Genomic DNA, 56,424 nt, shown 5'->3' on the forward strand with positions numbered 1-56,424 from the left:
GCATGGCCGGCCTTGGACTTTTCCTGACGGAACCCGTCCAGGTCCTCCTCGGAGAGGCGGCCTTCCATGAACGCCCGGGCGTACATGCCCGGGGACGCGTGTCCCTGGAAGAACACCTGGTCCCCGCCCGAGGGGTGGTCCTTGCCGCGGAAGAAATGGTTGAACCCGACCTCGTACAGGGTCGCCGCGCCGGCATAGGTGGAAATATGCCCGCCCACCCCGATATCGGAGCGCTGCGCGCGGTGGACCATGACCGCGGCGTTCCAGCGCATGTACGCACGGTACCGGCGCTCGAACTCCTCGTTCCCGGGAAATTCTGCTTCCTGGTCCACCGGGATCGTGTTCACATAATCAGTGGTCGTCACCATCGGCACACCCACCGACCGGGCACCGGCACGCTGCAACAACGAACGCATAATGTACTGGGCACGCTCCGTGCCCTGCTCCGCGATCAACGCATCAAGGGACTCAATCCACTCCGCGGTCTCTTCCGGATCACGATCAGGCAGCTGGGCAGTCAACCCGCTGAGGATGTGTGAGGTCTCTTCTCCTGCAGCCACGTCCAACCTTCCTTTAGGCGCATGCATCGGCGCCTCAGGTCTGGCAGGGTAACTGCCCGTCATGAACGCGTCGTGTGCGACATCTCGGTTTCAACAGCCCGGTCGGATGCGCCGGGCAGGTCTTGTGAGCGCATGGCTGCCCAGTAGAATTCCTCGGGGCGATCGCCCTGCAGCCAAAGCGCTCATGGCCACTCTAGCTTTGACAGCGCTGGGATGCGTAGCCGTGGGGCTTCAGGGGCGTTGTATGTCACATCTTGGTGCTCTCCGTGACGGATGCCACGTGATTGTCACAGCTTCGAAACACCCCAGGTAGTGCGGAATATGCGTCATCGCAGGGACAATGGCTTGAAGCACACGCCCAAAGGGTGTTGGCTGTTAGTAATGGAAGTCACTTCAAAAGGAGGAAACGTGAGCGAGGCCGACGCCGCCACATCGGTAAATGTGGCGGAAAGATTGGGTTTCAAAGACGGGGATCTGATTCAGGAACGCGGCTACGACGACGACGTCGATTTCGACTTGCGTGACGACATTGAAGATGTCACGGGCTCTGAGCTGTTGGATGAAGATGATCATGACGTCGTAGACGCTGTTATTTGCTGGTGGCGGGACGGCGATGGTGACCTGGTCGATGCTCTGATGGATTCGCTCACCACCTTGAAAGAGGGCGGCGTGGTGTGGGTTCTGACCCCCAAATCCGGCCGCGACAACTACGTCTCTCCGGCGGAAATCCAGGACGCGGCGCCCACGTCGGGGCTGCACCTGACCACTTCTGCCGGGGTATCCAAGGACTGGAGCGCCACCCGCCTGGTGCCGAAGAAGAACAAGTGACGGAAGTCCAGCAAGCGCCGGCCCCCGTGCTCGTTCCCGGGATCGGAGAGGCAGCGCCTGACTTTGAACTGCTGAATCAATATGGCGAGCCGGTCCGTTTGTCGGATTTCAGGGGTCGCAACGTGGTGGTGGTGTTCTATCCGTTCGCTTTCTCCGGCATCTGCACGGGAGAACTGTGTGAGATTCGCGACAATATCGGCGCCTTCGAAGACTCGAACGCCACGGTCCTTGCGATCTCCGTAGACAGCAAATTTGCTTTGCGCGCGTACGCGGAGCAGGAACGCTACGAGTTCGATCTTTTGGCTGATTTCTGGCCACATGGAGCTGTGGCACAGGCTTACGGTGTCTTTGATACCCGGAGCGGGATGGCTCTTAGGGGAACGTTCATCATTGATGCCGAAGGATTGATCCGGTACGTGGTGGTCAATCCGCGAGGACAGGCGAGGGACCTCGCTGGCTACCGCCATGCGCTCTCTGAATTGAGTGTGCAGCAGGGGTGAACCAAGTGCGGCCAGGTGTTGGTATGACCGGCTTCGCCAGCATGGAGCCGGCTATCGCGGCCACCTTGGAGGCCGGGGAAGAGGCGGCGTTGAAGGAGGCCGTGGACATCCTTGGCGGCAAGCGGCTGGCCCTGCTCACCGGGGCCGGACTGAGCACCGATTCGGGTATTCCGGACTACCGGGGACCTGGTTCAGCGCCACGGAGCCCCATGACCTATCAGGAATTCATCGGCAGCGCTGCCAATCGACGGCGGTATTGGGCCCGGAACCATATCGGTTGGTCCCACCTGCGGCACGCTGATCCAAATGCTGGCCACGCCGCCGTCGCCCTTATGGAACGGCGAGGTCTGCTGACCGGCCTTATCACCCAGAACGTCGACAGACTCCATGAGGAAGCCGGGAGCACCGCTGTAGTGGATCTGCATGGGCGCTTCGATCAGGTGATTTGCCTTGAGAACGGACACACTTTTTCCAGAAAGCTGCTCGCCGCCGTCCTTGAGGAGCTGAATCCGGGGTTCGTAGCAGCCGCGCTTGAGGCGGGTGTGGTGGAGATGGCACCCGACGCTGACGCCACCGTGGAAGATCCCGAACTTATCAAGTCATTCGTGGTGGCAGTCTGTCCTGTCTGCGGCGGCACGCTGAAGCCTGACTTCGTCTACTTTGGCGAAAATGTTCCTAAAACCCGCGTCGAACGGGCGTATGCCATGGTGGACGCAGGCGAAGCTCTCTTGGTTGCCGGCTCCTCGCTCACGGTGATGAGTGGGTTGAGGTTCGTGCGTTATGCGGCGAAGGCAAGCAAGCCGGTGGTCATCATCAACAGGGGAATCACGCGAGGTGACGAATTTGCCGTGTTGAAACTTGAAGTGGGAGTGAGCGGCGCCCTGGATTATCTCGCCCGGAATTTGCCTGACCTTCCTGTAGCGGAGGACTCGATTGGTGTTTCTCCCGAATGATCATGTAGAGTCATTGTTCGTTGGTTGAAGCGCTAAGGCACTGATACTGAACTTTGGGTCTTTAGCTCAGCTGGTAGAGCGCCACGTTTACACCGTGGATGTCATCGGTTCGATCCCGGTAGGACCCACCAAGAAACCCCGTCATCCCGGACCGCAAGGTTGGTAAATGGCGGGGTTTTCCTTTTCCCGAAAAAGCCCCTGACAAAAAAGTCGGTGCCCACGCCTAATGTCTGGCTTATGGAACAGGTATACATCCGCACTAAAGGGGGCGGCACGGCAACTACCGTGGTCCGGGGCGGCCGGGAATGGCAGATTGCCGAAGAGCCATTCCGATGGTTCGAGAGGGTGCCGTGGTGGGAGAGCTCCAAGCGAATGCCCCGGGGGCAGGGCCGCGTGGATGTTGAGGTCTTGCAAGTCCAGGTACGGCTGGGAAGCAACGCCGTGTCCAGCCTGGCAACCTGGGAACTCGTGCGGGACGGAAGCGGTGGGGGCTGGTACCTGCGTGGCGAAGAGCGGGCGGCTGCGTAGGATTCGCGCCGGGAAATGGATGAGCTCTCCACCACGACTATTGGGGGATGCCGCGGTGGAGAGCTCGAAAATGAATATACAGCGAACTTTTCGGTTTGGAAAGTAAAGCCCTCCTTAAGGCCTTGTGTGTCGATAAAGGCCCCACTCCTCCCGGCAGGACGGCAGGCAATGACACTATGATGGGTAGTGTTCAGCTGAATGAACAGCCGTTAGACGCGACGTCCGGTTTGATATGACGAAGGAGAATCATGGCCGATTCCCGCATTGCCCGCTCCGAAGGACTGGGCGCCTCATCGCCGGCGCCTGCGGTCACCCGCGCCGCGGCCGTTCTGGAAGCATTGGCAGAATCGCCGTCGGGCCGCCTCACCCTGAGTGATCTGTCCAGGGAGCTGGGAATCCCTAAATCGTCCACGTCCAATCTGCTGCTGGCACTGGAAGAAGCGCGGCTTATTACCAGGCAGGGCGCCGACTTTGGCTTGGGGCGAAAGCTCGTGGAGCTGGGCGCAGCCTACTTGAGCCGCTTGGACGAAGTGCAGGAGTTCTACAAGTACTGTGAACAGGCGCCCACCCTGTCCGGAGAAACTGTCCGCATTGCCATGTTGGACGGGGACCATGTCATTTACCTTGCCCGCTATGAGGGTCATCCTGCAGTTCGACTGACCTCCAACATAGGCGACAAGATGCCGGTGTCCCTCTGCAGTGTAGGAAAGGCGCTCCTGGCGCAATTGCATGATCACGACATCGATGCCATGTTCCCGGATGGCATGGAACTTCCGGTCATGACGCCGAACTCACTGCGCACCGCCGAGGAACTGAAGGCGCAGATCGCCACGATCCGCAAGCAGGGTTTTGCCTTTGAGGACGAAGAATCCACGGTAGGAGTGGTGTGCCTTGCCGTTCCCGTGCCCACCCATGGAGCACATGGTCCCAGCTTGGGGCTTTCTGTTACTGCATTGAAGGCTACTTATTCAGAGGAGCAGGGTGCGCTCATGGTCAAGGAACTCAAGGAGCTGGCCCGTTCCCTGGGGAATCCGATGGGTTGATGCCGTGCCGCACGTCACAATCGGCGGGTTTTGAATAAATCTGATTTCAATCTTGGCACTGCGTTCAACAAGCTGTACGCTGTTCACCATAGTGATCTTGGCGGTGATGCCATCACTATCTCGTCGGGCCAACGGGGGCCTGGGGTGATTTTGAGGGAGTGCTTGTGACAACTCGTACTGATGCAAAGCTCGCAGCTGAGGCTGACGATGCAGTGGTTGAGCCGGAACAGCTTCGCAGGGCGACGCTGGCCAGCTCCGTGGGTTCTGCCCTGGAGTACTACGATTTCTACATTTATGGCCTGGCCTCGGCCTTGATCTTTGGGCCTTTGTTCTTCAAACCTTTGGGTGAGAGTGGGGCTTTGATCGCATCCTTTGCTACCTATGGCGTGGGATTTGCGGCCAGGCCGTTCGGCGGTATTTTCTTCGGATTCATCGGAGACAGGTTTGGCCGCAAAATGGTCCTCTTGCTGACAATTGGCATGATGGGACTCGCAAGCTTTGCCATCGGCCTGCTTCCCACCTTCGAGCAGGCCGGAATGCTCGGCGCTGTACTCCTGGTGACGTTGCGCATCATCCAGGGCTTGGGTGCCGGAGCGGAACAGGCTGGAGCCACAACCCTGATATCAGAAGTGGCTCCGCCGAAGCGTCGCGGGTACTTCGCGTCGCTGCCATTCGTGGGCATTCAGCTCGGCACGCTCCTGGGCGCTGGGACTTTCGCTCTGTTGCAGTTGGCGGATAAGGATGCTTTCGAGGCGTGGCTCTGGAGGGTGCCATTCCTTGCCAGCTTTGTCCTGATCATTGTTGCCGTATTCATTCGCCTGAGGTTGAAGGAAACCCCGGTATTTCAGGAACTGGAGAAGCACAAGAATGTGGTCAAGAATCCTGTCGGTCAACTTTGGAAGCACTCCAGAAGGAACGTGCTGGTTGGTATAGGACTCCGCATGGGGGAGAACGGCAACTCTTCCATCTATTCGGCTCTGCTGATCTCCTTCATGTCGGTCAAGGAGGGTGTCTTTCCTGGAGACAAGTTCATTGGCCCTGTGGGACTTCTGATTGCCGCTGGATTCGCAGCCGTCATGGTGGTGACTTTCGGAGCACTGTCTGACCGCTTTGGCCGCGTGCGGGTTTACCGCTATGGTGCCTTGTTCCAGGCGGTCTTTGCCATCCCCGCTTTCTATTTGGTGACTCTCGGAAACGTGACCCTCGTATGGGCAGTCATGGTGGTTGGTATCGCGCTGGGCGTCCAGTCCATGCTGGGCCCGCAGTGCCCGTTGCTACCTGAACTGTTTGGTTCCCAGTACCGCTTCACCGGAGTTGCGCTGAGCCGGGAAATCTCTGCAGTGCTGGCAGGCGGCCTTGTGCCCCTGCTCGGCGCCATCCTCCTGGCGGCTACGCATAACTCCTGGGTTGTTCTCGCGGTCTACTCGCTCGTGCTGGCGCTGATTTCCTTCATCACGACATTCTTTACGCCTGAAACAGCTGGACGGGACCTTCTTTCCCTTGAGGACGCGAAGTAGCCCACCTGCAGCTGCCAAACATTGGCGCAAGAAAGGCTCCGACCCCCTTGGGGTCGGAGCCTTTTGCATCAGAGCTTACTGGGCCTAGTAGAAGTGGACCGGATCCACCAGATGGGGAAGGTCGCCACCGTCCAGGAATGTACGGAGGTTGCTGCAGAAGCGTTCCGCGATGAGGCGGTTTTCGGCGGAGCTCAGTGCAGACGTGTGGGGCGATACCAGCACCTTGGGATGGTTCCACAGGGGGCTGGCCTGCGGGAGCGGCTCGACGGCAAAGACGTCCAGGCAGGCATAGGCAACCTGGCCGCTGTTGAGGGCCTCAAGAAGGGCGTCCTCGTCCACCACGGTGCCACGGCCAACGTTGACGAACACGGTACCCGGCTTCATTGCGGAGAAGATGTCGGTGCTGAACAGCTTCTCTGTGTATGGCGTGCCGGGAAGGGTGTTCACTACAGCGTCAGCGTCGGCAACCAGGCTCGCAAGGCCGTCATTGTTGGTGACCTCGTCGATGCCTTCAATGGCCTCTACGTTGCGTTTGGTGCCGCTGACCTTCATGCCCAGAGCGCGGGCAATACGTGCGGTTTCCATGCCGATCTCGCCAAGCCCGGCAATGACTACCTTGGATCCATTGGCCAACTTGGTGGGTGTGCGCAACTCGGGCCAAACCTTGGCCGCTTGGTCCTGGGCCATTTCCGCGCTGCGCTTGAAGCCGTTAAGGATGCCAAAGGCAGAGAATTCAGCGAGCGGCAACGCGTGGACCCCGGCTGACGTAGTGACGCGGAATTTTCGGAGCGTCTCAGTATCCAGCCCCGAAGCCTTGACGGCTCCGCCAGCCCCAGCGGCCATGGCGTGAATCCATTGAAGGTGGGGATTGCTCCGGGCAATCCGGGCAAGGCCGGCGGGGCTTTCGTTAGGGAAGCCGTACAGAACCTGAGCCCGGTTGAGCATGGCCCAGTAGCGTTCTTCCTGCTCCGGCGTCCGCTTGAAATCCGGGTCCCCGCTGTGGTCGGCAGGGAAGCGCTCGGGCGGAAGGAGATCTGGTTCGTACAGGACAGTTACGGAAGGATCCACGGCGCGAATACGCTCCACATGCTCAACTTCGAGCGGTACAGCGATCGCGATGGTAAGTTCATCAGTCGTCATAGTGTTCATCATACTGAATGGAGGCTAGAATATTGAACAGTTGATTGTGATTGGCACAAACTTTTGATGGACACAAAGAAGTGAGGTTCTTCACGACATGACCAGCAAACGTATGGGTTTCGTAGGCTTGGGACTCATGGGAGCTCCCATGGCGGCCAACGTCGCTAAAGCAGGATGGGTTGTCAAGGCGTGGAACCGTTCCGAGGCTGTTTTTGAAGGCCTTGCCGGCATCAGCCGGGTGGGGACAGTTGCCCAACTCCGGGACGAACCGGCGATCGTTTTCATGCTTCCCGATTTGCCCTTCATTGACTCTGCAGCAGAAGGCTTGCTCGATGCGTGGCGGTCGGAGCCGCCCCAGCCGGGGACCGCCGTCGTGGTTATGAGCAGCGTTTCGCCAACGGATGTCCGGCAGTTCGGCGAAAGAGTCCATCAGGCCAGCGGCGGAAATGCCGTGGTGGTTGACGCGCCAGTAAGCGGCGGCACTACAGGTGCCGAAAACGGAACCTTGGCCATTATGGCAGGAGCGTCCGAAGCGGACTTTGAACGGCTTCAGCCACTCTTTGAAACCATGGGGACAACAGTCCGCCGGATGGGCCCATTGGGATCGGGCTCGCTCGCCAAGGCCTGCAATCAGCTGATCGTCGGGACTGCGACGGCGGCACTCGCCGAGGCTGCTGAACTTGCCGAGCGCTCAGGAATGGATGTTGCCGCCCTGTATGAGGTCCTCGCAGGAGGCCTGGCAGCAAGCCGGGTGCTGGAGATTGTCGGGCCACGCTTGGCGGCCAAGAACTACAGGCCCACCGGACCGGCCAAGTTCATGCACAAGGATTTGGCCTTCGTGGTCCAAAGCGCCGAAAGTGTGGGCTCCCCGGTACCGATGGCCTCTGCGGCCATCGAGCTCTACGGCGAACTCAAACGCCAAGGACTTGGCGATCAGGACCTCGCCGTCGTTCGCCAGGCGATAGCCAATCTTGCCATGTCTTCGGCCGCGAACTAAGTGGCGGCCTCGACTAAGAAACCTGTCCAGACAAGAAGGAATGCTAAGGAAACATGAGTGGATTGTTTGATCTGAGCGGACGCGTGGCGTTGGTGACGGGTTCGAGCCGGGGGATTGGTAATGCGCTGGCCCGAGGCCTGGCTGATGCTGGTGCGACCGTGGTGTTGAACGGGATCAACCCCGAACGTTTGGAAGCGGCATGCGAGGCCATGGTGGCTGGATACCCTGCCGGGAGGGTCCACAGCAGGGCGTTCGATGTGACGGATGCCGCTTCGGCTGCCGAAGGGGTGGCGTGGATCGAGGCCAACGTTGGCCCACTGGACATCCTGGTCAATAATGCCGGGATCCAGCACCGGGTTCCCATGCTTGACCTGGATGTCAGGGACTGGGACCGGGTGATCAGCACGGATTTGACCAGCGCGTTCCTGGTGGGCCGGGAAGCGGCCCGGCACATGATTCCCAGGGGCCGGGGGAAGATCATTAACATCTGCTCGGTCCAGACGGACCTTGCGCGCCCTACGATTGCCCCGTATGTGGCTGCGAAGGGCGGGCTGCGTAACCTGACCCGCGCGATGACTGCTGAATGGGCCGGCTCCGGGTTGCAGATCAACGGCATCGCCCCGGGGTACATCCATACGGAAATGACGCAGAACCTGGTCGATGACGAAGCGTTTAATTCCTGGATCCTCGGCCGGACGCCTGCCCACCGGTGGGGCACGGCCGCTGACCTGGCCGGGCCTGTTGTGTGGCTTGCGTCCCAGGGGTCCAATTTCGTCAATGGCCAGACGATCTTCGTCGATGGCGGAATGACGGTGGTGGTCTGATGGGCATCACCTTCCCAGCCTCCGGCCCCGCGGTCGTCGCCCATGCCAAAGGTGACCTGCGGATCGAAGACGTCCCGCTGAGGACCCCGGCGCCCGATGAGTCGATCGTGGAGATCGCTTACGGCGGGATCTGCGGTTCGGACCTGCACTATTGGTTGCATGGTGCCGCGGGGGAATCGATCCTCAAGGCCCCGCTGGTCCTGGGCCATGAAATTGTCGGGGTCATCATCGAGCAGGCAGCTGATGGCAGCGGCCCTGTGGCCGGCACCCCGGTGGCCGTGCACCCGGCGACGCCGGGCCCGGGCGGGGCACGCTACCCGGAAGAGCGGCCCAACCTTTCACCGGGCTGCACGTATTTGGGCAGCGCGGCACGCTTTCCACACACCGACGGCGCTTTCAGCCGCTACGCCACCCTTCCCTCGCGGATGCTCCGTGCCCTGCCGGAAACCCTGGATCTGCGGACCGCGGCGCTGGTTGAACCGGCCAGCGTGGCCTGGCATGCGGTTGCCCGGGCCGGTGACGTAGCGGGAAAGACTGCCCTGGTGATCGGCAGCGGCCCGATCGGTACCCTCGCGGTCGCTGTCCTCAAGCGCGCCGGCGCGGCCCGGATCGTCGCGGTCGATATGCATGAGAAGCCTTTGGAGATCGCCCGCGCCGTGGGTGCCGACGCTGTCCTGAGGGGCGATGACGCCGCCGCCATCGCGGCTGTGGAGGCCGACGTCGTCATCGAGTCCTCCGGCAGCCACCACGGCCTTGCCTCGGCGATCAAAGGAGCCACGCGCGGCGGGAAAGTGGTGATGGTGGGGCTGCTGCCCTCGGGCCCGCAGCCGGTCTTCATCTCCCTGGCCATCACCCGGGAGCTGGAACTGTTGGGATCCTTCCGGTTCAACAACGAAATCGATGACGTCATCGCAGCGTTGGCCGACGGGTCCCTGTTCGTGGAACCCGTGATAACGCACGAATTCGACCTCGCTCACGGCCTCGAGGCGTTCGAAGTAGCCAGGAACTCAGCCGAGTCCGGCAAAGTCCTGCTGAACTTCCAGGATTAGTTTTTCGCCACGGGTACGAAGACGCGGGGCTGGTCGTTCCAGCTGGGGGCCAGCTCCGCGATCGTTTGGCGCATGATTTTTCCGGCCGCATCCCTGGCCTGCTGACCGTCGCCGGCGTCGATGGCGTGGGCGACGTCGATATGCCACTGCAGCGCCTGCTTCTGCGGGTGCTCCGGCATGAGTCCGTGCACCGTACGTCCCGTCAGGGTCTCTGTCACCTGGCCAATCAGGTTGGCAAACATTTCGTTTCCGGAGCCGGAGAGCACCAGTGCATGGAACCGGATGTCGAGGTCAAGGAAGCGTGGCATGTCTCCGGCGTCGCCGGCTTCCTTCATGGCCAGCGAAATATCCACGAGTTCCCGGCGGAGGGTTTCCGGAGCGTTTCCAGCTGCGAGTTCCGCAGCAACAGGCTCGACGGCGGAACGCAGCTCAGCGAGCGACCTCAGTTGGGCGCCACGACCCTCGCCGGCCAAGCGCCAGCGAATGACCAATGGATCAAAGGGATTCCAACGATGGGCCGGGAGGACGCGGATTCCGACACGCTTAATGGTCTCCACCAAGCCCAGCGACTGCAGGACGCGGACGGCCTCCCGGACCACAGAGCGCGAAACGTTGAGCTCGTCTTCCAAATGTTCGGCCAGCATGACGTGGCCGGTGGGAAGGGCGCCGCCCACAATCCGGGTTCCCAGATGCTCTACGGCGCGGTGGTGGAGGCTGGTTGACATAGAGGTAAGCATAGTGGGGTGAAGACATTCCGCGTGTCGCATCCGATGCCATTCGGTACCCATCGGAGTCTGTGGAAGTCCCGCACATCATAGACTGTTTATGAAGCGGTGCCGTTCCAAAACGTGGGCGCCGCTTTCCTGCCCATGGCTTAAATACGTATGGTTTATTACAGCCCCTGGTTATGAAATCGCTTCCTGCGTGCCCCCAGGGGGGTAGGTGGGACTGTTTGTACACGATCGAATTGGAGTTTTGATGTCAGCACACATCGGTGTCACCGGCCTTGCGGTGATGGGCGCCAACCTGGCCCGCAACCTGGCCCGCAACGGCTTCACCGTGGCTCTCCACAACCGCTCCGTGGAAAAGACCGACGCCCTGCTTGAAAAGCACGGCACGGACGGCGACTTCATCCGCACGGAAACGCTGCAGGAACTCGTCGACTCCCTCGAAAAGCCCCGCCGTGTCCTCATCATGGTCAAGGCAGGCGCTCCGGTGGACAACGTCATCGAGCAGCTCGAACCGCTGCTCGAGGCCGGGGACATCATCATCGATGCCGGTAACTCGCACTACGAGGACACCCGCCGCCGCGAAGCCGCGCTGGCCAAGAAGGACCTGCACTTCGTTGGCGTCGGTGTTTCCGGTGGCGAAGAGGGCGCGCTGAACGGTCCCTCCATCATGCCCGGTGGCTCCAGGGAGTCCTATGACGCCCTCGGCCCGCTGCTGGAGAAGATTGCCGCGAAGGTCGACGGCGAACCGTGCTGCGCTTGGATCGGCACCGACGGTGCCGGCCACTTCGTCAAGATGGTCCACAACGGCATCGAATACGCCGACATGCAGGTCATCGGTGAAGCATTCGATCTCCTCCGCTCCGGCGCCGGCATTGAGCCCGCCGAGCAGTCCAGGATTTTCGCTGAGTGGAACAAGGGCGATCTGTCCTCCTTCTTGATCGAAATCTCCGCCGAGGTCCTGGGCCACGTTGACGCCAAGACCGGCAAGCCGTTCGTTGACGTCGTCGTGGATGCCGCAGGCCAGAAGGGAACCGGACGCTGGACGGTCATCTCCGCCCTGGAACTCGGCTCCCCGGTCTCCGGCATCGCCGAGTCCGTTTTCGCCCGCGCACTGTCCTCACAGGCCGAGCAGCGCAAGCTTGGCCAGGAACTGCTGGCCGGCGAAGAGGCTTCCGTGGAGATCCCCGAGACGTTCGTTGAGGACGTCCGCCAGGCGCTGTACGCCTCCAAGCTGGTTTCCTACGCCCAGGGCCTGGACATGCTGACCTCCGCTGCCAAGGAGTACGGCTGGGACCTCAAGTTGGACGAGATCGCCTCGCTGTGGCGCGCAGGTTGCATCATCCGCGCAGAACTCCTCAAGGACATCACCAAGGCCTACTCTGCCGAGGAGAAGCCTGCCAACCTCCTGTTCGCGCCGGCTTTCACCAAGGCCATCGCCGAGGCCCTCCCGGCCTGGCGCCGCGTTGTAGCCACCGCCGTCCAGCTGGGCATCCCGGTACCGGTCTTCTCCTCCTCGCTGGCGTACTACGACGGCCTGCGCCGCAAGCGCGTTGCCGCTGCACTGATCCAGGGCCAGCGCGACCTCTTCGGTGCGCACACCTACGGCCGCGTTGATGCCGAAGGTACGTTCCACACGCTGTGGGGCGAAGACAAGTCCGAAATCTCGGCCGTCGACACCCACTAAGTTCCACCGCAAGGCCGGTTCTTCCCGGATACGCTGGGAGGAGCCGGCCTTTGCCGTGCCGGAACGGGTACTGGGCCATCGCGCGGGTGCCACGAGCCAAGGAGCCAGTGCCATGACCGAACGCATCGCTTTCGTCACAGGGGCGTCTACCGGCATTGGTTTCGAGACGGCGCGTGCCCTGAGGTCCGAAGGGTTCATTGTCTACGCCGGCGCGCGTCGGGTGGAGAAGATGCACCCGCTTAAGGCACAGGGAATCACCGTCATGCACCTGGATGTCACCATCGAGGACTCCATGGCCTCAGCTGTGGCGCTTGTTGAAGCCGCACACGGGCATATAGATGTCCTGGTGAACAACGCAGGGTACGGCTCCTACGGCTCCCTGGAAGAGGTTCCCTTGGCCGAAGGCAGGCGCCAGTTCGAGGTGAACGTGATGGGTCTGGCAAGGATGACTCAACTCGTTATTCCCAGGATGCGGCAAGCCGGTTCTGGTCGGATCATCAACGTCTCGTCCATCGGCGGAAAAATTTATGAACCCCTGGGCGCTTGGTACCACGGGACAAAATTCGCCGTGGAGGGGATGAGCGATTCTTTGCGGCTTGAGTTGAGACCGCACGGCATCGACGTCGTCCTCATTGAGCCCGCCGGAACGGACACCGAATGGGGCACCATTGCCGGGGAAGGCCTGTTATCGGCGTCCGGCAAAGGTCCATACAAGGGGCAGGCCCACGTCATGGCAGCAGCCTTGGCGTCAACATCCGGACAGCTGATATCTACCCCTCCGAGGGTAGTGGCCAGGGCAATAGTTCGCGCGTCGACGGCAAAACGCCCCAAGACCCGCTACCCGGTGGGTAGGGGAGCCTGGAGCGTCCTGGCCTTACGGAGAGTTCTTCCTGACCGCGTCTTTGACGCCGTGCTCTGGAACTCCTACAAGAGGTTTACCGGCTGACTCAGCTAGATCCGGTATTCGATGTAGTACTCAGCCGGGTCAACCGCCGGTTTGGTTTCGGATTTCGCGTCGCGGTGCCGCCATGTGGCCGGAATGCCCGTGATGATCGACTCCGGGGGAGCGTTCTTCACCACTACGGCGTTCGCACCAATCGCGCTGTCTGCGCCGATCGTGATGGGACCCAGGACCTTGGCGCCTGCGCCGATGGTCACACGATCCCCGATGGTGGGATGGCGCTTGACCTTGGCAAGGGACCGGCCACCGAGCGTCACACCGTGGTAGATCATCACGTCCTCGCCGATTTCAGCAGTTTCACCGATAACGACGCCCATGCCATGGTCGATGAAGAAACGCCGGCCGATGGTTGCGCCGGGATGGATCTCGATGCCCGTCAGGAATCTCGCCAACTGGGAGATCAGGCGGGCGGGGAAGCGAAGGGCCGGGTTTTGCCAGAGCTTGTGCGTCACGCGGTGAGCCCAGATGGCGTGCAGGCCGGAGTAGGCGAAAAAGTTCTCAAAAGAACCTCGAGCCGCCGGGTCATGTGACCGGGCGGCGTCGAGGTCTTCCTTAAGCCTTGCGAAGAAGCTCACAAAGACCTTTCTACAGGAAATGAATGCTTGCGGGCGAAGTGTTAGCCGCGGATATCGTCAAAGAGCACAGTGGAGATGTAACGTTCTCCGAAGTCCGGCACGATCACGACGATCAGCTTGCCCTTGTTCTCGGGACGCTTGGCCACTTCCAGCGCGCCCCATACTGCGGCGCCGCCGGAGATGCCGGCGAGGACGCCTTCCTTGGAACCCAAGGCGCGGGCGGTGGCAACCGAGTCTTCAAGGGTAGCGTCGAGAACTTCGTCGTAGACGTTGGTGTCAAGGACTTCCGGGATGAAGTTGGCGCCCAGGCCCTGGATCTTGTGGGGACCGGGGCTGCCGCCATTAAGGATGGGGGAGTCCTTGGGCTCAACGGCAATGATCTGGACTTCGGGCTTGCGCTCCTTAAGGACCTGCCCGACGCCGGTCACGGTACCGCCGGTACCGATGCCGCCAACAAAGATGTCTACTTCGCCATCTGTGTCCGCCCAGATCTCCTCGGCAGTGGTGTTGCGGTGGATCTCCGGGTTGGCCGGGTTGGCGAACTGCTGCGCCCAGATGGAGTTCTCTGTGTTGCCAACGATTTCCTGGGCCTTTTCAACGGCGCCGCGCATGCCTTCGGAACCGGGAGTCAGTACGATTTCTGCACCATAAGCGCGAAGCATGACACGACGTTCGGTGGACATGGTCTCAGGCATGGTCAGGATGACCTTGTAGCCGCGTGCGGCACCAACAAGTGCCAGCGCGATTCCGGTGTTACCGGAAGTGCCTTCCACAATTGTTCCACCCGGTTTCAGGGCACCGGACTTTTCGGCGGCGTCAATGATGGCCACACCGATGCGGTCCTTCACGCTGTTGGCCGGGTTGTAGAACTCAAGCTTGACCGCAACGGTGGCCTCAAGGCCTTCGGTCAGCCGGTTCAAACGGACCAGCGGAGTGCGGCCGACCAGCTGGGTGACGTCGTCGTAGATCCTTGCCATGAAGATTATGCCTATCTCTGAAGAGGGAATGCTGAGGTCAGCCTAACCAGCCGCATCGAAACCCTGCTAAGCAGTTAGCCATGCAGAGTAATATTTCCGCGCTTTGGCCAGTTTTGGATTGATGATGACCTGGCAGTAACCCTGGTACGGGAATTTGGCGTAATAGTTCTGATGGACTTCCTCTGCCTCATGGAACTCGGGTAGCCGGCTCACTTCCGTCACAATCGGATCGGCCCAGAGTGCTTGCGCGCGCTCGATGGCTTCTTCGAAGAGGACCTTTTCCTCCGTCGTGGTGTAGAACATTGACGAACGGTATTGAGTGCCTGTGTCGTAGCCCTGCCTGTTCAACGTGGTGGGGTCGTGCAACGCGAAGAACATGTCAAGAATGACTTCCTCCGGCACCACGGTTTCGTCGAATGTCACCGCAACCACCTCCGCATGACCCGTCGTTCCTGAGCAGACGTCGTAATAGTCAGGGTTGCGGACATGGCCTCCCGTATAGCCGGAGACCACGGAACTGACACCGCGGGTTTTCTGGTACACGGCATCAAGGCACCAGAAGCATCCACCACCAAGTACAAAAGTTTTCATGATCTCTTCAATGGATTGGAGGGCCTGATGATTCCCCCAATACCTTACGGGAGAATAACGCCCTGGGCAGGTACGGCAGCCACCAAGACTGCCCCATCGGGTCCAGTAGGTAAGAATAAGAGTATGGAAGCAGTAGACACCGCCATTTCTGATGCGGATTCCAGCGACGACGCCGGGACAGTGGAAGCAAGCGGGGACCCGACCCTTGGCCAGGTGTTGCTTGCTGTTGAGGAACTCTGGCCGGAGTCCTTGGCTGAGGATTGGGATGAGGTAGGCCTCGTGGTGGGGCGCCCCACCACGCCCATCACCAGAATCCTGTTTGCTGTGGATCCCACCCTGGCCGTCATCGACGAGGCCATTGAGTGGGGTGCCGGGCTCCTGATTACGCATCATCCGTTATTGCTCAAAGGGGTGAACTCCGTCGCGGCCACCTCTGCGAAGGGCTTGGCCGTGCACCGGCTTATCGAAGCGGGCACCGGACTCCTGACCGTCCACACCAACGGTGACTCCGCCGTCGGGGGCGTATCGGACGTGTTGGCGGACGCCTTTGGCCTGGAAAATGTTGCTCCACTTACCCCTGCCGCCAATGGCTTGCCCGAGGAAGGCATCGGCCGGGTTGGTGATCTTCCTGAGCTCATGACCCTGGGTGATTTCGCTGCCCGCGTCTTCGGGATGCTCCCCGCGGTGGCCGGAGGGGTCCGCGTGGCCGGCGACAAGGACGGTCTGCTACGGCGCGTCGCCGTCTGTGGTGGCGCTGGGGACAGCTTGTTCGACGCCGTCAGGGCCAGCAACGCAGATGTGTATGTGACAGCAGACATGCGGCACCATCCGGCGTCGGAGGCGCGGGAAGGTGCCGTCAACGGCCGTCCGTACCTCATTGACGTCTCGCACTTTGCCAGTGAATGGCTGTGGCTGCCCGTAGCCGCGGAAGCGCTCGGCAATGTACTGGCTGATCAGGGCTACGACGTCGAGATCCGCGTGAGCAGCACCAACAGCGATCCCTGGGACTTCATACTCACTCCCGGCGGGGACTAGAGTCTAGAAGATACGGACGATCCCAATAAACACGGGCCGTCCATCCGGAACTGATCCCCAGGCCCGGAAGCGACACAAGCGGAGGTAAGCGTGGCGAAAGCAGCACCGGCAGAACAACTGAAATTGCTTGAACTGCAGGGACTGGATGCCAAGCTCAAATCGTTGGCCGGCCGCCGGAAGGTGCTGGAAACGGATCCGCGGATAGCTGACCTGCAGGATGCACTGAATGTAGCCAACGGTGAACTTGGCGCTGCCAAGATGGCGGTGCACGACGCCGAAGCTGAACTGCGTCGTTCCGAAGCGGACGTGGAGCAGGTCGCCTCCCGCATCGAACGTGATGAGGCCAGGCTCAACAGCGGAACCGGTCTCTCCAAGGACCTGGTGGCGCTTCAGAGTGACATTGCATCCCTTAACAAGCGGCGCTCCGACCTGGAGGACGTTGAGCTTGAAATCCTGGAGCGTTTGGACACCCTGCGGGAACGCCAGGCCGCACAACAGGCCATCGTGGATGACATCCAGGGTTCATTTGCCAGCATCCGCGCCGAATTGGATGAGGCAATTGCTGAGATCGCGGCCGAGGAAACCGTGGTCCGCGGACAACGTGCCGCTTTCGCGGAGGCCCTCGACGCCGGAATGCTTGCAGTCTATGAGAAGACGATTGCCAGGCGCGGTGTCGGCGCCGCCAGGCTCTTCCACGGTAAATCGGAAGGTTCGGGCATGATGCTCAGCCCCGGCGACCTCGCTGAAGTCAAGGCCGCCGCTGACGACGACATCGTTTTTTGCCCTGATTCAGGATGCATCCTGGTCCGTTCGGCCGAGTGGAACTGACCTAGCTGCCCAGAATGATGTTAAGGGCGTGTGGCTTGCGGGCCGTGCCGGGGACGAGTTCCGCCCGCCAGATCTCTTTGGCCGCTTTTAGCAGTTGATCAGGTGATGCGGGCGCCTTCCCGCGCCTGGTCAGCAGATGCCTGGCAAACTCACCCCGGGTGTGTTTGGCGAAGTGGCTGACCACCGTGCGCTTGCCGTTTGCCTCGTTGAAAACGTTCACTGTGACGGTCTGCGCTGCTGGTGGTGCCCACGCAGCTGCGTACGTGCTGGAACGGCAATCAACCAGCAATTCTCCTTCAGCCCGTTTCGCGAGGGCCGCATTCAGGTTCGGCTTCCAGAAGGAGGCGAGGCGTCCGACGTCGGGCAGTGCCGTTCCCATGGACAGCCGGTAAGCCGGCACATGGTCACCAAAACCTATGGCACCCCACAGTGCCGAAACCACCAAAATCGATTCGGTTGCCTTGCGTCGTTGGGCCGGCGTCATGGAATTGAAGCCGAGCGCGTCATACAGGACTCCGGAGTACACCTGGTGGGCCGGCGCCGCCGGTTCTGCGTGCAGCCGGGTATTACGTTCGACGTCGTCCTTCAGCGAGGGGCCTACGCCAAGCAATGCCAGTGCGTCCTCGTGCGCACTGACGGTGCCCAGCGATTCCAGGACCTTGGCGCGGTACGGGTTGAGCTCCGGAAAGCTGAGTGACTCCCATTCGACGGCGGGACCTTTGACGGCGGGGGTCTTGCCTTCGGAAGGCGGCAGCAGAATCAGCACCAGACGATATTACCGGGGACCGAGGCAACCCTCGACGCCGGTAGACTGGACGGCGGATGGGTTGACCAGGCGGTCGCGCGTCACGGAAGTGGCTCGAGGAACGTCCGGGCTCCGCAGAGCAGGGTGGTGGGTAACGCCCACTCGGGGTAACCCGCAGGCCAGTGCCACAGAAAACAGACCGCCTGCGCGTGGTGGTGCTTGCATCAGCACGCGGCAGGTAAGGGTGAAACGGTGGTGTAAGAGACCACCAGCTCCCTGGGTGACCGGGGAGGCTAGGTAAACCCCACCCGGAGCAAGGCCAGACAGGACACGTTTGAGGGCTGCTCGCCCGAGTGTCCGGGTAGGCTGCTGGAGGGCGTCGGCAACGGCGTTCGTAGATGGATGGCCGCCACTCCTTTGCCGGCAACGGCAAGGGATGACAGAACCCGGCGTATCGGTCAACCCATCCACATTTGCCACTGAGGTCCCGGGCATACGTCCATTGTGACTGCCATGTGAGTGATTTCACGCCCTCCGGCACCCAAGAGGGCGCCCTTCCGCCTTAGACTTGTTATGAACGTAGATGTTCTGCCGCCGGGACTGCGTTCGCAGCCGGCGGTCTTTTCTTTGCAATCGTTCAAGGCGCTGTGGGTGGACCGAAGCCCGGCCAGTGCCCGTGCCGCAGGATTACTCCGGGCGGCCGCCATCTGCATACGAGGACGTATGTGGTTGACCCAAGGAAGGTAGTTCTGTGAGCCAGACGTCAGATTCTTGTCTTGATAAGTGGATGGGCCGGGAGGCTCTCGCCGAGGCCATGATTCCGGTGATCGGCCGGTTGTACCGGGAAAACAACGTGGTCACGAGCATCCACGGCCGGAGCCTGATCAACAAGTCGACCATGAACATCCTGAAGGCCCACCGCTTTGCGCGCCGGATGAGCAACACCGAGCTGCTGCTCGAAGAAACCGCACCCCTGTTGAACGCTCTTGCTGAGCTGGAACTCGGTGCGGCCGCAATCGACATTGCCCGTCTCACGGAGAAGTTCCGCGTCGAGGGCAACGGCACCTCCTTGGATGAGTTCCTGCGGGCAGAGCTCGCCGAAATCGTCGGAAAGCGTGGCGCTGATGACCGCACCAGCACCGACGTCGTGCTGTACGGCTTTGGCCGCATCGGCCGCCTCCTGGCCCGCATCCTGATTGAAAAGGCCGGTGGCGGGCATGGCCTGCGGCTGCGTGCCATCGTTGTCCGCAAGGGCGCCGAGAACGACCTCGTCAAGCGTGCCAGCCTCCTGCGCCGCGACTCCGTACACGGTTCCTTTGAAGGAACCATCCGCGTGGACGAAGAAGCCAACACCATCACCGCCAACGGCGTTCAGGTCCAGGTCATTTACTCCGACAACCCCGCAACCGTGGACTACACCGCCTATGGCATCAAGGACGCCCTGGTAGTGGACAACACCGGACGTTGGCGCGATGCGGAGGGCCTGTCCCAGCACCTGCAAAGCAAGGGTGTTTCGCGCGTCCTGCTGACGGCTCCGGGCAAGGGCGATCTGAAGAACATCGTCCACGGAATCAACCAGTCCGACATCTCCGATGACGACAAGATCGTCACGGCTGCGTCGTGCACAACCAACGCCATTACTCCGGTACTGAAGGCCATCAACGATAAATTCGGTATCATCCACGGCCATGTTGAAACGGTGCACTCGTTCACGAACGACCAAAACCTGATCGACAACTTCCACAAGGGAGACCGCCGCGGCCGTTCGGCAGCGCTGAACATGGTTATCACGGAGACAGGTGCAGCCAAGGCTGTTGCCAAGGCGCTTCCGGAACTTCAGGGCAAGCTCACCGGTAATGCGATCCGCGTACCTACCCCGGATGTGTCCATGGCGATCCTGAACCTCAACCTTGCCAACGGCACCACACGCGATGAGGTCAACGACTACCTCCGCGAAATGTCGCTGCACTCGCCGTTGCGGAAGCAGATCGACTACATCGACTCGCCGGACGTTGTCTCCAGCGACTTCGTTGGTTCCCGCCGCGCAGGCATCGTTGACGGTCTGGCCACTATTTCCAACGACAAGAACCTCGTGCTCTACGTTTGGTACGACAACGAATTCGGCTACTCCTGCCAGGTGGTCCGTGTCATGGAGGAAATGGCCGGCGTCAACCCGCCGTCCTTCCCTGCCCGCGACATCGTGGCGCCTATTGCAGTCCTTGAGGCAGCCAACGCCTAAACCGGGAAGTATTCGCGGGTTTCCCGGCTGTGTTACTGGTATCAGCCGGGAAACCTGACCAAAATGGGTTCATGGAAAATGAATCGACTTTGGAACACGAGACAACGCTGGAACACGCGCTGGATGTAGCACGGGCCAACCACAAGCAGGCACAGAAACTGCTGGACCAGGCCGTGGCAGCAAACGCCGCGGGGGACGTCAGCGACGAACGCGTCCAGCAATTGCGTACGCTGTTGGAGGTGGCTGCTGAAGACCTCCAACGCGTTATGCGTGAGCAGTAACCCGGGGAAGTTCCCCATCACTGCAGTGTGACTTCTCCTACACACTGTGGATATCGGCTCTGGCTGTCGGTGCCGTGTCCTACGCTCGAAGGACACCACCCACCCCAACTGGACGGAGCCCCTTGAGTATCACCTGGTCTGCCTACAAACGCGCGCGCAGACGATCCCGCCAAGCCTGGGCCATTCTAGGATTAGTGGCCGCAACCCTGGTGGCAGGACTGTCTTGGTTCTTCACCACGGGCCAGTTCAATGCGGCCGAGCCATGGGTCGCCGGTCCCAGTGATGCGCCGGTATTTAATCCGGCTTGGATGAAACCCATTACCGGCATCGAGGCCGTTCCCGCGGAGAAGGCAAGCGCGGCACTGGCACAGCTGGAAGTTAAGGGACGGGCATCCCAGGAAGACTATGAGCGAACCGCATTCGGCCAGGCGTGGCTGGATGCCGATCGAAACGGGTGCGATACCAGGAACGACATCCTGCGCAGGGACCTGTCGTCCGTGGAGTTCACCAGCGGTTCCTCATGCAAGGTTGCCACTGGAGAGTTTCAGGAACCCTACACGGGCGTCCACGTGACCTTCCGCCGGGGCCAGGACACCAGCGCTGATGTTCAGATTGACCACATTGTCGCCCTGGCCGACGCATGGCAGAAGGGTGCCAAGCAATTAACGGTGCAGCAACGCCAAAGGCTGGCAAATGATCCGTTGAACCTGATTGCGGCTGATGGGCCCGAGAATGTGAAGAAGGGCGCAGGCGACGCCGCCACCTGGCTCCCGCCGAACAAGAACTTCCGGTGTCATTACGTAGCACGGCAGATCTCCGTCAAGGCAGCCTACAAGCTCTGGGTTACGCAGGCGGAGAAGGACGCCATGATGCGCGTCCTCTCTTCTTGCCCGGATCAGCAGACCATTTACAGCGCCAGGTGACCGTGTCCCAGTTGCCAGGTACCGCCGTCGTCGATTCTCTCAAGGACTATGCGCTGGAGCGAAGTTTCCCGGGGTAGTTTGTCCAGGTTCTCCAGGCCCCGCTGCCTGAACGTGAAGTACACGGCATCAGTGGGGGCATCGGTGCACCGATCCAGGGTGAAACGGCAGGCGAAGGATGCGATGTTGCTGTTGGGAAGCCTTTCAACCAAGTAAGGATCCAGCATCCAGGACTCGCACGTGGCCACAGTGGCCGGCTTATCCGGGAAATAGTGGGGAAAGAACGAGCGCGCCTCGTCAAAGCTGGCGTCCACCAGCGCGGGGGAGAGGCCGCCGTCCTCAGGAATGTGGACGCCCAGGACCCAACCGGATGTGTATGCCATGTTGCCCCCTGGCCCGTCGTCACGCCCGCTTCGTATCAAATGGAATTGCAACCGGCCGAGCCGGAACAGATTCCCCGCCATATGTAACGTCAGCCAGCTCCAGGTGTCCAAACCGAAATGTCCATGGACGCGGCGGTTGATGCGGAGCTGGAGCCCCACGTCAGCCAGGGTGGCTGCTGACACGTCGGCGCTGATTCCCAACTCCACATGGTACGCATGGACTCTGGGCGCGAAGCGGAGCAGTGCTTCGATCCAGACGGTCTCGCGGGGCTGGCCGGGAGAAATCGGGTTGGGCGAAATCTGGTCGGGAGAAATGCTATCGGCCGGAAAAGTGCCAAGCCGTTGCTGCAGCAGTTCCAATGCGTCCAAGACGTGGCCGCTGGGGTTTCCGTCCAAGAGCGCGGCGCATTCCACGGCGTCCTCGCCTGTAATGTCCAGGAGCTGAAACAACTCTGCATGGCGTTCTTGGTTCATCGGATCAGTGTCCGAAGGGATCAGGGTCGACGCCAGGCATCCATGTCAATCCGGCAACGCCCCAACCGTTCTTCTTGGCCTGCTTCATTGCCTTCCTGGCATATCGGTCCACAAGTCGGTTGACGTAAAGCTTGCCGTCCAAATGGTCGTACTCGTGTTGCATGACTCGGGCGAACCAGCCCGTAGCTTCGAAGTCGACAGGGTTTCCGTCACCGTCAAAGCCTTGGACACGGGCCCACTCGGCGCGCTGCAGAGGGTAGTGCTCTCCGGGGAAGGACAGGCAGCCCTCTATGTGCTCTTCCGGGTCGGGGAGGGCTCCGGAGATCTTTGAGAGGGTCAAAACGGGATTGACCAGAACGCCTTGGTCAGGCGCGTCGTCGTCGTTGGCGTACTTATACACAAAGATGCGCTTCCCGACTCCCACCTGGGGCGCGGCGAGGCCCACTCCGTTCGCGGCTTCATTGGTTTCGAACATGTCGGCGATGATTTTTCGGAGATCGTCGTCGAATACTTCGACTTCGCTTGCCCGACGGTGCAAAACGGGTTCGCCCCAAATGGTCACTGGCAGGACGGTCATGTCAGCTCTTCCTTAGTCGATCGCTGTGTTCCGGAAGCAACCCATGGGACTGCAGGCGGGCCAAAACAACACAAAGGCCGCACCGGATAACCGGTGCGGCCTTTGTGGAAACCGGCTTTTGAGCCAATCTCGGCGGGGTGAGCGACGGGGGTTGAACCCGCGACCTCCTGGACCACAACCAGGCGCTCTGCCAACTGAGCTACGCCCACCATGTGCCTTTTTCAGTATGTCCGTATGACCGGCATTCTGTGAAGGCAACGACAAATAGCTTACCTGCTGTTTTGGGGTGAAAAGTCCACTTTTGCCGGTTTCGACGAAAAAACCTTCAAAAATGGCGCAGATCACATAGTTTCTGTTGAACCCAGAGTCTCAGCGGTGGCCGTGATGTCCTTGGAGATGCGCTGGGCCGTGGCAGTGTCGGGTCCCGGCGCGGGTACAAAAACAGCCTGCCTGTAGTAGCGGAGCTCGTCGATGGAATCCTTGATGTCTCCCAGTGCGCGGTGTCCGCCATGCTTGGCCGGCGACTGGAAGTAGGCCCGCGGGAACCAGCGGCGCGAGAGTTCCTTGATGGTACTGACATCGATGACGCGATAGTGGAGGTGCTCCACGATGTTCGGCATGTCCCTGGCCAGGAACATCCTGTCCGTGCCCACCGAGTTGCCTCCCAACGGGGCCTTGCGGGGGTCCGGAACCCACTTCTCGATGTACTCCAGCACCTGCGCTTCGGCCTCGGCCATCGTCTTGCCGTGGGGGAGTTCGTCAAGGAGTTTGGAGCGGGTGTGCATGTCGCGAACGAAGTCGTTCATCTGCTCCAGCGCGGCGTCGTCGGGCTTGATGACGACGTCCACGCCATCGCCCAGGATGTTGAGCTCGGAGTCCGTCACAAGCGCCGCAACCTCGATCAGGGCGTCGTTCTTGAGGTCCAAGCCGGTCATTTCGCAGTCAATCCAGACGATGCGTTCATTAGTAATAGGCACGCGCCTAGCCTATCGTTCAGGCGGTTCCAACTGCTCCGATGGTAGGATTTTTGAGCACGGCAGTGTCCTTTCTTCCTGTCGTGGACAGCCCCCAGAGATTCAGATTTCTGTCCCGGAACGCAACGGGCAAACGATTGGATGAAGACCACATGACGGTGCCTGTACCCGCCGCCCAGAAGGCAGGGAAAGAAGCGCCGCCTGCGGATGCTGCTGCCAGCGAAGTGGATAACGCCAGGTCCCCGCTGATCGCCGGTTTCATTGGTTCGATGTTCCTTGTCTTCGGCTCGCTGGGCGTTGGCTGGCTCGCGCCAGTGTCTGAACTTCGCCGGCTTCCGCTTTTCATCTGGATGCGTACCGAAGGTGTGGGCGTCGCGCTGTCCATCGTCCTGCTGGCTGTTGGTGGCATGCTGCTTGTCCGGGCTTGGCTGCGCCTGGGGCAACGTGTTCGGGTCTGGGGACTCCAAGCCCGCAAGGCCACCTTGCAGGCTGTGGTGGCCTGGGGACTGCCCATGATGTTCACTGTCCCGCTGTTCAGTAGGGACGTCTACGCCTACATCGGGCAAGGCAGACTCATGGTTGAGGGAATGAATCCCTACGAGAATGGGATTTCCGCCCTCCCGAACTACTTCCAATTGGGTGCCGACAAGATGTGGACGGAAGCACCCGTTCCCTACGGTCAGCTCTTCCTTTGGATCGAACAATTTGTTGTTTGGGTGACCAATGTCCAACCTGAGGCTTGCATCATGCTGTTCAGGCTGGTGGCAGTTGCGGGCGTAATACTTTGCATCATCTACGTACCCAAGCTGGCAGAACTCCACGGCGTCAATCCGCACCGTGCACTATGGTTGACAGCCGCCAACCCCCTCTTTCTCACCAACTTCATTGCCAGTGTCCATAACGACGCCCTCATGATTGGGCTGGCCTTGGCAGGCCTGTACTACTGCGCCACCCGCCGCGTGGTCCTGGGCCTGGTGCTGGTGACACTCTCCATTTCGGTCAAGCCAATTACTGTGGTCTTCCTGCCTTTTATTGGCTTGCTCTGGGCGGGCAAGGGTGCGTCATGGCCGCGCAAGATCCTTTTCTGGTTCCTGACAGCCGCCCTGACCTTTGGCCTCCTGTACGCCATGAGCCTGGTCAACGGGTTTGGGTTTGGATGGGTGAAGGGTTTGTCTGCCCCTGGGAGCGTCTGGATTTGGTACGCACCCATCGGCTTGATTGGCCTGGTTGTCGCGTCGATCTTCAATGTCTTTGGACTTGACGGCTGGGGCATGGCCAAGTGGGTTTACGACGCCGGCAAAGTGCTGATGGTGGGAGCCATCGCCTGGCAGGTCTTCCGGGGAGAACACGACCGCCTGATGCGCCGGCTCACCTTGGCCTTTGCGGCGATCGTCCTGTTGGCTCCGATGATCCAGTCGTGGTATGTCGTGTGGCTGATTCCGTTGTTTGCGGTGACGGGCATACGCAATGACTGGCAGGTGAAGGCGGTCTACTTCGTGGTGTCGTTCTTCATGGTTTACGCCATCTCAGACCAACTGGATGTGTTCCCCTATCTTCAGAGCGAGGATCTTGGCCTTGCCCTGACACTGGCGCGGAACGCGGCAGCCATCATCGCGCTCCTGTTTGCCGTTTACTTGATCTTCGTGGATCCGAAGACGAAGAGCCTCTTCCGTAAGCGCGACGAGCCAGGCCTGCGGCCGATCATCTGAGGATTGCCTGAGTCTTCTGACCGCTCTTGGCGGGATGCTTAATGGGATGAAAGAAGCCGTATTGCTTCGCGTGTGGAGAGCGGGCTGAGGGCTGGAGCGTTCTCTGCGGCGAATGCCCTGACCCACTCAGGGTTTGTCTTGCTGTACTCCCGCAAGGCCCATCCGATGGCCTTCCGGATGAAGAACTCATTGTCGGCAAGGTTGGGTTTGATAACAGCCGCCAGCAGTCCCGGGTCCGTCAGGCCCTTGGCTGCCAATTGCGCAGTGATGGACGCCCTTCGGATCCACATGTCCTGGTCCGTGGACCATTGGAGCAAAAGAGGCGTCATGGTGGACCTGTGGGCAAGCAGGAGTGCGCAGAGACGGTGGGCCACCCCGTCGACGAGGTCCCACCAGGCGCCAGTGCGAATTATTTCCTCATAAACCGGCAGCATGGCAAGGTCTTCCTTGACCATTGGCAGGCCCGTCAATTCAATGGCTGCATATCGTTCTTCGCGCGCCTGGGCATTCCGCCACAAATCAAGAACGGCCTCGCGAAGGCTGACCGGTGAAGAGCTGGGAAACTGCTTGGCTGCGGCCTTGGCGATCCTGCGCACCTCAGGAACCCGGATCCCCCACGAGGGCATGTCCGACTTCATATACGCCTGGGCTCCCCGGGCACGCTCAGCGTCCCCGGCGGAGCGAAGGGTTGAGCGGATGGCCTCAAGCAAGTACTTGTTCTCCATGCCCCAACTCTATGACCGGCCGTCCTGGGAAGTATTCAACCGGGAACTCCCCTTTGTTCTCCACCTCATGCAGCCACCTGCCCCACGTAGAGTGGAACCAAGGGCCAGCGGGTCCCACGATGATCCCGAACAGCGAATGATCCCGAACAGCGAATGATCCCGCCCAGTAAAAACGGAGGAATCCCATGTCCATGCTGAAGACACCAGATCAGATCTCGGTGATGCGCGAGGCCGGCAGGGTGGTGGCCAAGGCCTTGGCAGCGGTCAAGGAGCATGCGGACGTCGGTGTTTCCCTCAAGGAACTGGATGAGGTCGCTGCGGACGTTATTGAAGGCGCGGGGGCCAAACCGGCCTTCCTGGATTACCACCCGCGGTGGGCAGCCGTCCCGTTTCCCGGGGTAATCTGTGCCAGTGTCAATGACGCGGTGGTGCATGGAATACCAAATGGCTACGTCCTCCAGGACGGGGACCTTCTTAGTGTGGATTGCGGCGCCTTCCTCGAAGGCTGGTGTGGAGATGCTGCCATCAGCTTCATCGTGGGGACGGCAGATCCGGTGGACCAGGCGCTGATCGATGCCACAGAATCTGCGCTCGCCCGGGGTATCGAAGCTGCCCGTGTGGGCAACAAGATGGGCGACCTCGCCTATGCAATCGGTGGCGAGGCCAAACGTGCTGGATACGGTTTGTTGGCCGATCACGGGGGCCACGGTATCGGCCGGACAATGCACGCTGAACCGCCAGTCCCCAACATCGGCAGGCCGGGCAGGGGCATCAAGCTTGAAGAGGGGTTGGTCATCGCCATCGAACCAATGCTCATCCTGGGCGGTAAGGATGACTACTACCACGATGACGATGAGTGGACTCTGCGCTCAGCCAGCGGAAACAAGGCCGCCCATAGTGAGCACACCGTCGCTATCACCTCTGATGGGCCCATGATCCTGACATTGCCGTAGATGCCTCGATGTCAGTTGCCACCCCGGCGACGTATTGAATTTTGCTCGGGTTTCTTACGTGATTTCTTATGCTGGCCTGGTGTTGAGGCGAACGATGGCGCGCCCGGGAATGGGAGTCGAAACCACAGAGAACCCGCCTTCGATGAACAGCGAAACCGTGCCGTGATACAAGTCCGAGGGACCAGCTTTTGGACGAAGGTCGGTATCGATGGGATACGCCTCCAGGGTAGTAGCCCCATTATTGAAGGCATGGTTCACGGCTGCCCGGAGTAACGTCCCGGCAACACCTGATCGCCGATGATTCGGTGAAACCACAAAACAGCTCACCGACCAAAGAGTGCCAAAGTCAACGGGCGGCACGTCCGCTGCCCGAAGTAGCTGCGACCGTTCCAAGCGGGGATAGTTTGCCCGCGGTTCCACAGCGCACCAGCCGACCGCCTGACCGCCCCGGAATGCCAGCACCCCTGGCTCTGGATCCTCGTCGAAGCGTGCCCGCAGGAGTTCCTTGAGTTCGTTTGGTGCCTTGGACCTGAACTCCTTGCCGGGGAGGGCGAACCAGCGGCACCAACACCGGGATGGCTCGCCCTTGACCCCGAATAACTCCTCCACGGCCTCCCAGGATGCAGGAGCGGTCTCCAGCCGGGGAGCTGCTGCGTCGTATGCCATGGACCCAGAATAATCTCCACCCGCGGGGCTGGTCCCACGAGTTTCATCGCGGTCCCCCGACACGGAAGTTCAAGCCCCGGCGCCCACCAGCTCACCTGTGGTGGTGTTCACCAACATCGGACCGGCGCCGTCCGGATCATCGACGTCGACTGTTTCTGTCTCCTCCTCCGGGGGCGCTTGTTCGTTGTCGCCGGACTCCCACTCAATCTCCGGATCTCCAAGCTTCCCAGCTGCCTCGCCGGACGGGTTCGTGTCAGCTGGAGCCGACGTCCCGTTCATCCGGGTGAAGTTCGCAGAGCCCCACATGAGATCGTGCCCGACTGATTCCGCGTCGACTTCTGCCACATGGTAGATCCTGCCCTCGTGTTCCCACTGCCGCAGGCGTAGCTTTCCGACGACGATGACGCGTTGACCCTTCTTCACGCTGCAGCCGACGTGGCCGGCTAAGTAGCGAAAGGATTGCACCGTGTACCAGTTGGTATTGCCGTCCACCCATGTATTGCTGGCCCGGTCATAGCGGCGTTCAGTTGTCCCAAGACGAAAGGAAGCAGTGGACGTACCGCGTGTAGTGGTCGAACTCTTGACTTCCGAGGCTACGAAGCCTCGAAGAGTAATGGTGTCGTTCATGGTGGTCCTTCTCGATGTAGGAAAGTGCCCGTCCGGCCCTCTTAGCTTCATCCACGCAAACCAGGTAGAGGAGTGCGGTCGTGGCCTATGTGAATAACTCCGGCTCGCAGGGTTGTTGTGGAGGGGCAGTGTCTGTAGGCGTGGCTGGCAGGCTGCAGTGGCGAATGCACTGTAAACTCTTTGTGGCGCCAGCGGCATAGGCTTGTATTGGCGCCTGTGCGCCCCAGTAGCTCAGGGGATAGAGCAGCGGCCTTCTAATCCGCCGGTCGGGGGTTCGATTCCCTCCTGGGGCACGAGAAATCCCCCGGAACCTACAGGGTTCCGGGGGATTGGTTTTTAACTGCTTGGCTCCTGGCCTCTGACTCAAGAAATTTTGGGCTGCGACTCAAGAAATTCCTTGAGGTTTTGAAGAACCATGCGCCATGTCGCTGCGGAATGCTTCACTTCTTCTTCGCTCTTGTTGTTGCCCTGCGAAATAGTTACGGATGTTCCTTCGTCCGCATCGTCCAGCCGGTATTCGACCGTGTGATAGTTCCCGGGGGAATCGGGAAGTCCCGATGATGGACTGTAGTGAGTGGTCTTCAAGAGCTGCAATGGTTCGAAGGCAAGGATGACGCCCTTGTCCTCGTATTCCTTGCCGTTGTACTCGCCGGAGTAAGTGATGGGATCGCCTACCCGCCACGTCGTTTCGACATTGGTTCCGAGGAAGTATTCCTTGATGAGGCCAGGCTCCGTAAGAGCCTTCCATACCTGCGCGCGCGGGGCGGCAACGGTGATCGACGCCTCGGCGTAGGGGATTTTTCCTTCCATGAGTTTCTCCTTCCCGCGGCCGCCGGTTCAGGCGCGCCACCACTTGGCCCACGCTACGCCCGCCCGCCGTCCATGGGAATGGCACAATGGCTTTGTGATGAGCAGGGGAACCAGGGTGGAGCAGCCGAGTCGTGCAAGAAATTTTCAGTTGAACGGTAAGGCTGTCGGGACGGCCCTGGTCATTGTTGCTGCGCTGGCGCTGCCTGCATGTGCCGCGTCCCCCCATACACCCACCGCAGGCATCACTTCTTCAAGCCCCGCATCCCAACAGCCCGGCGGCGGAACGAGTATGGACCCTGCAGTAGTGTCCACGAGCACGGCTGTGGAGGCGGCACTGAAGAAAATCGTGGCCGCCAACCCCAAGCCGGATTCGGAATCCGTTCGCGCAGCCTTGGTATCGGCGGGCATTCCCAAAGCCAACGTGGAAGTGTCCGTCAGCCGGACGCCCACGGGACTTGATGTCGATGCGTTGGAAGCTGCGGCGCTCGCAGGGGATAGTTGCGTCATGGGCCAGATCCGGGATGGAGGCGTCGTGATGAGCGTTCTGCCGGTACTTGCCACCGGGAAATGCTTCGTGGGCAGCGTTCGCTAGGAGCACCGCCCCAAGGAGCTGCCGGCAGTGCCCAATAGCACCGAATGTGAGATCTGTCCGCCTACCCACTAGATTTAAGGGCATGGCGGAATTCATTTACACGATGACCAAGGCTCGCAAGGCCGTTGGCGACAAACTTATTTTGGACGATGTCAGCATGTCGTTCTACCCTGGCGCGAAGATTGGCGTCGTGGGCCCGAACGGTGCTGGCAAGTCCACCATCCTGAAGATCATGGCCGGGCTGGACACTCCTTCAAACGGCGAGGCCCGCCTGAGCCCCGGTTACACCGTGGGCATCCTCTTGCAGGAACCGCCACTGAATGAGGAAAAGACCGTCCTTGGCAACGTCCAGGAAGGCGTTGGCGAGATCTACGGCAAGATCCAGCGTTTCAACGAGATCTCCGAAGAGATGGCGAACCCGGATGCGGACTACGACACTCTCCTCGATGAGATGGGTAAGTTGCAGGAAGCGATTGACGCTGCCGATGCCTGGGATATCGATTCCCAGCTCGAGCAGGCCATGGACGCCCTGCGATGCCCGCCGGCTGATTCCGATGTCACTGTCCTCTCCGGTGGTGAGCGCCGCCGCGTAGCGCTCTGCAAGCTTCTGCTCCAGAAGCCGGACCTTCTGCTCCTTGACGAGCCCACCAACCACTTGGACGCCGAGAGCGTTCTTTGGCTTGAGCAGCACCTCTCCCAGTATCCCGGTGCCGTCCTTGCCGTGACTCACGACCGTTACTTCCTGGATCACGTGGCTGAGTGGATCGCAGAAGTCGACCGCGGCCACCTTTACCCGTACGAAGGTAACTACTCCACCTACCTGGAGAAGAAGAAGGCCCGCCTTGAGGTCCAAGGTAAGAAGGACGCAAAGCTGTCCAAGCGCCTTACCGAAGAACTTGAATGGGTGCGCTCCAACGCCAAGGGCCGTCAGACCAAGTCAAAGGCCCGTCTTGCCCGCTATGAAGAAATGGCTGCAGAGGCCGAGCGCACGCGCAAGCTCGACTTCGAAGAGATCCAGATTCCGCCGGGTCCGCGCCTGGGTTCCGTGGTGATCGAGGCCAAGAAGCTGAAGAAGGGCTTCGATGATCGTGTCCTGATCGAAGACCTCTCCTTCTCATTGCCCCGCAACGGCATAGTTGGCGTTATTGGACCGAACGGTGTGGGTAAGTCCACCTTGTTCAAAACCATCGTCGGCATGGAGCCTCTGGACGATGGTGAGCTCAAGATCGGCGAGTCCGTGAAGATCTCCTACGTGGACCAGTCCCGTGGCGGCATCGATCCCAATAAGTCTCTCTGGGAAGTTGTTTCCGAAGGTCATGACTACATCCAGGTCGGCCAAGTCGAAATGCCTTCGCGAGCTTACGTTTCGGCGTTTGGCTTCAAGGGGCCGGACCAGCAGAAGAAGGCTGGGGTCCTCTCCGGTGGTGAGCGTAACCGCCTGAACCTGGCATTGACCCTTAAGCAGGGTGGCAACCTTCTGCTTCTTGACGAGCCCACTAACGACCTCGACGTCGAAACCCTAAGCAGCCTCGAGAACGCCCTGCTCGAGTTCCCTGGCTGTGCCGTGGTGGTCTCCCACGACCGTTGGTTCCTGGACCGGGTGGCGACCCACATCCTCGCCTATGAAGGTGACGATGAGAACCCCTCCAAGTGGTACTGGTTCGAAGGTAACTTCGACTCCTACGAGGAGAACAAGGTGGAGCGCCTCGGCCCCGATGCAGCCAAGCCGCACCGCGTGACGCACCGCCGTCTGACCCGCGACTAACCGGGTCGCCCCAGGCAAAACACAAGAGGCCGGTCCCAACAGGGACCGGCCTCTTTGCATTAACGCTGGTGCTATAACGCCTTAACGTAGCAGCCTACGGAATCCTGACCATCCCCTCCTGTGCCACGGTTGCAACGTGCAGGCCTTCGCGGTTGAATATCCGCCCGGTAGCCAAGCCACGTGCCCCTTGGGCGCTGGGGGACTCCTGGACGTACAGCAACCACTCGTCCACCCGGACCGGCCGGTGCCACCACATGGCGTGATCGAGGCTTGCGACGCTCATGCCCGGTGTCATCCAGGCGAGGCCGTGCTTGCGGAGGATAGGTTCCAACAAGGTGTAGTCGCTGGCGTACGCCAACGCGGCCAGGTGCAGCTTGGGGTCGTCCGGCAAGGGTCCCATGGTTTTCATCCAAACGGCATTGGTGGCCACCTGCTCGCTTGGCGGTGACACGTAAAGAGCGGGGTCGATGTGACGGACGTCGAAGGGCCGCTCCGAGGACATGTGCCGGGCCAAGGGGTGGTCGAATTGAGCCAGCAGTTCTGCCGTGCTGGGCAAGGATTCGGGTTCGGGGATGCCTTCGGGCATTGCCGCTTGATGATCCAGGCCCTCATCTTCAACCTGGAACGAGGCAATCATCGAAAGGATGGGGACGCCGTCCTGATAAGCATGGACGCGCCGCGCCGAGAAGGACCGACCGTCACGCAACCGTTCCACACCGAACGTGATGGGCTTGTTGGCGTCACCGGGCCGCAGAAAATAGCCGTGCATGGAGTGCGCCACCCGATCCGGTTCCACGGTCCGCATGCCAGCCATCATGGATTGGGCCAAAACCTGACCGCCGAAGACACGATGCCGGGGCTGTTTTTGGGACGGTCCAAGGAAGATGTCCTCATTGGTCCGGGCTCCGTCGAAGTCACCCAGGTCCAAGAGGCCAATCAGGACTTCCGTGGGATCTTCTGCAGGTGCCTCAACCTCGAGGCCGGCGTTCGTGTCAGTCATGGTTCGACTCTAGACGGCCCCCGAACCCCTCTCAACCGCGGACATGCCGGTAGAGTCGATGATGTGACCGACCTCTTGACCCAGTCCTTCCGCTTTGCCGATCCCAGCGACCTCGTTGACCTGCGGACATATGTCACGCGTGCCAAGAGCATCGATGACGGCGCCATCCGCCTCCAGGCCGCAGGCCAGGTATTGGCCGCGTACGTGTGTGTGCTCAGGCCACGCATTCTGGGGGAATCAACCCCCACAATCCTTGGGTTACGCACCATGGCGCTGGCAGAGCCGGCGCAGGCGGATGTCACAGTGACGCTTGCTTCGGTCATGGACCGTCTTGCCCGCTCCGGCGCCGATGACGTCGAGTTGCCCATCCCGCCGTCGACGGTTTCTGAGTCCTGGGCTGGCGTCGGCGCGCCCAGGAGCGGTTGGGAAGTCCTGGGGACGGTTCCCGACGCCGACCTGAAGTCAGCAGCGGAAGCCGGCATTGCAGAGGTGGCTGGCGTTGTGCCCACTGCCGCCGGAGCTGCCGTTGTGAATACGGCCCGGACCGCCGTGTGGGGACGAGGGTTCCCTGGACTCAGTGACCTGCCTGCTGGCGCGGCCTTTGCTGCCTTCGCCTTGGGATTCCTGGGCGCGGGCGAACAGCAGCTGTTCCGCAACGGACGGTGGTTCCGCTTAAGTGGTCCTCGGGGCCATGTACTGGTCCGCACGGGCGCAGGCTTGGGTCTGGGCTTCTAGGCTTAGACGGCCGAGGGGCTGTTCACCATGGTCAGGGCAGCGCGTTCCATGTAATCCCAAAGCGTTCCCTCATGAAGGGGCGACAACCCCAGTGAGTCCACCGCTGTCCGCATATGGAAGAGCCAGCGGTCCTTCGCTTCGGGCGTGACGCGGAAGGGCATGTGGCGCATCCGCAGGCGTGGATGGCCGCGCTCCTCACTGTAAGTCGTGGGACCACCCCAATATTGCTCCAGGAACATGAGGAAACGCCGTTTGGCCGGTTCCAGGTCTTCTTCGGGGTACATGGGCCGCAGGAGCGGATCCTGCGCAACGCCGTCGTAGAAGACGTCAATCAGCTTCACGAAAGTATCGTGCCCGCCCACGGCTGCATAGAAGCTGTCGGTGTAGGCGGGTTGGCTGAAGGGATCGTTCTGCATCAGCTGGCGTCGTGGACCAGCTTGGGGGTTCGTGTCACTCACTGGCCTTCTCCTCAGCCTTCTTGGCAGCATCATTGTCGTCGGTTTCCGGCGACTCCAACGGAACGTAGTCTCCTTGCGAGCGGTTGCCCACGCGCAGGATTTCACCGTTTCGCAGATACCAGATGGCTCCGTCTTCAGCACGGACCCGCGTGATGCGCAGGCCCACTGATTCAACGGTACCAATCACTTCGCTGGTGACGATCACATCGCCTATTCCGTACTGGTCTTCGATGGTGATGAAGATACCGGCGAGGAAGTCACGGATCAGCTGCTGTGCACCGAAACCGATAGCGACACCCAGTATTCCCACGCTTGTCAGCAGGGGCGCGACGTCCACGTTCATGAACTTGAGGACGTAAATGATCACGATCACCACAACCACGACGCTCACGAGGCTTGTCAGCAAAGTGCCGATGGTTTCGGCGCGCTGTGATCGGCGTTCGTGATCCAGTGCGCGGATTGCGGGTTGCACCCATTTGAAGTGGGGCTTCTTGAAGAAGGAACTGCCCGCGGACACCCGCCGCGTGATGCGCAGGATGATGAATCGCGCCACGATCCACACCAGCAGGCCCACGCCCAAGGTGATGAGGATCGAAACGATGTCGATTTTCTCCGGTTCGATGGTGATGGTTTCCGCCAGGGGGATGGAGGTCAAGGTGGAATAACTCCTTGTGGTCGGCCCGTGTTCGCCGGGCGCGGAACACTCTGTCCACGTCCAACCCTATCGTCGTAGCGTGACGGTATGCGCATCCTGGTCCTTGGCGGTACTGCCTTCCTTTCAGCTCAAATCGCTAAGCAGGCGCTTGCCTCAGGGCACGACGTCACCTGTCTTGCCCGTGGCACCCAGGCGAACCCGCCCGACGGCGTTACCTGGTTACGTGGCGACCGCGGCTTGGGCAGTGCAGCCTATGAGGATGTGAACGGCAGCTGGGACGCGGTAGTTGACGTGTCCCGGGATCCTGTTCAGGCGCGGGATGCCCTGGAAGTGTTGGGGCCGCGTACGCGCCATTGGACGTTCGTGTCCAGCTGCTCCGTGTATGCGGATCATTCGGTTCCCGGCGCCGATGAAAGCGCGGCCCTCCGTGAGCCGTTGCCGAGCGGGCAAGCGGGCACTCCGGAGACTTATGGCGAATCAAAATCTGCGATCGAGCACATGACGCTCACGCTGGTGGGGCAGAAAGCCCACATTGTGCGGGCAGGTCTGATCGGAGGCCCAGGGGACGGTTCTGATCGTTACGGCTACTGGCCTGCGCGCTTTGCGGCCAATACTGAGCCGGTTCTACTGCCGAACATTCCAGATGACGCCACCCAGGTCATCGACGTCCGCGACCTCGCCAGCTGGATCATTCAAGGGGCAGAGATGGGCCTGACGGGCACGTACAACGCGTTGGGAGATGTAGTCCCGTTCAGTGAGTACATTGCGGAGTCCAGCCGAGTGGCCGTAGACCAGGGGACGCACCCAGGCACGGAGCCCAGGCTGCCGTTGAGCGAAACTGTCCAGGCAGACGAAGACTGGCTGGCGGAGCAAGGCGTCGACTACTGGGCCGGGCCGGACTCACTTCCCCTCTGGCTGCCATCGGACCACGACGGTTTCCAAGCGCGGACCAACCAAGCAGCGAAGGCGCTCGGTATGACATTGCGCCCTTGGCAGGAGACTCTCCGGGACGCCTTGGACTACGAGCGAAGCCTGGGGCTGGAAAGGGAGCGGAAGGCAGGCTTAAGCCGTGAAACCGAACGCAGGCTGGTAGGACTGCTGCGGGAACAACGGACCTAAGGCGGGTTCAACAGCCTCAGGCCGCTGCCGACGTCGTGATTGGCTCGTGCAGAACGGGGAAGTTGACGCTGCGGGCTATGAAACAGACCTGGTTGGCTTCGTGGTGAAGTTGCGCCATCAATGCCGAATGAGCCGGGTCTGCGATGGTGACGTGAGGCTTCAGGGTCACGCTCTCGAACTGACCGCTGCCGTCACGATTTAGCTTCATGACGCCCTCGGCGTTGTCCTCATAGCCAGTCACGACAACCCCATGTCTTACCGCCACGTGCAGGAAGGAGAGCATGTGGCATTGCGACAGGGCAGCAAGCAGGAGTTGCTCTGGATTGTAGCGCGTCCGGTCACCATGGAACGTTGGATCTGCGGAACCTTTGAGGGTGGGCAACCCGGGAATTTCTATGTCATGATCCCGTGCATACCCCCGGTAGCTTTCCGTGCCCCCGCCCAGGTTTCCCGTCCAGCGGACTGTCAATGCATAGTGGTGTTCGTTGAGGCCCATGCGGACAGTTTAGCCATCTGACCAACTGCGTCCGCACAGGCCTCAACGGGCTGCTTAGGCGTCCACGTCCGCTGCCCGGGCACGGAGCGCCCGCGCCACGGCGTCCCGGTTTTCCAACATCATGCGGCGCAGCGCTGCACTTTCTTCGGGCAGGTCCGCGAGGAATTCGTCCGTGCGGTCCACTGTGGCTTGGGTGGTGAGCTGCGCCGGGTAGAGGCCCACGACGATCTGCTGGGCCAAGGCGTGCGTGCGTTCTTTGACAATCCCGGGGACCGCTTCAAAGTACTTCTCCGCGTACGGCTCCAGCAGGGTGGTGTCCGGCACCCGCATAAAGCCGGCCACCGCTGAGGCTTGCAGGGCGTTGGAGAGTTCGCCCTTGACCACAATGGAATCCCACGCCGCAGCCTTGGCCTCCGCTGTGGGAATAGCGGCCTTGGCCTGTGCTGCGGCATTTTGGCCCGTAGAGGTGTTGTCGCGGGCGAGTTCCTGGTCGATGCGCTCCTGGCCCTGCCTGCCGCCCGCCACCAAAGCGGTTAGCAGCTCCCACCGCATGTCCTGGTCAACGGTGAGGCCTTCAAGCGTGTCGGTCCCGTCCAGGAGCGCTTGGATACGGTCCAGCTGATCTGCGCTCCGTGAAAGTTGCGCATAGGACTTCACGAACTGCAACTGCGCATCCGAGCCGGCTTCCACGGCCGACGCGAGGTCCCACAGCTTGTCGGCAGCCGCGATCGTTGCCTCCAGCTTGTGCTCGGCTGCCACATAGTAGGTCAGCGTTGTGGCAAGCTGCCGCAGTTGGACGAGGATCACCGAGGAGTCTGTTTCCTCTGCGATGTTTGCCAGGATCAGTTCGACGTAGCCGCGCGCAGGAGTTTCTCCATCTCTTGCTGCATCCCACGCCGAACCCCAGACCAGCGTGCGGGGCAAGCTCACGGCAAAATCCTTGAGATGCGCTTTCGCCGTGGCCAGCGAGTGGGCGTCCAGGCGTACCTTGGCGTAGGCGAGATCGTCATCGTTGAGCAGGATGAGGTCCGGGCGTGCGAGGCCAGCCAGGGCGGGGACTTCGGTCCGGGGGCCCTCGACGTCCAGCTCCTCGCGATGCGTCCGCTCCAGTTTGCCCTGTTCGGAAAGGTTGTAGAAGCCCACCGCAAGGCGGTGAGGTCGGAGGGTTGGTTGTTCATCGACCGCGGACTGCAGGATGCCGAACGCGGTGATGGTGCCGTCCTGATCCACCTCCACGTCCGGAGCGAGGGTGTTCACACCGGCAGTTTCCAGCCAGAGTTTGCCCCATACGTCCAGGTCACGGCCGCTTGCGGCTTCAAGTTCCACCATGAGATCAGCGAGTTCGGTGTTCTTCCAGGCGTGCTTGGCAAAATAGGTGCGCACACCTGACATGAACTGCTCGGGTCCAACCCAGGCCACCAACTGCCGCAACACAGAGGCTCCCTTGGCATAGGTGATGCCGTCGAAGTTGACTTCCACGTCTTCAAGGTTGTTGATTTCCGCGAATATCGGGTGGGTGGTGGGCAGTTGGTCCTGCCGGTAGGCCCACGATTTCTCCACTGAGGCAAAGGTGGTCCACGCCCGGTCGAAGGCCGTGTTTTCCACGGCGGCCAGGTGGGACATGTACTCGGCGAAGGACTCGTTGAGCCAGAGGTCGTTCCACCAGCGCATGGTCACCAGGTCCCCGAACCACATGTGCGCGAGCTCGTGCAGGACCGTGATGGCGCGGCGCTCAATCTGTGCACCGGCAACCTTGCCGCGGAAGATGTAGCCCTCCAGGATTGTCACAGCACCTGCGTTTTCCATCGCACCGGCATTGAACTCCGGGACGAACAGCTGATCGTACTTTTCAAAGGGGTACGGGCAACCGAACTGTGCCTCGAAGAACTCGAAGCCCTGACGCGTCAGTTCGAAGATGTTGTCTGCATCCAGGTACTGCATCAAGGACTTGCGCGCGAACACGCCGAGCGGAATGACCCTGCCATCCGAACTTGTCACCTCGGAACGGACGGATTGATACGGCCCGGCTATCAGGGCGGTGACGTACGAGGACAGGCGCGGCGTGGGAGTGAATTCCCACACGGACCTCGCGCCGCCGTCCTCGCCTGCATCAGTTTCAACCGGTACCGGCGTGGGTGAGTTGGAGACGACGTCCCAGTGCGAGGGAGCAGTGACGGTGAACGTGAAGCTGGCCTTCAGGTCCGGCTGCTCGAAGACAGCGAACATTCGCCGGGAATCCGGAACCTCGAACTGGGTGTAGAGGTAGACCTCCCCATCCACGGGATCCACGAAGCGGTGGAGGCCCTCGCCGGTGTTCATGTAGCGCGCATCGGCGACGACTATGAGTTCATTCTCGGCGGCAAGGTTTGGAAGGTGGATGCGGATGCCATCGGATACCTCGGCGGGATCCAGTTCGGTGCCGTTGAGGGTAACGCTGTAAACGCTCTCGGTTACTGCGTCGATAAACGTCGAGGCTCCAGCCTTGGCCGAAAACTTCACCACGGTGGTGGATCCGAAGACCGCGGTGCCCTTGGTCAGATCCAGGGTGACGTTGTAGGACTCGACGTTGAGTAATTCAGCGCGCTGCGCGGCTTCGTCGCGCGTCAGGTTAAGGCCTGGCAAGTGTGCCTCCAGAGGTTGGGGTGGCCGGCCGGGGCAGGTCGGTCGATGGTGTGAAGCCATTCTTTCACTCCAAGCGCTGATGGCAAGGAGGTGCCACCACAGTGTCGCCGGCACGGAGTAGCGTTGGACCATGGGAACGTTCAGGGAGTCACTTGATATCCGCGCACTCAGGTTTGCACTCGCCTTTCCGCTGCTGCTGGCCATGGGTTTCGTCGTATGCGCCCAGATGGTGCGAAGCGATCTTCCCGATCCGGTAGCCGTGATGTGGAACGCCGACGGCGGCAGTGCCTTTGCTCCTTTCGGCGCCTATGTGGCCGGCGGCGCAGCCTTGATCACTTTTTTCGGCTGGGTCGCCTTCCTGCAGGCCGTGCCGCTTTCGCGGCCCGTGGTGATGCGCCGGGTCATGATGGGCCTTGGCCTCATGGTGAGCCTCTTCGTGACAACAGTGCTGGCTGCCGGATTGGTAGGGCAATCCGGACTAGGGGACGCGCGCGCTTCCCACGTTGATCCGATCGTCCTCGCCATGGGGTGCGGTGCGGCCGTGTCTTTGGGCGTCGTCCTCATGTTCGCCTTCAAACCGGATCCCCGGTGGACGAGGGAAGATGATGCAGCCCTCGAAGCCGAACGTCTGCACGTGACAGACCCGGAGCTCGCACGGGATACGCTCCGCATGTGGGTCCATGCCCGCAGTTCAGTTTTCGTCATGATCATCGTGTCCGCCCTGTTTCCAGCCGTCCTGATCGCGATAGCCGTCCCATGGCTTGGAGCCTTGGTAGCGGCGGCGGCGTTGGTTGGTGCTGGATTCCTCTTCGCCCGCGTTCGGGCGGACAGGGGAGGGCTGCAGGTCTTCGCAGGTGGCATTGTGCCGGTCCTGACCGTTCCCGCCGTCGATATCGCGACAGCAGCTCCGGCCGACGTGAAAGCTGCAGACTTTGGTGGGTGGGGCTGGCGGCATCATGACGACGCAACAGCGATGCTCGTCAGCAGCGGACCGGCGGTCGTCGTAAGGAAACTTAATGGAGGCAGGGTTGCGCTCAGTGCAGGGACTGCGGCAACCGCGGACAAACTCGCCGGAATCCTGAACCGGGCTGCCGAGCGGGCCCATCATGGCGGGCAACCCCAGCAACCCGGGGCGCGGTAACCTAGGTAGCGCATCCCACACCGCCGCGCCCGGCCAGGTGCCTACCGGCGCGCCAGAGAAAGAATGGACTTCCTGTGACTACACCCCGCGTCCACATCGCCACCGACCACGCCGGCATGGAACTCAGCGCCCACCTGGTCAGCCACCTCACCGCCAAGGGTTACGAGGTTGTGGACCACGGACCCAAGGAATATGACGCGCTGGATGACTACCCGTCCTTCTGCATCAACGCAGGAGTTGCGGTGGTGGCCGACCAGGAAGCAGGCGTGCACGCGCTGGGCATCGTCTTGGGTGGTTCGGGCAATGGTGAACAAATTGCCGCCAACAAGGTCAAGGGTGTGCGTGCGGCGCTGGCCTGGAACCTCTCAACCGCCAAGCTCGCCCGCGAGCACAACGACGCCAACGTAGTGGCCGTTGGCGGCCGCCAGCACACGGTGGAAGAAGCAACCGAACTCATTGAGGCCTTCCTGCAGGAACCTTTCAGCAAAGATGAACGCCACATCCGCCGTATCGGCAAGATCGCGGCTTACGAAACCACCGGCGAGATCGTCCAGTAGTGCCTGAGGGGCACTCCGTCCATAGGCTGGCCCGCCAATTCCACGATGTGTTTGGCGGCCGGCGTTTGGAGGTTTCCAGTCCGCAGGGGAGATTCACGCCCGGCGCGGAGCTTCTGAGCGGTCATGTGATGGTTGAGGCTGCTGCCCACGGGAAGCAGCTGTTCCTGAGGTTCGACCACGATCTTTTCCTCCACGTTCACCTTGGACTTTATGGTGCTTGGAGCTTTGGCGGCGATAGCTCCTTCACGGGAGCCTCCAGCATTGGCGCGCCTCGCCGGATCGGTGAGCGCGAGACTGCTTCATCTGGTACCGAGGTGGAGTCCGGTGCTGAGGTGGACTACGCCGGGCCTCCCGCCCCTGTGGGTGCCGTCCGCGCCCGCTTGGTGTCGGACAACGGCTGGGCCGATCTTCGTGGAGCCACCACTTGCGCCGCTGTTACGTCCCATGAAGCCGAAGCCGTACTGGGCCGACTGGGCCCTGATCCGCTGCGTAACCGGCCGGGGGACCGGGACGAGTTCATCCGCCGGTTGCGACGCCGCAAGACGGCCGTGGCCTTGCTGTTGATGGACCAATCGGTGTTGGCCGGGGTCGGCAATATTTACCGCGCCGAGGTCCTCTTTCGTCAGGCGGTGGATCCATGGACTCCTGGAAACACGATTGATGCTGCGACGGCGGGCAGGTTGTGGGATGACGCCGTCCTTGCAATGTCCGACGGCGTCCGCGACGGTCGGATTGTTACCACACCGCCAGCTCTGTGGACCGGTAACGGCGCCTCAGCGACCGACGCCGATGCCCACTTTGTCTACAAGCGCGAAGGGCAGCCCTGCAGGGCTTGCGGGACGCTGGTAGGCATGGCCGAAATCGGCGCCCGCAAACTGTATTGGTGCCCTGGCTGTCAGTTGTAACAGCGCTTGTCAGTTGTAACAGCGGCTGCCGGTCGTAACAACAAAAAAGCCCCAATCCGAAGATTGGGGCTTTTTTACTGGAGGGGACGACGGGAATCGAACCCGCGTAATCAGTTTGGAAGACTGAGGCTTTACCATTAAGCTACGTCCCCGGATGGATCTCCTGCTGGATCCTTCCATGGATCTCTCGCTCAGGACATCTTCCCGGTGGCTGTTGAAGCCGGGTACAACTAAACCTAATTCCGGCGGCGGTGTCAAATGTGCATTCCGGGCCCGCTTGCCCGTAGACTGTCCTGTGCATTCGGGGTGTAGCTCAGCTTGGCTAGAGCGCCTGCTTTGGGAGCAGGAAGTCGCAGGTTCAAATCCTGTCACCCCGACTCTGTGTTTCGTGTCCGCCTCAGGGATGCGGCAGAACCCCATACCCACAAATTCAGGAGTACTTAGACTGTGAAGAGCGCTGTCGAGAACCTCACCCCCACGCGGGTCAAGCTCAACGTTGAGGTTCCCTTTGAGGAACTGAAGCCGAGCATCGATGCCGCTTACAAGACCGTTGCTTCGCAGATCCAGGTCCCCGGATTCCGCAAGGGCAAGGTTCCGTCCAAGCTGATTGACCAGCGTGTTGGCCGTGGCTACGTCCTGGAAACCGCCATCAACGATGGCCTCAACGGCTGGTACCAGGCCGCTGTCCAGGAAACGGGTGTTCGCCCCCTGAGCCGTCCCGAAGTTGAGATCACCGAGGTTCCGGACCCGTCCGCAACCGATGGCGAGCTTAAGTTCCAGGTGGAGATTGACGTTCGCCCCGAGATCGAGCTGCCGGACTACGCAGGCATCAAGGTTGAGGTTGCTGCGGCTGAGTCCTCCTCTGAAGACGTCGACAAGGCCCTGGATGAACTGCGTGGCCGCTTCGGCACGCTGAAGTCCGTGGAGCGTCCCGCCCAGAACGAGGACTTCCTCACGATCGACATCACCGCCACGATCGATGGCGAAGAAATCGACTCGGCCTCCGGCCTGTCCTACCAGGTTGGTGCCGGCACCATGCTTGAGGGCCTGGACGAGGCCGTGACCGGCCTGTCCGCAGACGAAGAAGCAATCTTCGACACCACGCTCGTTGGCGGCGACCACGCCGGCGAGGCAGCCCAGGTCAAGGTTGTTGTCAAGGCCGTCAAGGAGCGCGAGCTTCCTGAAGCCAACGACGACTTCGCACAGCTGGCCTCGGAATTCGACACCCTTGCTGAGCTCCGCGAGGACCTCGCCAAGCAGGCTGCCGATTCAAAGGTTGTCGGACAGGGTGTTGAGGCCCGCGACAAGGTTCTGGACAAGCTTGTAGAGCTCGTCGAGGTCCCCGTTCCGGCTTCGGTTGTCGAAGAGCAGATTGAAGCTCACTTCAACCCGGAGAACGCCCACGGCGAAGGTGACCACGACACCGAGGAGCACCGCGCCGAGGTCAAGGCAAACACGGAGCGCGCCTTCCAGAACGAGGTCATCCTTGACGCCATTGCGGACAAGGAAGAGGTTGACGTCAGCCAGAACGAGCTGATCGACTACATCGTCAGCACCGCAAGCCAGTACGGCATGGATCCCAACCAGTTCGCCCAGATCATCGATCAGAGCGGCCAGGTCCCCATGATGGTTTCCGAGGTCCGCCGCCGCAAGGCATTGGCTGTTGTGCTGGGCCAGGCCGAGGTGGTCGACTCTGAAGGCAACAAGGTTGACCTGAGCGATTTCGTCCGCCCTGCCGGCGAAGTTGCTGCTGATGAGGCAGCGACCGCCGAAGCCGGCGAGGAAGCGGATGTTGTTGCCAGCGATGACCCCGCAGCTGTGAAGTTCTAGTAAAAAAGCATCAACCGACCCCGGATCAGCAGATCCGGGGTCGGTTTGTTTTAAGCCCTGAACGGACAAGCCCGCATACAATCATCGTGCTGGATCTGCGGGCCCGCTCCAATCGTGCGCCGTCAGCGAACAGCGCGATTCCGGCGAACAAATCGTCCCTGAAAACGGTTAGTGTCCAAGTAGTGAAGTTCAGTGAGGTCACTGGCACCAGCGAGAGGTAAGTACTTATGTCACAGCAATCAGAGGCTCCCCGGATGGCAACTGTCGATCCCGCCGCCCAGGACAACTACATCTACAACCGCCTGCTGAAAGAGCGCATCATCTGGCTTGGCTCTGAAGTCCGTGACGAGAACGCCAACGCCATCTGCTCCCAGCTGCTCCTCCTCTCGGCTGAAGACCCCGAGAAGGACATCTACCTTTACATCAACTCACCAGGTGGCTCCGTGACGGCTGGCATGGCCATCTACGACACCATGCAGTTCATCCCCAACGATGTTGTCACTGTTGCCACCGGCCTGGCTGCCTCCATGGGCCAGTTCCTGCTCTCCTCCGGGACCAAGGGAAAGCGTTACGCCACCCCGAACGCCCGTATCCTCATGCACCAGCCTTCCGGTGGAATCGGTGGCACTGCCTCGGATATCAAAATCCAGGCCGAGCTGATCCTGCACATGAAGAAGGTCATGGCGGAACTCACCGCTGAACAGACAGGCCAGACTGTGGAGACCATCCTCAAGGACAATGACCGCGACAAATGGTTCACGGCCACCGAGGCCTTGGAGTACGGCTTCTTCGACAAGATCTCGGCTCACGCAGGCTCGGTAGCTGGTGGCGGTGGAACGGCCAACCAGTCGAACTCCGAGCCAGGCTCCGAAAACTAACCGGCACCAAGAACCACTGAAACCCCAGGAGTATTGACATGAACTACAACTTCGGATGGTCTGCCGGTAATCTCCCAACCAGCCGCTACGTCCTGCCCCAGTTCGAAGAGCGCACACCGTACGGCTTCAAGCGCCAGGACCCGTACACCAAGCTGTTCGAGGACCGCATCATCTTCCTCGGTGTCCAGGTTGACGACGCTTCTGCCGATGACATCATGGCCCAGCTGCTGGTCCTTGAGTCGACGGATCCGGACCGCGACATCACGCTGTACATCAACTCGCCAGGTGGCTCCTTCACGGCCATGACGGCGATCTACGACACCATGCAGTACATTCGTCCGGAGATCCAGACGGTGTGCCTGGGCCAGGCAGCCAGCGCGGCTGCTGTCCTGCTTGCGGCGGGAACTCCCGGCAAGCGACTGGCGCTGCCGAACGCACGCGTGCTGATCCACCAGCCGGCATTGTCCGGCGGCCAGGGCGGCCAGGCATCCGATCTCGAGATCCAGGCTGCTGAAGTCATGCGCATGCGTACATGGCTTGAGGACACGCTGGCACACCACTCCGGCCGCACGTCCGAGCAGGTCAACAACGATATCGAGCGCGATAAGATCCTCACCGCGGCCGAGGCCATGAACTATGGCCTGATCGATCAGGTGCTGGACTCCCGCAAGATCAAGCCCCAGGCAATTGCCAGGTAGCATACGGAAATCGACGCCGGTGCGGTTCGCGAAATATGAACCGCACCGGCGTTCTGTTTCCACCCAAGCAGCCCATTGTGACCTAGAGTGGATGGTGTCACGGTGGTGCCAACCCCGGCCAGGCCGCACACTTGAGTACGGCACGGTGCCGCATCACCCGCATGTAACGAAGGGATTCCCACATGGCTCGGATTGGCGAGAGCACGGATCTGCTGAAGTGTTCTTTTTGCGGAAAGAGCCAGAAGCAGGTACGGAAGCTGATTGCCGGGCCCGGTGTCTACATCTGCGATGAGTGCATCGAGCTTTGCAACGAGATCATCGAAGAAGAACTTGCGGAAGTTTCGGACCTGGGCAGCTTTGAACTCCCCAAGCCCAGGGAGATCTTCGATTTCCTGCAGGAATACGTCATCGGCCAGGAACCTGCCAAGCGGTCATTGGCGGTTGCCGTCTACAACCACTACAAGCGCATCCAGGCCGGTCATGCTCCCAAGGCGGGCAGCCTTGGTGAGGGCCCGCATCACGAGGATGTGGAGATCGCCAAGTCCAACATTCTGCTGATTGGCCCAACCGGCTGTGGCAAGACGTACTTGGCGCAAACGCTCGCGCGCAGGCTAAATGTTCCGTTCGCTGTAGCCGATGCCACGGCGCTCACGGAGGCAGGCTACGTCGGCGAGGATGTCGAGAACATCCTGCTCAAGCTCATCCAGGCCGCCGATTACGACGTCAAGAAAGCCGAACAAGGCATTATCTACATTGACGAGATCGACAAAATCTCCCGCAAGAGTGAGAACCCCTCGATTACCCGGGACGTCTCGGGCGAAGGAGTCCAGCAGGCCCTGCTGAAGATCCTCGAAGGCACAGTTGCCTCCGTGCCGCCACAGGGCGGACGTAAGCATCCGCACCAGGAATTCATCCAGATCGACACCACGAATGTGCTCTTCATCGTGGCAGGCGCATTTGCCGGTCTCGAGGACATCATCGGTTCCCGGTCCGGGCGCAAGGGCATCGGCTTTGGAGCGCCGCTCAACGAGGTCCGGGACAACGTGGACACCTATGGCGAAGTCATGCCCGAAGACCTGCTGAAGTTCGGACTCATTCCGGAGTTCATCGGCCGCCTGCCGGTGATCACTACGGTCTCGAATCTTGACCGTGCTGCGTTGATCCAGATCCTTTCCACGCCCAAGAACGCTTTGGTGAAGCAATACCAGAAGATGTTCCAGTTGGATGGTGTGGAGCTGCAATTCGACGACGACGCGCTGGATGCCATCGCTGACCAAGCTCTTGAGCGCGGCACGGGCGCCCGTGGCCTGCGGGCCATCATGGAAGAAGTGTTGCTGCCAGTCATGTTTGATCTCCCGAGCAGGGATGACATCGCAACTGTGGTCATCACCGCTGACGTCGTGGACAACAAGGCCCAGCCGACCATGATTGGCCATGACGTCGTAGCGAAGCGCCGGAATAAGTCGGCCTAGCCACCCGTTGGCCTAATAAGCGGCGGTTTCACTTATTCTGCGTCGCCCCACGCCCGTTTTCACTCTTGTCGAGGAGTTTCCTGTGCCCGAACAGAATTTGCCTGAGCAGTCCGTCAACAAAGCGGATTTCTGGTTCGATCCCGTTTGTCCCTTCGCGTGGATCACATCGCGCTGGATCGGCGAGGTGGAACAAGTGCGGGGTATTGAGACCGAATGGCACGTCATGAGCTTGTCCGTCCTGAATGAGGGCCGTGACCTTCCCGGCGATTACAGGGCAATGATGGACGACAGCTGGGGTCCTGTCCGCGTGATCATTGCTGCCCGGGAGCTCCATGGCAGCAGGTACATCAAGCCGTTGTACGACGCCATGGGGGAGCAGATCCACCATGAAGGCAACAAGGACCGTACTTCCGTGATCCAGAAAGCGCTGGCAGAGGTAGGCCTTCCTGCTGAGCTGGCACGCTTCGCGGACTCAGAGGAGTTCGACGTCAAGCTGCGAGCCAGTCACGAGGCCGGTATCTCCCTGGTAGGCCAGGATGTCGGAACACCCGTGGTCGCCGTAAATGGCACGGCCTTCTTCGGCCCGGTACTCACCCGGATTCCGAGGGGCGAAGAGGCTGGACAGCTTTGGGACGCCACGGTAACCCTTGCCGGGTACCCGCACTTCTTCGAACTCAAGCGCAGCCGCACGGAAAGCCCTGAGTTCAACTAGGAAGCCCTGAGTTCAACCAGGGAACTTGTCCAACCAGCCCGGCGGCTCAGCGCCCTACTTCAGGAAGCGTGATGTGCGCCGGTCCGCGAGGATCTTTCCATGGGTTTGGCAGGTAGCACAGTACTGAAGTGAGGTGTCCGCGAAGGACACCTCACGCACAGTATCTCCGCAAACAGGGCACGGCAGCCCGGTCCTGGCATGCACCCTGAAATTGCTTCGCTTGGTGTCCTTCAGCTCGCTGGAAGGCTTTCCAGCTGCCGCGTTGACGGCACCCACCAGGACTTCCTGCATGGCATCGTAGAGCCGCTGTACTGTTTCGCCATCGAGCGTCTTGGCGATGGCAAAGGGAGAGATTTTGGCAGCGTGCAGAATCTCATCGCTGTAGGCGTTGCCGATCCCTGCGATAACACTTTGGCTGCGGAGAAGTCCCTTGATCTGTTGCGAGCTTGACCTAAGGATGGCCGCCAATGCACCTTCGTCGAAGTCGGGGCTGAGCGGCTCGGGGCCCAGGGTTGCGATTCCGGGAACATCCAAGGGATCCCGGACCACGTAGATGGCCAGGCTTTTCTTGGTGCCGGCTTCTGTCAGGTCAAGGCCGATGTGGGCATCGTCGTCCTCCCGGTGCAGCAGTAGCCTGGCCGCTATGTTGCTCTTGCCCATGCGGAGGCCCGCTGATGAGGGATGCTCCGTGTAGCGGACCCAGCCGGCCTTTGCCAGGTGGAAGACGAAAAGCAGGCCGTCAGCATCGAGGCTAATGAACTTGCCGAAGCGCTGCGTGCCCTGGATGGTGCGGCCCTCAAGTGCGCTGTAAGGCGGATCAGCGGTTTTCAGGGCGGCGATGGAGTTAATGCGGACGCTGTTCAGTACAGCTCCGTGGAGCTGGGTGTCCAGATACGTGCACAGGCCGTGCACTTCGGGAAGTTCCGGCATGACCATACTCTGCCATAGCTTTGCCCCGGCCGCAGGAAAAGCTAAGCGAAGGGGCCCGGTAGAACTACACGATTGTAGTTATGCCGAGCCCCTTGTGCATGCTCCCCGGCGGGACCACAATGGTTCTTACCCACTTCGAAAGAAGCGGGACACGGAAACCAAAGATTCAGTGATATGCAACCAACGCAGCCTTTGGCAAAGTTGGAAGCAAGCTACCAGTGACGAGGTAGTAAGACCTGAAATTCCGAGGATTCCGCCAGACTGTCAAGCCGTCACCAGACAGCCGAAAAGTCGAAGCCCCACCAACGGCAAAACGCTGATGGGGCTTCCCCTTTGCCCAAAAACGGGCTGCCCAAAAACGGGCCTGAACTGCTAGCCGGCTGGCGTGTCCTCTGCAGGTTCCAGGACGACGTCGCTGACGGTCAGCTCACCCTCGCCGGACTGAAGCGCAATCTCCTGGGCGTTCGCGGCTGCCTTCAGGTCCCCGAGTCCGGCCTTGAGCTGCGCAACAAGCATTTCATTGGCCGTTATGGATGCCGAGAGCACTGCGGTGCGCTGCTTCACTTTGGCCTCGGACTTGGCCTTGCGGATGCCACTGAGTGCTACGCCAACAGTGCCAAGCATCGTGGTGTCGCCGTCGGCGATTTCCAGTGCGGCCGGCCAGTGGGCGCGGTGAACCGAGCCGGTGCGCCACCAGCTCCACACCTCTTCGGTCGCGAAGGGCAGGAACGGTGCGAAAAGGCGCAGCAAGGAGTCCAGTGTGGTGGCCAGCGCCGCCAGCACGGATGCTTGCTCCGACTCCCCGGCCGCACCGTAGGCGCGGTCCTTGATCAGCTCGACGTAGTCGTCAGTGAACTGCCAGAAGAATGACTCGGTGATCTGCAGTGCCCGGGCGTAGTCGTAGTTTTCGAAGGCCTTGGTGGACTGGGCAACAACGTCCGACAATTGAGCGAGCAGTGCCCGGTCCAGCGGATTGGTCAGCACGGAGAGATCGCTGGACACCACGGAGTTTTCGGTTGCCCCAAGGTTCAATACGAACTTGGAGGCGTTGAGCAGCTTGATGGCCAACCGACGGCCGATCTTCATCTGCGCGATCTCGTAGGCCGTGTCTGCGCCGAGCTTGGCCGAGGCTGCCCAGTAGCGGACAGCGTCCGAGCCGAACTCGTTCAGGACGTCGGTGGGGACTACCACGTTGCCCTTGGACTTGGACATCTTTTTGCGGTCCGGGTCAAGGATCCACCCGGAGATAGCTGCGTGCTTCCAGGGCGCGCTCTTCTGCAGGGCGTCGGCGCGGACAGCGGAGGAGAACAGCCACGTGCGGATGATGTCGTGACCCTGGGGGCGGAGGTCGAAGGGGTAGACCTTGGAGAACAGTTCCTCGTCACGGCTCCAGCCACCCACGATCTGCGGGGTAAGGGAGGACGTGGCCCAGGTGTCCAGGACGTCGGCGTCACCTGTGAAGCCGTTGGCCTGATCGCGCTGGGCTTCCTCGAAGCCCGGGGCTGCATCTGCGGCGGGATCCACGGGGAGCATGTCATCCGAGGGCAGGATGGGGTGGTCGTAGTCCGGGTTGCCCTGGGCATCCAGCGGGTACCAGACGGGAATGGGCACGCCGAAGAAGCGCTGGCGCGATACGAGCCAGTCGCCGTTCAGGCCCGCAATCCAGTTCTCGTAGCGGGAGCGCATGAAGGAGGGGTGGAAGTTGATTTCCTGCCCGCGGCCGATCAAGCGTTCGCGGCGTTCTTCGTCGCGCCCGCCGTTGCGGATGTACCACTGGCGTGAGGTCACTACCTCCAGGGGCTTGTCGCCCTTTTCGAAGAAGTTCACCGGGTGCGTGATCTTCTTCGGTTCGCCGTCCAGCAGGCCTGCTGCAGTGAGGAGCTCTACGACTGCTTCTTTGGCAGAGAACGCCGTTTTGCCGGCGATCGCAGCGTAGGCTTCCTTGCCGGCGTCGGTGGTGATCCATTCCGGGGTCTCGGCGATGATGCGGCCGTCGCGGCCCATGATGGCGCGTGTGGGCAGCTGCAGTTCACGCCACCAGGTGACGTCGGTCAGGTCACCAAACGTGCACACCATGGCGATGCCGGAACCCTTGTCCGCCTTGGCGAGCGGGTGGGCCTTGACTTCAAGCTCGACGTCAAACAGCGGGGATTTCACTGTTTTGCCGAAGAGCGGCTTGTACCGTTCGTCGTCGGGGTTTGCCACCAGCGCCGCGCACGCGGCAAGAAGCTCCGGGCGCGTGGTTTCGATGAAAATCTTTTCGCCGTCTTCAGTGAAGAACGGGTAGCGGTAGTAGGCGCCGGCAACCTCGCGGTCCTCCAGCTCAGCCTGGGCAACGGCGGTGCGGAAGGTAACATCCCAGAGCGTGGGCGCCTCGGCCATGTAAGCGTCGCCGGCTGAGAGGTTGGCGAGGAAGGCCCGCTGGGATACTGCACGGGAGGTGTCGTCGATGGTGCGGTAGGTCAGGTCCCAGTCCACGGACAAACCGAGGGTCTGGAAGAGGTTCTCGAAGACTTTCTCGTCCTCGACAGCGAGTTCCTCGCACAGCTCGATGAAGTTCTGCCGGGAAACGACATCGAAATCGCGCTGGTTCTTGGCCGGCTGTGCGGGGGGACGGTAATCGGCGTTGTAGGGGATGGCGGGATCGCAGCGCACACCGTAGTAGTTCTGGACGCGACGCTCGGTGGGCAGGCCGTTGTCGTCCCAACCCATGGGGTAGAAGACGTTCTTTCCGGTCATGCGCATGTAGCGGGCCTGGACGTCTGTCTGGGTGAACGAGAACATGTGCCCCACGTGCAGGGAGCCCGAGGCGGTCGGCGGGGGAGTGTCGATCGAGTAGACCTGCTCCCGGGTGGTGTCCGGATTGAACTTGTAGGTTCCTTCGTTCAGCCAACGCTGCGTCAGCGTGGCCTCCAGGCCTTCAAGGGCCGGCTTGTCGGGAACGTTGATGGGGGCGGTGGCGGGCGTGTCTGTACCCTGCGTTGATTCAGCCATGCGTCAATTGTTTCATGGCCCAGGGCGGCGCCTTGCCGTAGCATGTGGTCATGGCTGGCCATCAAGGCGTTTTCGTCCTCAAACGCATCTACGATGAACCCGCTGACGACGACGGCTTCCGGGTTTTTGTGGACCGTCTCTGGCCGCGCGGGGTGTCCAAGGACAAGGCACACTTGGAACTTTGACTCAAGGAAGTTGCGCCATCGCCGCCGTTGCGGACCGGGTTTGCCCACATGCAGGAACGATTCGCCGAATTCCGGCAGCAGTACGAGGCTGAGTTGGACGGCAATGCGGCAGTTCAAACCTTTCTGGAATTGGCGGCGTCGAGTCCGCGGGTCACCCTGCTTAATGCCGCACGGGATCCGCAGGTCAACCATGCCGTGGTGTTACGCGACTTCCTGCTCGGCCGAGCAGATGCTTGAGGCCTGCGGATAGTGTGGTGCCATGACTTTGGCAGCACAGACGGCTCATCCAGTTCAGAACAAGACGGCAGTAGTAACCGGCGCGAGCACGGGCATCGGCGAGGCCACGGTGCGGGCGTTGGCCTCCACAGGCTGGAAGGTCTTTGCGGTTGCCCGCAGGGCCGAACGGTTGGGCGCGCTGGGCGCCGAAACCGGCGCCATTCCGTTTGCGGCCGATATCACCAGCGACGACGACGTCGCAGCCCTTTTGCAGGCCGTTTCCAAAGCCGGAGGAGCCGATACCCTGATCAACATTGCCGGCGGTGCCCGGGGCGCAGACACGATCGCGAACGCCGATACTGAGGATTGGGAGTGGATGTACCAGGTCAACGTCCTGGGCACCATGAAGATCACCCGGGCATTCCTTCCGATGCTGAGGGAGGACGGGGAAGGAACTGTCCTCAACCTGACATCCACCGCCGGACTGGCTGCTTACGAAGGCGGCGCCGGATACAACGCCGCAAAGTTTGCCCAACACGCGATGACCAACGCCCTCAGGCTGGAAGAAGTGGGTTACAACATCCGGGTCATTGAGGTAGCGCCTGGACTGGTCCACACTGAGGAATTTGCCCTTAACCGGCTGGGCGACAAGGACGCAGCCGCCAAGGTCTACGCCGGAGTCGAAAAGCCCCTCACGGCAGAAGACGTGGCCGACGTCGTCAAGTACGCAGTCTCGCTGCCGCACCACATCAACCTGGACCAGATCGTTATCCGCCCTGTGGCACAGGCGGCCAACCACAAGCTCATCCGCAAGGAAAGCTGAAGCACCTGGCGTACTAGCTGATGGGGATAACCAGCGTTGCCACAATGGCAGCATGGTCAGAACCGGAAACCGGGTGGACCGCGTAGCCGCTGCTGCCGATCCGGGGCGAAGTAACCATATGGTCGATCACGATTCCCGGAAGGGGTGGTCCCTCCATCGGCCAAGTGGGAGAGAACCGTCCGCCGGAGGCTGTTCCGACGTCGACGAGCTTTTTGCCGTCCTGCCCACCGCCCAGGGCAGGGTCAAGCAACGCACGGAACTCGGAGTGGTCATAGGTGGAGTTGTAGTCGCCCATCAGCAGGTGATGCCCTGGCCGGGATGCCTGACGGGCAACCTGGACGAGGTCGCTGCGCCACTGCTGGATCCGCTCATCAACGGGAGGCAGAGCATGTACGTTCGTGAGGTTCAACGTGGCCTTGGAACCCTTGCCCGGATCTGTGACGCTGCCCGGATCTGTGATGAGGACCCGCGTGACGTCCATCCGGAATGGTGTATCGGGCAGGAGCCCCTCCGGCTGCAGGGGGAACACGGAATATACAGCGCCACCGGAAGCGTCGTCGTTGGGTTCAGTGACAAGGTTCGGCAGTATTGACTCCAAGCCTTCGGAGCGTAGGCGGTCTTCCAGCCCTTGCGTATGCTCCTGGAGGGTCAAGAGTTGGACACCGTTTTCCCGGACCAGCTTCACGATGGCGCTTGCGTCAGCCTCACCGTATTCATTGTTGAGGCTCATCACCTTCAGGGAAACGGTCGCGGTCCCGGCCGGAACTGCTTGAGCCCTTCCGGTGTCCAGCGGAAACAGCCAGAACAATTGGAGAGCCAGCAGCGCCGCCGTCGTGATGATGACCCACAGCCGGCGCCCCACCAACGCAAGGACCATCGCCAGCGCTGAGGGCAGGACCATCCACGGGGTGAACGACAACAGTTGAACCACCACCAGCGGCCACTCCGTGGGGACCGCCCTGAACAGGGACATTCCTGCCACAGGCAACACCAAGAGCAGAGCCAGGACCGACCACGCGGGGGATGCCTGGCGACCCAGCCAGCGTTTTACCGGGCCTGCGGCCGGAAGGACAAGGGCGGGGTTGGTCATGGGGTCGAGTCTATGCACCCGAGGGCATCCAGCTGGTCCACCCGAAGGATGATCCTGCGAGTGGAGTACCGGGCTCTCCTGCCGCTAGACTTGGGAGACCAGCGTTGACCCGGCCATCACCGGTGAGCTTCCGGAAGAACATCCCTGAACGCCAATGGCGAAATCCAAACGGCGGTCAGGGCCCAGTAGAACCGGACGGGTAAGCCCGTCACAGCAGTAATGAGAGGCCGGAACCGGCCGTTGCCCCCACCAAGGGCGCCATGGTCCCGGTAAGTGAGGTGGTACCGCGGCAACAGCAAACACTGAAGCCGTCCTCGCATCCTGACAGTCAACCAGCTATCACAGGATATGAGATGACCCACTACCCCAAGGCCTCAGCGTCTCCTTCAGGCACGCAGGGCGTGTCCGCTTCCGTGAAGTTCCCGGAAATCGAAGAGCGCATCCTCAAGTACTGGGAAGAAGACGGCACCTTCCAGGCAAGCATCGACCAACGTGATGCAGGCAAAGACGGCAGCAACGAATTCGTCTTCTACGATGGCCCTCCCTTCGCCAACGGCCTCCCGCACTACGGCCACCTCCTCACGGGCTACGCGAAAGACCTCGTAGGGCGCTACCAAACGCAGCGCGGAAAGCGCGTGGAACGCCGCTTCGGCTGGGACACCCACGGCCTCCCCGCTGAATTGGAAGCCATGAAGCAGCTGGGCATGACAGACAAGACCCAGATCGAAGCCATGGGCATCGACAAATTCAACGACGCCTGCCGCGCCTCCGTGATGAAGTACGCCAACGAATGGAAGGCCTACGTCACCCGCCAGGCCCGCTGGGTGGACTTCGACAACGATTACAAGACACTCAACGTCGAGTACATGGAATCAGTGTTGTGGGCGTTCAAGCAGTTGCATGAGAAGGGCCTCACCTACAACGGGTACCGCGTGCTCCCGTACTGCTGGAAGGACGAGACCCCGCTCTCCAACCACGAACTCCGCATGGACGACGACGTCTACAAGAACCGCCAGGACCAGACCGTCACGGTGACTTTCCCCATCAAGGCGGGCACGTCCGAACTCTCACAGGCGCTCGCAGGCGTCCAGGCCCTTGCCTGGACCACGACGCCCTGGACGCTGCCCACCAACCTGGCGCTCGCCGTCGGGCCTGGCATCGCTTACGCTGTCCTGCCCGCCGGTCCGAATGGCGTCAAGGCTGCGTCGGCAGAAGCACCGGTCACGGGCAGCTTCCTTCTGGCCGCTGACCTTGTGGGGACCTACGCCAAGGATTTGGGGTACGGAGATGGTGCCGGTGGCGCAGAGGCCGCAGCTGCCGCCGTCGTGTCAACGCATACAGGCGCCGAGTTGGCCGGCCTTGAGTACGAGCCGCTGTGGAACGACTTCGCCGATGCTGAGAAGTACGGCACCCAAAACGCCTGGCGCTTCCTGGTGGCGGACTACGTCACCACCACGGACGGTACGGGTATCGTGCACCAGGCGCCGGCCTATGGTGAGGATGACCAGAAGGTCTGTGAAGACGCCGGCATCCCCGTTGTCCTGTCCGTGGACGAAGGCGCGAAGTTCCTGCCGTTGTTTGCGCACGGAGAGCTGGCCTCCATCGTGGGACTGCAGGTCTTTGATGCGAACAAGCCCATCACCCAGGTCCTCCGCGCGGACGGCCGACTGGTGCGCCAGGCCAGCTACGAGCACAGTTACCCGCACTGCTGGCGTTGCCGGAACCCGCTGATCTACCGCGCCGTATCGTCCTGGTACGTCGAGGTCACCAAGTTCAAGGACCGCATGTCCGAGCTGAACCAGGAGATCAACTGGATCCCGGGCAACGTCAAGGATGGCCAGTTCGGCAAATGGCTGGACAACGCCCGCGACTGGTCCATCAGCCGTAACCGCTACTGGGGTTCGCCGATTCCCGTATGGCAGTCCGATGATCCTGAGTACCCGCGTACGGACGTTTACGGCTCGCTGGCTGACATTGAAGCGGACTTTGGCCGACTGCCGGTCAACAACGAAGGACAAGTGGACCTGCACAGGCCCTTCATCGATGAGCTGACGCGCCCCAACCCGGACGACCCCCGTACGCCGGCTGAGGGGCAATCCACCATGCGCCGCGTCGAAGACGTCCTGGACGTCTGGTTCGACTCCGGTTCCATGCCCTACGGCCAGGTGCACTACCCGTTCCAAAACGAGGAATGGTTCGACACCCACAACCCTGCGGACTTCATCGTGGAGTACATCGGCCAGACCCGCGGCTGGTTCTATATGCTTCACATCCTGTCCACGGCGCTGTTTGACCGTCCCGCTTTCCGTAACGTCATCAGCCATGGCATTGTGTTGGGCTCCGACGGCCAAAAAATGTCCAAGAGCCTGCGGAACTACCCGGACGTTTCCGAGGTCCTGGACCGTGACGGGTCCGACGCCATGCGGTGGTTCCTGATGTCCAGCCCGATCCTTCGCGGCGGTAACCTGGTGGTCACCGAGCAGGGCATCCGCGACGGCGTCCGTCAGGTCATCTTGCCGCTGTGGAACGTGTACAGCTTCTTTACGCTGTACACGAACGCTGCCAACGGCGGCGCTGGGTACGAGGCGAGGCTGCGCTACGACGGCTACTCCGACACCTTGGACCAGTATTTGATGGCCAATACCGGGGACCTCGTCCGCAGCCTGACCGAAAGCCTGGATTCTTACGACATCTCCGGGGCCTGCGATGAACTCCGCAGCTACCTGGACATGCTCACCAACTGGTACGTTCGTCGCAGCCGCCAGCGCTTCTTCGACGAGAACGAAGACGCATTCGATGCCTTGTACACGGCGTTGGAAGCTGTTTGCCGGGTCTCGGCGTCCCTGCTGCCGCTGGTGACCGAGGAGATCTGGCGCGGGCTGACAGGTGGCCGCTCTGTGCATCTGGCTGACTGGCCTGATGCTTCGCTGTTCCCGTCCAACCCGCAACTGGTTGAAGCAATGGACCGCGTGCAGCAGATCTGCTCCACCGGTTCAAGCCTGCGCAAGGCCGCTAACCTGCGGGTCCGCCTGCCGCTCCAGGAACTGACGGTTGTGGCACCTGGTGCAGATGCGCTGGAAGGCTTCGCCGCCGTCGTCGCTGATGAACTGAACCTTCGCTCGGTACGCTTGCTGGACGCTGCTTCGG

General features: G+C 61.1%; 54 protein-coding genes, 5 tRNA genes, 1 other RNA gene and 1 pseudogene (1 of these 61 only partly in view). 37 read left to right on the plus strand and 24 right to left on the minus strand.

From position 1 onward, the window contains the following. The coding region (locus ABIE18_RS06570; RefSeq protein ID WP_499722259.1) for a pyruvate dehydrogenase E1 component-related protein at nt 1–587 on the minus strand (587 nt) is incomplete at its 3' end. Nucleotides 588–968: 381 nt separating this feature from the next. On the opposite strand from ABIE18_RS06570, the gene ABIE18_RS06575 reads away from it, so the two are divergent. From ABIE18_RS06575 to ABIE18_RS06605, 7 genes are all read left to right on the plus strand, one after another. Beyond that, nucleotides 969–1,388, plus strand: coding sequence for a DUF3052 domain-containing protein (locus ABIE18_RS06575; protein ID WP_499721883.1), 420 nt, complete (start codon nt 969–971; stop codon nt 1,386–1,388). Next, on the plus strand, nt 1,385–1,888 hold the full coding sequence (locus ABIE18_RS06580) for a peroxiredoxin (protein ID WP_499721885.1): 504 nt from the start codon (nt 1,385–1,387) through the stop codon (nt 1,886–1,888). The genes ABIE18_RS06575 and ABIE18_RS06580 overlap by 4 nt, the downstream gene beginning before the upstream one ends. Nucleotides 1,889–1,911: 23 nt before the next feature. Further along, nucleotides 1,912–2,841: an NAD-dependent protein deacetylase gene (locus tag ABIE18_RS06585; RefSeq protein ID WP_499721886.1), complete on the plus strand. Its 930-nt coding sequence runs from the start codon at nt 1,912–1,914 to the stop codon at nt 2,839–2,841. A 55-nt stretch (nt 2,842–2,896) separates the two neighbouring features. After that, nucleotides 2,897–2,972, plus strand: a tRNA-Val gene (locus ABIE18_RS06590). Between the two features lie 106 nt (nt 2,973–3,078). Further along, a complete protein-coding gene (locus ABIE18_RS06595; protein WP_499721887.1) occupies nt 3,079–3,369 on the plus strand; it encodes a hypothetical protein in 291 nt (96 codons plus the stop codon). A 248-nt stretch (nt 3,370–3,617) separates the two neighbouring features. Continuing rightward, nucleotides 3,618–4,412, plus strand: coding sequence for an IclR family transcriptional regulator (locus ABIE18_RS06600; protein WP_499721888.1), 795 nt, complete (start codon nt 3,618–3,620; stop codon nt 4,410–4,412). Between the two features lie 158 nt (nt 4,413–4,570). Then, nucleotides 4,571–5,929, plus strand: coding sequence for an MFS transporter (locus tag ABIE18_RS06605; RefSeq protein ID WP_499721889.1), 1,359 nt, complete (start codon nt 4,571–4,573; stop codon nt 5,927–5,929). Between the two features lie 84 nt (nt 5,930–6,013). Here ABIE18_RS06605 and ABIE18_RS06610 read toward each other — a convergent pair whose 3' ends face one another. Then, nucleotides 6,014–7,081 carry a D-2-hydroxyacid dehydrogenase gene (locus ABIE18_RS06610; RefSeq protein ID WP_499721890.1) on the minus strand — a complete coding sequence of 356 codons (1,068 nt, stop codon included), beginning with the start codon at nt 7,079–7,081 and terminating at the stop codon, nt 6,014–6,016. Nucleotides 7,082–7,166: 85 nt separating this feature from the next. Here ABIE18_RS06610 and ABIE18_RS06615 point away from each other — a divergent pair, with 85 nt between their 5' ends. The 3 genes from ABIE18_RS06615 to ABIE18_RS06625 are packed head-to-tail and all read left to right on the plus strand — an operon-like array spanning nt 7,167 to nt 9,939. Next, entirely contained in the window at nt 7,167–8,066 is a 900-nt protein-coding gene (locus tag ABIE18_RS06615) for an NAD(P)-dependent oxidoreductase (protein ID WP_499721891.1), read from the plus strand. Nucleotides 8,067–8,119: 53 nt separating this feature from the next. Further along, nucleotides 8,120–8,890, plus strand: a complete 771-nt coding sequence (locus ABIE18_RS06620; RefSeq protein ID WP_499721892.1) for an SDR family oxidoreductase — start codon at nt 8,120–8,122, stop codon at nt 8,888–8,890. Beyond that, nucleotides 8,890–9,939 carry an L-idonate 5-dehydrogenase gene (locus ABIE18_RS06625; RefSeq protein WP_499721893.1) on the plus strand — a complete coding sequence of 350 codons (1,050 nt, stop codon included), beginning with the start codon at nt 8,890–8,892 and terminating at the stop codon, nt 9,937–9,939. The genes ABIE18_RS06620 and ABIE18_RS06625 overlap by 1 nt, the downstream gene beginning before the upstream one ends. On the opposite strand, the gene ABIE18_RS06630 is transcribed toward ABIE18_RS06625, so the two are convergent. Beyond that, nucleotides 9,936–10,664: a FadR/GntR family transcriptional regulator gene (locus ABIE18_RS06630; protein WP_216925444.1), complete on the minus strand. Its 729-nt coding sequence runs from the start codon at nt 10,662–10,664 to the stop codon at nt 9,936–9,938. The genes ABIE18_RS06625 and ABIE18_RS06630 overlap by 4 nt on opposite strands. 253 nt (nt 10,665–10,917) lie before the next feature. Here ABIE18_RS06630 and gnd point away from each other — a divergent pair, with 253 nt between their 5' ends. Continuing rightward, nucleotides 10,918–12,354: an NADP-dependent phosphogluconate dehydrogenase gene (gene gnd, locus ABIE18_RS06635; RefSeq protein ID WP_499721895.1), complete on the plus strand. Its 1,437-nt coding sequence runs from the start codon at nt 10,918–10,920 to the stop codon at nt 12,352–12,354. Nucleotides 12,355–12,466: 112 nt separating this feature from the next. Next, nucleotides 12,467–13,300 (plus strand): oxidoreductase, encoded by an 834-nt coding sequence (locus ABIE18_RS06640; RefSeq protein WP_499721896.1) that lies wholly within the window; start codon nt 12,467–12,469, stop codon nt 13,298–13,300. Between the two features lie 5 nt (nt 13,301–13,305). Here ABIE18_RS06640 and epsC read toward each other — a convergent pair whose 3' ends face one another. From epsC to msrA, 3 genes are all read right to left on the minus strand, one after another. After that, complete coding sequence (epsC, locus tag ABIE18_RS06645; protein WP_223933212.1) at nt 13,306–13,890, minus strand: serine O-acetyltransferase EpsC; 585 nt, start codon at nt 13,888–13,890, stop codon at nt 13,306–13,308. A 41-nt stretch (nt 13,891–13,931) separates the two neighbouring features. Then, the gene (cysK, locus tag ABIE18_RS06650; protein WP_499721898.1) at nt 13,932–14,867 is read right to left on the minus strand and encodes a cysteine synthase A; all 936 of its coding nucleotides are present in this window, start codon (nt 14,865–14,867) and stop codon (nt 13,932–13,934) included. Nucleotides 14,868–14,933: 66 nt separating this feature from the next. Next, entirely contained in the window at nt 14,934–15,458 is a 525-nt protein-coding gene (gene msrA, locus ABIE18_RS06655; RefSeq protein ID WP_499721900.1) for a peptide-methionine (S)-S-oxide reductase MsrA, read from the minus strand. 123 nt (nt 15,459–15,581) lie between these two features. Here msrA and ABIE18_RS06660 point away from each other — a divergent pair, with 123 nt between their 5' ends. Together ABIE18_RS06660 and ABIE18_RS06665 are read left to right on the plus strand one after the other, a co-directional pair. Then, the gene (locus ABIE18_RS06660) at nt 15,582–16,493 is read left to right on the plus strand and encodes a Nif3-like dinuclear metal center hexameric protein (RefSeq protein WP_499721901.1); all 912 of its coding nucleotides are present in this window, start codon (nt 15,582–15,584) and stop codon (nt 16,491–16,493) included. Nucleotides 16,494–16,583: 90 nt separating this feature from the next. Next, nucleotides 16,584–17,321, plus strand: a complete 738-nt coding sequence (locus ABIE18_RS06665) for a zinc ribbon domain-containing protein (protein ID WP_499721902.1) — start codon at nt 16,584–16,586, stop codon at nt 17,319–17,321. 1 nt (nt 17,322) lies between these two features. On the opposite strand, the gene ABIE18_RS06670 is transcribed toward ABIE18_RS06665, so the two are convergent. Continuing rightward, nucleotides 17,323–18,087: a YaaA family protein gene (locus ABIE18_RS06670; protein WP_499721903.1), complete on the minus strand. Its 765-nt coding sequence runs from the start codon at nt 18,085–18,087 to the stop codon at nt 17,323–17,325. A gap of 57 nt (nt 18,088–18,144) precedes the next feature. Here ABIE18_RS06670 and rnpB point away from each other — a divergent pair. From rnpB to ABIE18_RS06690, 4 genes are all read left to right on the plus strand, one after another. Beyond that, nucleotides 18,145–18,536, plus strand: an RNA gene (gene rnpB, locus ABIE18_RS06675) — RNase P RNA component class A. A gap of 281 nt (nt 18,537–18,817) precedes the next feature. Continuing rightward, complete coding sequence (locus ABIE18_RS06680) at nt 18,818–20,305, plus strand: glyceraldehyde-3-phosphate dehydrogenase (RefSeq protein ID WP_499721904.1); 1,488 nt, start codon at nt 18,818–18,820, stop codon at nt 20,303–20,305. A gap of 71 nt (nt 20,306–20,376) precedes the next feature. Continuing rightward, nucleotides 20,377–20,586, plus strand: coding sequence for a hypothetical protein (locus ABIE18_RS06685; RefSeq protein ID WP_499721905.1), 210 nt, complete (start codon nt 20,377–20,379; stop codon nt 20,584–20,586). A 122-nt stretch (nt 20,587–20,708) separates the two neighbouring features. Then, nucleotides 20,709–21,509: an HNH endonuclease family protein gene (locus tag ABIE18_RS06690; protein ID WP_499721906.1), complete on the plus strand. Its 801-nt coding sequence runs from the start codon at nt 20,709–20,711 to the stop codon at nt 21,507–21,509. On the opposite strand, the gene ABIE18_RS06695 is transcribed toward ABIE18_RS06690, so the two are convergent. From ABIE18_RS06695 to orn, 4 genes are all read right to left on the minus strand, one after another. After that, nucleotides 21,494–22,363: an acyltransferase domain-containing protein gene (locus ABIE18_RS06695; RefSeq protein ID WP_499721907.1), complete on the minus strand. Its 870-nt coding sequence runs from the start codon at nt 22,361–22,363 to the stop codon at nt 21,494–21,496. The two genes, ABIE18_RS06690 and ABIE18_RS06695, sit on opposite strands and share 16 nt — an antisense overlap. 4 nt (nt 22,364–22,367) lie before the next feature. Then, on the minus strand, nt 22,368–22,940 hold the full coding sequence (gene def / locus ABIE18_RS06700; RefSeq protein WP_499721909.1) for a peptide deformylase: 573 nt from the start codon (nt 22,938–22,940) through the stop codon (nt 22,368–22,370). Nucleotides 22,941–23,076: 136 nt separating this feature from the next. Then, nucleotides 23,077–23,149 (minus strand) — tRNA-His (locus ABIE18_RS06705). A 132-nt stretch (nt 23,150–23,281) separates the two neighbouring features. Beyond that, nucleotides 23,282–23,917: an oligoribonuclease gene (orn, locus tag ABIE18_RS06710; RefSeq protein ID WP_224090726.1), complete on the minus strand. Its 636-nt coding sequence runs from the start codon at nt 23,915–23,917 to the stop codon at nt 23,282–23,284. A gap of 149 nt (nt 23,918–24,066) precedes the next feature. Between orn and mptB the strand changes: the two genes are divergently transcribed. Then, nucleotides 24,067–25,623 carry a polyprenol phosphomannose-dependent alpha 1,6 mannosyltransferase MptB gene (gene mptB / locus ABIE18_RS06715; protein ID WP_431115488.1) on the plus strand — a complete coding sequence of 519 codons (1,557 nt, stop codon included), beginning with the start codon at nt 24,067–24,069 and terminating at the stop codon, nt 25,621–25,623. A gap of 38 nt (nt 25,624–25,661) precedes the next feature. Here the strand turns inward: mptB and ABIE18_RS06720 are convergent, their stop codons facing one another. Continuing rightward, entirely contained in the window at nt 25,662–26,348 is a 687-nt protein-coding gene (locus ABIE18_RS06720) for a DNA alkylation repair protein (RefSeq protein ID WP_499721910.1), read from the minus strand. A gap of 185 nt (nt 26,349–26,533) precedes the next feature. Between ABIE18_RS06720 and map the strand changes: the two genes are divergently transcribed. After that, nucleotides 26,534–27,301 carry a type I methionyl aminopeptidase gene (gene map, locus ABIE18_RS06725; protein ID WP_499721912.1) on the plus strand — a complete coding sequence of 256 codons (768 nt, stop codon included), beginning with the start codon at nt 26,534–26,536 and terminating at the stop codon, nt 27,299–27,301. A gap of 66 nt (nt 27,302–27,367) precedes the next feature. Here the strand turns inward: map and ABIE18_RS06730 are convergent, their stop codons facing one another. Continuing rightward, entirely contained in the window at nt 27,368–27,967 is a 600-nt protein-coding gene (locus tag ABIE18_RS06730) for a GNAT family N-acetyltransferase (protein WP_499721914.1), read from the minus strand. Between the two features lie 69 nt (nt 27,968–28,036). Continuing rightward, nucleotides 28,037–28,594 (minus strand): single-stranded DNA-binding protein, encoded by a 558-nt coding sequence (locus ABIE18_RS06735; RefSeq protein WP_499721915.1) that lies wholly within the window; start codon nt 28,592–28,594, stop codon nt 28,037–28,039. A 220-nt stretch (nt 28,595–28,814) separates the two neighbouring features. Between ABIE18_RS06735 and ABIE18_RS06740 the strand changes: the two genes are divergently transcribed. After that, nucleotides 28,815–28,887 (plus strand) — tRNA-Arg (locus ABIE18_RS06740). Between the two features lie 70 nt (nt 28,888–28,957). Here the strand turns inward: ABIE18_RS06740 and ABIE18_RS06745 are convergent. After that, a complete protein-coding gene (locus ABIE18_RS06745) occupies nt 28,958–29,404 on the minus strand; it encodes an SRPBCC family protein (RefSeq protein ID WP_499721916.1) in 447 nt (148 codons plus the stop codon). A 148-nt stretch (nt 29,405–29,552) separates the two neighbouring features. Here ABIE18_RS06745 and ABIE18_RS06750 point away from each other — a divergent pair, with 148 nt between their 5' ends. Together ABIE18_RS06750 and ettA are read left to right on the plus strand one after the other, a co-directional pair. After that, nucleotides 29,553–29,996: a DUF6993 domain-containing protein gene (locus tag ABIE18_RS06750; RefSeq protein ID WP_499721918.1), complete on the plus strand. Its 444-nt coding sequence runs from the start codon at nt 29,553–29,555 to the stop codon at nt 29,994–29,996. A gap of 82 nt (nt 29,997–30,078) precedes the next feature. Continuing rightward, nucleotides 30,079–31,761 carry an energy-dependent translational throttle protein EttA gene (ettA, locus tag ABIE18_RS06755; protein WP_499721920.1) on the plus strand — a complete coding sequence of 561 codons (1,683 nt, stop codon included), beginning with the start codon at nt 30,079–30,081 and terminating at the stop codon, nt 31,759–31,761. A 94-nt stretch (nt 31,762–31,855) separates the two neighbouring features. Here ettA and ABIE18_RS06760 read toward each other — a convergent pair whose 3' ends face one another. Then, nucleotides 31,856–32,761, minus strand: a complete 906-nt coding sequence (locus ABIE18_RS06760) for an acyl-CoA thioesterase (protein ID WP_499721921.1) — start codon at nt 32,759–32,761, stop codon at nt 31,856–31,858. Nucleotides 32,762–32,824: 63 nt separating this feature from the next. On the opposite strand from ABIE18_RS06760, the gene ABIE18_RS06765 reads away from it, so the two are divergent. Continuing rightward, the gene (locus ABIE18_RS06765) at nt 32,825–33,496 is read left to right on the plus strand and encodes a DUF8185 domain-containing protein (protein ID WP_499721922.1); all 672 of its coding nucleotides are present in this window, start codon (nt 32,825–32,827) and stop codon (nt 33,494–33,496) included. Nucleotides 33,497–33,498: 2 nt separating this feature from the next. Here ABIE18_RS06765 and ABIE18_RS06770 read toward each other — a convergent pair whose 3' ends face one another. Both ABIE18_RS06770 and ABIE18_RS06775 read right to left on the minus strand, forming a co-directional pair. Beyond that, complete coding sequence (locus ABIE18_RS06770) at nt 33,499–33,912, minus strand: globin (protein WP_223949302.1); 414 nt, start codon at nt 33,910–33,912, stop codon at nt 33,499–33,501. A gap of 34 nt (nt 33,913–33,946) precedes the next feature. Next, entirely contained in the window at nt 33,947–34,609 is a 663-nt protein-coding gene (locus tag ABIE18_RS06775; protein WP_499721923.1) for a mechanosensitive ion channel family protein, read from the minus strand. 87 nt (nt 34,610–34,696) lie between these two features. On the opposite strand from ABIE18_RS06775, the gene ABIE18_RS06780 reads away from it, so the two are divergent. After that, complete coding sequence (locus tag ABIE18_RS06780; RefSeq protein ID WP_499721924.1) at nt 34,697–35,728, plus strand: Rossmann-fold NAD(P)-binding domain-containing protein; 1,032 nt, start codon at nt 34,697–34,699, stop codon at nt 35,726–35,728. 16 nt (nt 35,729–35,744) lie between these two features. On the opposite strand, the gene ABIE18_RS06785 is transcribed toward ABIE18_RS06780, so the two are convergent. Then, on the minus strand, nt 35,745–36,224 hold the full coding sequence (locus ABIE18_RS06785) for an OsmC family protein (RefSeq protein ID WP_499721925.1): 480 nt from the start codon (nt 36,222–36,224) through the stop codon (nt 35,745–35,747). A gap of 54 nt (nt 36,225–36,278) precedes the next feature. After that, nucleotides 36,279–38,846 carry an aminopeptidase N gene (gene pepN, locus ABIE18_RS06790; RefSeq protein WP_499721927.1) on the minus strand — a complete coding sequence of 856 codons (2,568 nt, stop codon included), beginning with the start codon at nt 38,844–38,846 and terminating at the stop codon, nt 36,279–36,281. 130 nt (nt 38,847–38,976) lie between these two features. Here pepN and ABIE18_RS06795 point away from each other — a divergent pair, with 130 nt between their 5' ends. The 3 genes from ABIE18_RS06795 to ABIE18_RS06805 all read left to right on the plus strand — a co-directional run bounded on the left by ABIE18_RS06795 (nt 38,977) and on the right by ABIE18_RS06805 (nt 41,449). Then, the gene (locus ABIE18_RS06795) at nt 38,977–39,987 is read left to right on the plus strand and encodes a hypothetical protein (RefSeq protein WP_499721928.1); all 1,011 of its coding nucleotides are present in this window, start codon (nt 38,977–38,979) and stop codon (nt 39,985–39,987) included. Nucleotides 39,988–40,061: 74 nt separating this feature from the next. Next, nucleotides 40,062–40,544, plus strand: a complete 483-nt coding sequence (locus ABIE18_RS06800) for a ribose-5-phosphate isomerase (protein WP_499721930.1) — start codon at nt 40,062–40,064, stop codon at nt 40,542–40,544. Beyond that, on the plus strand, nt 40,544–41,449 hold the full coding sequence (locus ABIE18_RS06805; protein ID WP_499721932.1) for an Fpg/Nei family DNA glycosylase: 906 nt from the start codon (nt 40,544–40,546) through the stop codon (nt 41,447–41,449). The genes ABIE18_RS06800 and ABIE18_RS06805 overlap by 1 nt, the downstream gene beginning before the upstream one ends. A gap of 78 nt (nt 41,450–41,527) precedes the next feature. Here ABIE18_RS06805 and ABIE18_RS06810 read toward each other — a convergent pair. After that, nucleotides 41,528–41,601 (minus strand) — tRNA-Gly (locus ABIE18_RS06810). A 150-nt stretch (nt 41,602–41,751) separates the two neighbouring features. On the opposite strand from ABIE18_RS06810, the gene ABIE18_RS06815 reads away from it, so the two are divergent. From ABIE18_RS06815 to ABIE18_RS06840, 6 genes are all read left to right on the plus strand, one after another. Continuing rightward, nucleotides 41,752–41,826 (plus strand) — tRNA-Pro (locus ABIE18_RS06815). 70 nt (nt 41,827–41,896) lie between these two features. Continuing rightward, entirely contained in the window at nt 41,897–43,279 is a 1,383-nt protein-coding gene (gene tig / locus ABIE18_RS06820) for a trigger factor (RefSeq protein WP_498700391.1), read from the plus strand. Nucleotides 43,280–43,533: 254 nt separating this feature from the next. Then, nucleotides 43,534–44,157, plus strand: coding sequence for an ATP-dependent Clp protease proteolytic subunit (locus tag ABIE18_RS06825; protein ID WP_275964122.1), 624 nt, complete (start codon nt 43,534–43,536; stop codon nt 44,155–44,157). A gap of 38 nt (nt 44,158–44,195) precedes the next feature. Continuing rightward, nucleotides 44,196–44,855: an ATP-dependent Clp protease proteolytic subunit gene (locus ABIE18_RS06830; RefSeq protein WP_431115470.1), complete on the plus strand. Its 660-nt coding sequence runs from the start codon at nt 44,196–44,198 to the stop codon at nt 44,853–44,855. Nucleotides 44,856–45,037: 182 nt separating this feature from the next. After that, nucleotides 45,038–46,327, plus strand: coding sequence for an ATP-dependent Clp protease ATP-binding subunit ClpX (gene clpX, locus ABIE18_RS06835; protein WP_499721933.1), 1,290 nt, complete (start codon nt 45,038–45,040; stop codon nt 46,325–46,327). Between the two features lie 82 nt (nt 46,328–46,409). After that, a complete protein-coding gene (locus ABIE18_RS06840; protein WP_499721935.1) occupies nt 46,410–47,039 on the plus strand; it encodes a mycothiol-dependent nitroreductase Rv2466c family protein in 630 nt (209 codons plus the stop codon). A gap of 54 nt (nt 47,040–47,093) precedes the next feature. Here the strand turns inward: ABIE18_RS06840 and ABIE18_RS06845 are convergent, their stop codons facing one another. After that, entirely contained in the window at nt 47,094–47,969 is an 876-nt protein-coding gene (locus ABIE18_RS06845) for an Fpg/Nei family DNA glycosylase (RefSeq protein WP_499721936.1), read from the minus strand. Between the two features lie 372 nt (nt 47,970–48,341). Further along, on the minus strand, nt 48,342–50,963 hold the full coding sequence (gene valS, locus ABIE18_RS06850) for a valine--tRNA ligase (RefSeq protein WP_499721938.1): 2,622 nt from the start codon (nt 50,961–50,963) through the stop codon (nt 48,342–48,344). Between the two features lie 50 nt (nt 50,964–51,013). On the opposite strand from valS, the pseudogene ABIE18_RS06855 reads away from it, so the two are divergent. After that, nucleotides 51,014–51,385: pseudogene (locus ABIE18_RS06855) on the plus strand (DUF488 domain-containing protein). A gap of 22 nt (nt 51,386–51,407) precedes the next feature. After that, a complete protein-coding gene (locus ABIE18_RS06860) occupies nt 51,408–52,187 on the plus strand; it encodes an SDR family oxidoreductase (protein WP_499721940.1) in 780 nt (259 codons plus the stop codon). Between the two features lie 13 nt (nt 52,188–52,200). Here ABIE18_RS06860 and ABIE18_RS06865 read toward each other — a convergent pair whose 3' ends face one another. Next, nucleotides 52,201–53,277 carry an endonuclease/exonuclease/phosphatase family protein gene (locus tag ABIE18_RS06865; protein ID WP_499721942.1) on the minus strand — a complete coding sequence of 359 codons (1,077 nt, stop codon included), beginning with the start codon at nt 53,275–53,277 and terminating at the stop codon, nt 52,201–52,203. A gap of 353 nt (nt 53,278–53,630) precedes the next feature. Between ABIE18_RS06865 and ileS the strand changes: the two genes are divergently transcribed. Further along, nucleotides 53,631–56,424: the 5' portion of an isoleucine--tRNA ligase gene (gene ileS / locus ABIE18_RS06870; RefSeq protein WP_499721944.1), read on the plus strand. The gene runs 527 nt beyond the window's last position; the window shows 2,794 of its 3,321 coding nt (coding positions 1–2,794); the start codon lies at nt 53,631–53,633; its stop codon lies off the right edge, out of view.

This window comes from Arthrobacter sp. 2762 (genome assembly GCF_040548745.1).
Classification (GTDB): Bacteria; Actinomycetota; Actinomycetes; order Actinomycetales; family Micrococcaceae; genus Arthrobacter.

Coding starts and splice junctions, on each gene's coding strand:
- ABIE18_RS06585 (WP_499721886.1), top strand. CDS start 1,912: ATGACCGGCTTCGCCAGCATGGAGCCGGCTATCGCGGCCACCTTGGAG.
- ABIE18_RS06595 (WP_499721887.1), top strand. CDS start 3,079: ATGGAACAGGTATACATCCGCACTAAAGGGGGCGGCACGGCAACTACC.
- ABIE18_RS06600 (WP_499721888.1), top strand. CDS start 3,618: ATGGCCGATTCCCGCATTGCCCGCTCCGAAGGACTGGGCGCCTCATCG.
- ABIE18_RS06610 (WP_499721890.1), bottom strand. CDS start 7,081: ATGATGAACACTATGACGACTGATGAACTTACCATCGCGATCGCTGTA.
- ABIE18_RS06615 (WP_499721891.1), top strand. CDS start 7,167: ATGACCAGCAAACGTATGGGTTTCGTAGGCTTGGGACTCATGGGAGCT.
- ABIE18_RS06620 (WP_499721892.1), top strand. CDS start 8,120: ATGAGTGGATTGTTTGATCTGAGCGGACGCGTGGCGTTGGTGACGGGT.
- ABIE18_RS06625 (WP_499721893.1), top strand. CDS start 8,890: ATGGGCATCACCTTCCCAGCCTCCGGCCCCGCGGTCGTCGCCCATGCC.
- ABIE18_RS06630 (WP_216925444.1), bottom strand. CDS start 10,664: ATGTCAACCAGCCTCCACCACCGCGCCGTAGAGCATCTGGGAACCCGG.
- gnd (WP_499721895.1), top strand. CDS start 10,918: ATGTCAGCACACATCGGTGTCACCGGCCTTGCGGTGATGGGCGCCAAC.
- ABIE18_RS06640 (WP_499721896.1), top strand. CDS start 12,467: ATGACCGAACGCATCGCTTTCGTCACAGGGGCGTCTACCGGCATTGGT.
- cysK (WP_499721898.1), bottom strand. CDS start 14,867: ATGGCAAGGATCTACGACGACGTCACCCAGCTGGTCGGCCGCACTCCG.
- msrA (WP_499721900.1), bottom strand. CDS start 15,458: ATGAAAACTTTTGTACTTGGTGGTGGATGCTTCTGGTGCCTTGATGCC.
- ABIE18_RS06660 (WP_499721901.1), top strand. CDS start 15,582: ATGGAAGCAGTAGACACCGCCATTTCTGATGCGGATTCCAGCGACGAC.
- ABIE18_RS06685 (WP_499721905.1), top strand. CDS start 20,377: ATGGAAAATGAATCGACTTTGGAACACGAGACAACGCTGGAACACGCG.
- ABIE18_RS06695 (WP_499721907.1), bottom strand. CDS start 22,363: ATGAACCAAGAACGCCATGCAGAGTTGTTTCAGCTCCTGGACATTACA.
- def (WP_499721909.1), bottom strand. CDS start 22,940: ATGACCGTCCTGCCAGTGACCATTTGGGGCGAACCCGTTTTGCACCGT.
- mptB (WP_431115488.1), top strand. CDS start 24,067: ATGACGGTGCCTGTACCCGCCGCCCAGAAGGCAGGGAAAGAAGCGCCG.
- ABIE18_RS06720 (WP_499721910.1), bottom strand. CDS start 26,348: ATGGAGAACAAGTACTTGCTTGAGGCCATCCGCTCAACCCTTCGCTCC.
- map (WP_499721912.1), top strand. CDS start 26,534: ATGTCCATGCTGAAGACACCAGATCAGATCTCGGTGATGCGCGAGGCC.
- ABIE18_RS06730 (WP_499721914.1), bottom strand. CDS start 27,967: ATGGCATACGACGCAGCAGCTCCCCGGCTGGAGACCGCTCCTGCATCC.
- ABIE18_RS06735 (WP_499721915.1), bottom strand. CDS start 28,594: ATGAACGACACCATTACTCTTCGAGGCTTCGTAGCCTCGGAAGTCAAG.
- ABIE18_RS06745 (WP_499721916.1), bottom strand. CDS start 29,404: ATGGAAGGAAAAATCCCCTACGCCGAGGCGTCGATCACCGTTGCCGCC.
- ettA (WP_499721920.1), top strand. CDS start 30,079: ATGGCGGAATTCATTTACACGATGACCAAGGCTCGCAAGGCCGTTGGC.
- ABIE18_RS06760 (WP_499721921.1), bottom strand. CDS start 32,761: ATGACTGACACGAACGCCGGCCTCGAGGTTGAGGCACCTGCAGAAGAT.
- ABIE18_RS06770 (WP_223949302.1), bottom strand. CDS start 33,912: ATGCAGAACGATCCCTTCAGCCAACCCGCCTACACCGACAGCTTCTAT.
- ABIE18_RS06780 (WP_499721924.1), top strand. CDS start 34,697: ATGCGCATCCTGGTCCTTGGCGGTACTGCCTTCCTTTCAGCTCAAATC.
- ABIE18_RS06785 (WP_499721925.1), bottom strand. CDS start 36,224: ATGGGCCTCAACGAACACCACTATGCATTGACAGTCCGCTGGACGGGA.
- ABIE18_RS06795 (WP_499721928.1), top strand. CDS start 38,977: ATGGGAACGTTCAGGGAGTCACTTGATATCCGCGCACTCAGGTTTGCA.
- ABIE18_RS06825 (WP_275964122.1), top strand. CDS start 43,534: ATGGCAACTGTCGATCCCGCCGCCCAGGACAACTACATCTACAACCGC.
- ABIE18_RS06830 (WP_431115470.1), top strand. CDS start 44,196: ATGAACTACAACTTCGGATGGTCTGCCGGTAATCTCCCAACCAGCCGC.
- clpX (WP_499721933.1), top strand. CDS start 45,038: ATGGCTCGGATTGGCGAGAGCACGGATCTGCTGAAGTGTTCTTTTTGC.
- ABIE18_RS06845 (WP_499721936.1), bottom strand. CDS start 47,969: ATGCCGGAACTTCCCGAAGTGCACGGCCTGTGCACGTATCTGGACACC.
- valS (WP_499721938.1), bottom strand. CDS start 50,963: ATGGCTGAATCAACGCAGGGTACAGACACGCCCGCCACCGCCCCCATC.
- ABIE18_RS06860 (WP_499721940.1), top strand. CDS start 51,408: ATGACTTTGGCAGCACAGACGGCTCATCCAGTTCAGAACAAGACGGCA.
- ABIE18_RS06865 (WP_499721942.1), bottom strand. CDS start 53,277: ATGACCAACCCCGCCCTTGTCCTTCCGGCCGCAGGCCCGGTAAAACGC.